Genomic DNA, 46,546 nt, shown 5'->3' on the forward strand with positions numbered 1-46,546 from the left:
GCGTTACATTACCATGGATGCCAAACGAGAATTCAAAAGCAGCCCATTTGATTAATGAAATTATTCTAGGAGAAGAAACTGATTCTCTGCCTAACGGTAAAGTTTGTTCACATTTTGAAATGTACCTGATTGCAATGTCAGAAATTGGTGCTTCAACCGCAAAAATTGATGAATTTATCAAAACAGTACAACAAAGCAGCCAGAGTGCACAAATAGCGGTAGCTGACGCTTTAGAAAACTTGGAAGTTGCCCCTGCTATTCAGAATTTCGTGAATTTCACTATTGAAACAGCTCTGAATGGTAAAACCTCTCAGGTTCTTGCCAGTTTCTTTTATGGTCGTGAAGACTCCATCCCTGAAATGTTTAGCCATTTGCTCAATACCTGGGATATTAACCAAGCTGATGCTGAAACCTTTGTTTATTATCTGAATCGTCATATTGAGTTAGATGGTGACAAACACGGACCCGCGGTGAAAAGAATCATCAACGACCAGTTTAAAGAAGATTTAAATTCTTGGCATGAGCTGTTCGATAGTGCAATTAAATCGGCAGAACTTCGCATTGAACTGTGGGATGCTCTGGAAGCGCAACTCAAGGCAGATTATGAATTGCAGCAGCTATCAGCTTAATCATGTGAAAACTGACCTAACAGCTCTTCAGAGGTGGTTCATTCAACTCAGTAAAACGACACCCCTCTTTCTCACAGTCTGTATTAGCTAGTGAGTCAGATTGTAAAAGTCTTTGACTCTATCGAAAAGCCCATTTTTTAAATGGGCTTCCTAAAAATCACCCACACAATCTAGTTGCTTACCGTAAGGGAGATTTATATTTATAATTGTATAAATTGTATAAATTGTATAAATTGTATAAATTGTATAAATTGTATAAATTGTATAAATTGTAATCGAGTATTTATAAAAATTACATAAACAAATTTTAAAATCAAAGGTTTTTATTTAACTGATATTTATAAATTGATTTTTTCACCCATATATTAATATCTGAATTTTTTAATATATTAAAATTTTTATCACCTATATGATTTCTTATCTTTTCAAGTACTTTATCATCGACTAAATTTTTACCCAAGTAATAAAGACATGCTATTGCCCAACCAATATCATGCATTGGGTACTGTAATAATCTTTTATTACTTGTATGTATAAACTTAACCCTAGCACCACATATATGAATCTCGCGTGAATAACCACTGGTTAGAAAAACTCTTGTTAGCGGCATTTGAGTACTTATACGAAATCGGTTAGCTGCATCTGCACCATGTAATTGTATAACTTCTTTATTTTTTTCAATTATCTTTTTAATCACATCCATTGTATCAGGTGGTAATTTTCTCCCTCCTAAAAATTCAGAATATTCTATTTTGTAATAGATACCTTTATAAGCGACATTAATAACATTTTCTTTTTTCAGCCTCCTCAAAACTCTATATACATTATTTTTACTACAAGAAAAACTCAAATCATCAATAACAAAAACATGCCCAACTTTCATTCTTTGTATTTGTAAAAATATTTTTTCCACTCTTACCAAATCCCTTTTGAATACTACAATTAAAAAACAATTTATCACTAAATATTTTTATTTAAATATTTCTTTAAAATAGATATTAACTGAATTTCAATCAACCTTTAACTCAATTAAAGGCCCTAACCGATTCACATTTTCTTGCATGAGAGCAATTTGATTGATGTGTATATGCCTATACAAATTTCTAATAGCTAAAGGCTGAACAGTATCAGTATAAAGATCATGACTTTTATGGATCTGTTCAAAAAATTTCGTAGTGTTATTGTCCACATGGTTTCGGTTGATTTCATTCCAGCATTCAGGAATTAATATCGACATTGTTCTACGTTTAAGGAAATGAGCAGCGATGTTCAACCCGAATGGATCAAAATCACCATAAAATGCAATTTCAGCATGTTCGGGAAGTTTGGCTAGTAATTCAAACACCTGACGTGCATTTTGACCCTGACCACGATATAAAAATAGACTGTCTTGCCATTTTTCAGGTAGCTGTTCATACCAATCAAACAGTCTCGTCAACATCGTTCCATTTTCAACAATAATCAGTTTTTCAATCTTATTGCAACACAACACATGGGCATGAACCGTGGGCACTAAGCCCTTATATCCAATCGTTACCTCTTCCTGTTTTAATGGCAATTTTGCATGCACCGATGCAAATACAAGTTGATCGCCGAATACAGAATATCCACCAGACTTTTCATCTTTCAAAAAGTTTAACAAATCCATACGATCAGATTCTAAATTCAGAGACTGTTCAGGAGCGACTTTAACCTGTTTTGCATAGATACAGCGCTCCAAATACTCCAGTTCTTTGGATGTAAGGTGAAGCTCCTTACCATGGACCGTACCAATCTGATAATCCTGATGAACTTTTTGCCAGGTTTTATTGAATGCCATAGACCGCTTTTTTAATTGCAATGCCGTCTGAATTACCGATAGTTCACGTATACCAAATGTCACTCATGTTCTCCTATCAGGCAATCTGTTGCAATTTATCAGTTCGAGAAAGGATGACATCAGATACACAACTATTTCCATCAAATATAGGATCTATAGTTTCGACAAATTCCATGTTCAATTTATCTTTGAATCGGTTTCTATAGTGGCTGGTTAAAGCGATCAGCCAAAAATCGATATCGCATCCTGGCATTAGCAGCTCATATGTTTCAACGCCACTCAATTGTTGATGTTTTCCCCCATCCACAAGCAATGCATCAAAGAAATTACTCGTAGCAATTTCTAAAGCAGTTAAAGGCTGTTCAACAACCTCACTCCCTTCTCTAACATCTGGCAGATTTTCTTGATTTTTATTCTGCTCTATCCGTTTTTCACGCTTGGCAAATACTTTTGAGCCAAGTTCACGTAGCGTTTCCTGTTCTTCATCAGCATCCAGATCTGCATAGCTGATGAGTTCACTGCATGGCACATGATAAAAAACTTCTGACGCCGTCGCTTCATCAAACTCCAGGTTTAATGTAGATTTTCCTTTTAAAAAGCGGTGGAAAGCATCCACCATGTTGCTTTTTTTCTGCGAAGATAATTCTTGTTTCCAATCAAACAACTGCTTGTTTAATTTAGAAGCACTGTATTTCACCTCTTTACTACAGATAATGAATACGGGGATCAGCTTATTTACCACCAAACTTTCAAGATCTTTATCTGAAGCACCAAGCTCAAGCATTGCGTTGGTTGAAAGTGCGCCCATCACTTCAGTCAATGAACTTAAAATCCTGATGGTTTTTTCAATGCGTTGAATACGGACCTCAAGATTGTTAAACAATGCCAGGTCTTGAAGTGCTTGGGTGGAGAAATCATAGCAGCTCTCAAAAATAGTATTGGCTAATTCAACAATACCTTCACTAATTTCATCCTTATAAATTTCAGCATCTTCTACACTTTTGAGTTTGGTCGTTTCAAATTCACTGATATTGGCACGAATATCTGAAATAAGTTTATGAATCTGTTTAGAGCTGTCAGTAACCCTACGTTTTTTCTCATAATACGTTACGAATGAAATCACGTGGTTGTATAAGTTAAAGCCATTTTTTTCAGTGTTGAAATAGCCAAGTTCTGCTTTATTCAATACTTTGATTAAATACTCATTGTCATCAGTTACAGGCACAATTGCGTTGTTAAATACAATCGCATTACCGATATGCTCAATGTAGTTGTTGAGCGCTTTTGCCGCTTTGGCTGCTGGATATTCCAACTCACTCATATCAGCTCGCCCTGCTCCGGTTCAGGTATTTCATCGTAATTGATGCCATTAAAAGTACAAATGTATTCTAGCTCATCATAGAAAACAGACCACTTAGCTGTCGCAATATAAGTCGTGCCAGTGTTACCGGTTGGATGCAGATATTGATTGCTGACAAGGTATTGAAGCACAGAGCTAATCTGCTCTTTGGGTGAGGTGGATGCCTTACCTAATTTGATGACTAACTCTTTGAGTTGCGACATAATAAGTGGAGATCGTTCAACCTCAGTGATGAGTTCACCATAAGTCACCGTATCCCCACATTGCATGATACGGCTATTGTCTTTTATTGAACGGCATAAGCGAAGCCAGTCATTCAAGGGCTCCATTTTCGACACAATTTCGCTGAACTGTTTTCTTAGAAGTTCACGGGTTGCTTTGTTCTTGCGACTTTCACTAAAGACACAGTAGAACCCATAATTATCTTTGGTACGGACACACTTTTTTCCCATCCAATCGAGATAATTATTTATTTCCTCCAAGACCAGATCATCTTGGAGCTTGTGGTAGAGATCTTTGTGGACATGTTCATCAATAATTCCCCCAGAAATTAAAACATTTACAATGTCAGAAAAAATTGATTTAGCAATTTGCATAATAGGTCCCCACTAGGCTAAAAGCGGATTAGGTTTTTCGTTTTTCTGGGTTTTAAACTTGCGTATACCGAAGTTTCGGTCGATATCATTCTTATGCACAAAGCTTTCACTTAATTCACTGGATAAGTTCGGCTGAGCGCAGACCAGATAAATATTCTGCTTTTGCATCAACTCGAATAATCGCATTGTATTTTGTGAATCAAACTGGCCGATTTCATCGAGTGGTACATGGATGACTGTATTGATATCTGGACATAGTTTTCGTGTTAAAGCCGTAAAGATAATAATGACAATTAATCGTGATAAACCAGTACTACTGCCGGAAAGCAAATCAGAATCATTGTTCACATAAACCTTACGGTTATTTTCCTCATAGCTGATACGCAGTTTGACTAAAGAGCGGATATCGTCAGTCTGAACATTCGACTTTTCTAATGCTTTAACAGCTGATTCAAATGACCGTATTAGCTTCTCACTCGGTAGTATGAGCTGAGATGATTCCTGAATCGCTTCTTCATCCAGATCTTTTTCAAAGCGATCTAACTGCTCATAGACATTGAGGCCATCAAGTACAGAAAGTAATTCAATCTGAATATTACCTAACGCTGTAAATGGATTGGTTGTATTGGTTTGCTCCGTAAGATCCTTAGATATCGCATTCAGCTTACGGCGGAATTTAGCCAAAGATTGCCCATAATTACGTAAATCATAAGCAGCCAGTTTAAAACTATTGATCGTGAGGTTTTCTTTAGTGGGAATATCCACCAACAGCATATTTTCGATTTCTTTCATACCGTAAAGATCATATGTGGTGGTGTTCACATTACCTAACAGCGCCATACGATTTTCCCACTGCTTGTAGAGCTCGAAATCACTATTCTGGCGTAAAATACTTAGTACTGTATTGAGGGATTGTTTCAGCTCCTTGAGCTGTTCTTTCTGACGATTAAGATGATCCTCAGTATTCCGGTAAAACCATTCAAAACTAACCGGCTCAGCAACCTCAAGCTGTTCAATATGCGGAATACCTTCCAGTACTGAATTAATACGGTTTCTTAAAGAGGCTATCTTGGTATTTTCCTCTTCAACCTGCTGAAGATTGCTTTCAATAAGGTTAACTTCATGACGTGATTGTTCTTTAAGTTTTTCGGTTTTGACATTCAGTTTGTCAAAATTTTGTCGGAAAGCATAAATTTCTTGTTCGAGATTTCCGATTAAGGTGCAGATCCCCGTTTTACGAGAGTATTCCTGCTCGAACCAAATCTTGTACTGCATCAAGATGATTTCATAATCTTTCACGATATGACATTTATGGTTCAGTTGTTTTAGCTGATCCTGTGCCTTTTGATAAAGTGTAGTATCCAAACCTTTTTGCTGCAATTCACTATTACGTAAAGATTCAAGATCTATGAGTTTATTATCACATTTATGAATCACAGATTTAGATCTTTCATCCAACATTGCTTTACGTTCTAATTGTTCTTTAATTTTGAAATCATAACTCTGCTGAATTTGGTTTTTTTCATTGCCAAAACGATCATGAATCATTTGGCGTTCTACATTTACTTGTTGATTGAATAATTTTAATCGCTGACGAGCCTGATCACGTTGTCCTTCAGCTAATTTTCTCCGATCCATTACATTTGTTTGGATCTTTTGCTTATATTGCTCAAATATACGCTGGGTACTATCAAATGTTTCTCGGCATTGACGCAGCTCATTCTGTAATTTAATGAGGTTTAGCTCAAAATTCTGAACTGCTTTGGCAGCTGCAGCCACTGCTTTTTCAGTATGGCTGTATTTTTCTTTAGCCTCTTCCAAAATAGTGGTTGCCTTTGCAAGGCGCTGCTCCAATTCATTGAGTGATTCGGCTTCAACCGGAAGATCCAGCTTGGAAGTATCAAGATGAAGGCCATAGAAACTAACATGTCCGCTTTGTTGTTCTGAGTCCCAAGAAGGCTTCAACCCGGTATGCAAAAATAATTTAGGATTAATCAGTTTGGCAATGTTGTGTTTCCAATCGTCTTCAGGACATTGTTTCAGAAAGCTCAATAATGTATTTTTCTGATACAAGATATCTCTTAACTGATGTTCCGTTTGTGTAGATTTATCTAAATGGTGTTTAGCTGAATCAAAATCTACATTAGCTCGAGTGTGCTCGCTTTTTAGGCGTGATAAATCAGCGTTTGCTGTGTTGAGTTGCTGTTCCTTATTCCGTATCGCTTTTTGGTGAGTGTGTAGATTCAGCTGGTACTCTTCGATTTGCTGTTGCTCTTCCTGAGTATGATTAGATGCTTCAGCAATCAAATTGTTGCAGTGATCAACCTCATCTTCATAAAATTTGCGCTCATTCTGTTTGCTTTGCTCGAAAGCATTAAGCTCATTTTTTTCATCCAAAGCCAGTTGATCTACTGCATGAGACCTATCCTGTTGCAAATTGTGTATTAAATTAGAAACCTCATTCTTACGTTCATGAATAGCAGCTAAATCTCGGTCTTTTTCTTCCAAGGCATTATTTTTAAGTTTTTCAAATTTATGAACAATTTCTTTCTGGTTCTTCTCTAACTCATCCACATAACGGCGCGCATCTTCAGCTTCCTGCTTGTACTTAGCAAGATTACTGAATTCTTCCTGTTTTTTCAGAATGTCAGCATTTTTATATTTCTGCTCGTTTTCCTCTATTAAAGCTAAACTATGTTGTAAACCTTCCAACTCACCTTTCGCCCGTGATTCATTGGAGCTATTCGCAATAATCTCATTTTCAATCACCTTTAATCCAGCTTTGGCATGTTCAATAGTTTGGCTTCTCTGATAACGAAGCTGTGCGATTGTCGTATTATTAAACTCTAGTTTATTGAGTGCCTGACCTCGATAAGCCTCCAGCAAAGAGTAAGTCTGCATTAAAGCATGTCGCTGCTCGATCCCCAGTTGCAGTTTTGGCTTTTCCTTATCAAACTCCCGTAATGTCTGAACATCAGCAATGAGGCTGGAAGAATTCAGCGTATTTGAGCGCTGATTCATCATCTGCTCATTTTCTAAAAAAGCATCAACCAACATGAGCTTGAAGTTATCTAACAGGTTAGTTTTATTTAGGGTGATCTGGGTGGATGCCCCAATATGCTTTAATTCATGGCCTTTACCGCTAAGAGAGAAAATAGAAGCAAGATCCCTCAATTTGAAATCACGATTCAGACGTTTTTTATCGCTAGTTAGAACCGCTACATAATCCAGGCTATTGTCGATCTGTTTACTGACGTAATAACCTTTAATTTCAATTTCTTGCAACAGACTTTTTACCGTCTTGTGTTGCTTATGGAATTCGATAGAAGATTTTGAAAAAACAGTCTCAGATGCGCTGCCCTGAATAAAGCGATAGCATTGTTTATCCTGATTACGGTAAAAAACAGCACAGCACAGTCCCATCGGTGTGTTGTATTCAAACACAATCATGCTACGCGCATGAGGGAGATAATAATCTGTAAAATTGAGTTTATTGGCAGAGCGATCCATTAATCTGTCTGGACGGGCCCCATAAAATATTGGGATTAAATTTAAGGTAGAGGTTTTTCCTGCACCATTTGCACCCGTTAAATTAGAATTTCCTTCACCTAATTCAATTTTTGTAGAATTATTTGGTAAGTATGAATCATAGAGATAAATATTTTTTAGGCCATTCAATTCATGCAAGTCATTCATTTAACATTTTTCCCAGAAGAATTATTCAATATTGCTTAGGGCAATCTACCCTTTTATCTTATTCAAATGCCCAGTAAAAAAAATTCAAACCTAGCAATACATTTAGCCATATACATTATTAGGTAATCTTAGAAGATAGTATCAAAAAATGTAATAGTTTTAGGGACTAATGCTTGAGACAACCAATTTCCAAGCCAACAAACCTTGCATTTTTTTTAGCATGAATTTGGGGGTTACCTAAGGGAATCGTGTCAAAAAAAATGTAATACTTTTTTTGATCAAATCCACTCGATCTGGGTCTTCTTCTTATAAACCTTACATTTTTTGATCAAATCCAGTTGAGGAGTGGTAGCCAAGTTTCGGTATCCATTCCATTTTAAGACTTCTAAATAACCTTTCTGTAGGTGCATTATCCCATGAGCAGTATACTGCGCAAGGCCTTTGCGACTCATACTTTGTACCATCGCATATTGTTGCAGCCTATGCCTGTACAGATGACTTTTATACTGGCTGCCTTGGTCAGTATGGAATATCACGCCTGTCGGCTTAGCTCTGCATCGCCAAGCATTATCTAATGCTTGGGTGAGCCATTCATACAGTTGTTGCATCACCGGTTGACTGTGCTGTTGCCGGTATTCGCGGCGTTGTTCCGCTGTACCATCAGTCTTTTTTCTTAATTCTGCTTCTATGGCATACAGTTTCTGAATCAGCACTAATGCCTGTTCAGCGACCTGACTTTTCCCGGTCACATGCAGTTCATAGAATTTACGACGTGCATGGCGGAGGTGCTTCTTCTTTGACTGGAGTCGAATGCAGCACAATGGGAAGAAAGTCGACCTGTAGACTGGATGGGGTTGTTAATGCAGGGGGAATTGATCTGGACTGGCGAATCCATTTATGCAACAGATTGGCATTGACCTGATGTTGCATTGCTACCTTGGCCACTGATGTGTCTGGCTGCTGGCACAGCCCGACCAAGTGCTGTTTAAATTCAGCTGTAAAGATTCGGCGGTTTTTTTAGTGTTGGTGTACTGTCTGAGACTGTCTTTAAATCCATAAATAGGTGTCCACTTCAAAATTTAAGTGGACACTATCGCGATATTAATGAGTCAGAAAAAGTGGAGTTCAGCGGACGCTTACTTTGGTATTAGATTAGACCTTGCGAAAGTAAAAAATTGTTTATACTCGCCCTATGAAATATGAAAATTTAACTCGATTTAACGATGGGAAATTTAAACGACTCGTTGGAGTTGCTCGCCCATTATTCTTAAAAATGATCTCCGTGTTAAAAAAAGCTGAACTTGCCAAGAAAAAATCTGGAAGGCCGCATTCTTTGTGTTTAGAGGATCAATTATTGTTAACTTTAAACTACTTACGCTGTTATAGGACTCAAATTGAGTTATCCGCTGACTATAATCTCACTGAAAGTAATGTGAATCGTACTATTCATAAAGTTGAAAATGCTCTGATTCAATCACGGATTTGTGCATTACCCAAAAGGAATCAAAATTTTAGTGAGGGTGATTAGTGCCGAGTGTACAGAGTTTGTCTGCCATCCAGAAGGCGAATCCATTAGATACGAGATTTGCATTCAGACCATACTGCAAAGCGACTGAGGCGATTGAAGTGTTGGATTCTTTACAGGCTTGAACAATACTATTTTTAAATTCATCACTGTATGTTCTTCGCTTTTTGGAAGTAGATATGGTTGATGCATGGATATTTGTGGTCATAAATTAAGTCCCCACTTAAAAATAAGTGGGAACCAAATTAAGGCTTATAGGATAGGTTGGATGCTTACGGTACACACTCCTTATTGAACCAATCCACCTAGTTTAATGTAGTAAGTTGTACTCCTCCTAAACCTTAATTAAAAAATTGGCGGCTACTGATTTTCACCTTATTTCTTCTAAAATTTTATTTTTCACCCAATTTGAAAAGTCGTTTTGACTGTCTGCAAAATAGAAAATATCAGCTTCATTCTCGAGATTAAAACTTATACTTTTGACTTTCCTCTTAACTTTTTCATATTTCATATTTATTGCTATTTTTCGCCAATTTGTTTGACATGCAATGTCATGAGCGGCAGCGAAGACATCTCCCTCATCATCGTCATGCACACATATTTCAATATTATCTGCATTTAGAATACGGATTTCTTCCATTTCGATTTCTTTGTTCATATATGAAGTAAACCCAAAATATATTGAGATACCATTTTTTGATTTTATCTCGATATTTCCAAAAACCTCATCAGTATTAGTATGAGATCGATCCATTAATATTTCGCAGCTAATAACACGCCAGTCTGTTTCTTGTTCGAGTTCTGAAGCCAACATTGGAATCATATATGATCCTTTTTTAAAAGTGATCGTAATACGATAACATGTATTTTCATTTTTTCAAGACCTTCGATCAATATTTTTAGCAATGGGTGCTACAAAATTTATTCATGCTCCAGCTTGCTTTAGATACCCCCGTGATCGTGATGGCTCTTTTTAACCACAGATTATTAAGAAGCATCAAACGCGCATTACTAGCATAGATGATCAAATTCTTTCGCTATATGCGAAAGGAATGACAAATAAAGAAATTGTTGCTTTCTTTAAAGAAATGTACGATGCAGATGATCTGCCTCTCTTATTAGTAAAGTGACGGATACTGTCATTGAACAAGTGACAGAATGGCAAAATAGAACACTCGATAGTCTTTAGCCTTTCAAACACTGGATGTCGTGATAATTGCTGAGTCCCCCGAAATGGATGATTCTTATATTCAGGCATCACCGGAAACTCTGCATTCCTCACTCTCAATTCAAAGCTCAATGCATCAAACCAGTCTTTATCAAAGCTTTCGTCATGAAGTTTGACCAGCTCGTTTGCCTCTACCGGGTACGTCACCCAGAGCTTAAGAATAAATCTCCCCATAAAACTTACTCTGCCCCACGTTTGATTTTTCTTTTGGCCTCCTCAAGACACTTTTTAAGCTCGTCGCCCTTAAGCACATCGTGGGGTTTAAGCTCAACGCCATCACCATAATCAGCAAGAATCTTCTTCTCGACAATCGTTGGCTTCTTCCAAATCGCCTGATGCTTGCCTTTTTCAACGTACTCTTTGACTACGTCAATGTAATTATCTTTAAATGCCTGATATGCTAGATTACAGGCTCTTTCAACATCCTTTGAAGACTGAATTGCACAAAACATTTCAGAACAGCGATCATACGCTTCTTTTTCAGCATTAGTAATTGGATGGTTTTTATTATTAAACCACTTGATTACATTCGATAAGGCAGCATGTTGCCGTTTGAATGAATCAGCAGCTCTTTGCTGTTCAGTGTGAAATCCGGTGATACCAAGACACCATTTGCGGAACATTGCTGGATCTGGACAAAAACCGCTATCACGAACCGTATTCAATCCAGTTAAGATCTGTTCACGAGTCAGACCCCTAATGCAGATTTTTATCGCTTGATTGATCGCCTCTAGAGGAATACCGTCAAAAGTCTTTTCAAAGGAACGTGGTACAATTGCTTTTAGGATTCCAACAAGATTAGCCGATTTAATTGATTGAATAGAATGTTGTGGATTAGAAACCATAGCTGTCATCAGCTTGCTCCTCGTTTGCGATCAACTGTTGAATCTCATCCCAGCGAGACGACTTTTGATTTTTTTGTGTAAATTTGAATAGCGGCTTAGGCTCAAACAGACCTTGATAGTTACCAGTGATTGATGTTTTTAAAGCCTGATTATTTCTCTCAAATCCCCACTTTTGGAAATCTTTATAGATCGTATTCAGGGCATTTTTGGTCAGTTTTGTTTTTGCTATTTGAGAACGAAATGAAACGTACTGCTCCCAGAGAGCAGAATCACAGAGGTTTTTGAATGTTTCAGATGTCAGCTTCATGACTTCGTCATAAGGTAGCTTTCGTGCTTTGTCTTTGCGTTCTTTTTCAGCTTGCGCTTTTTGTTGTTTTACAAAGATTAAATAAGCATAGAAATTAGCTTTCAACGGATTTTTGACGCGAAGCGACTTAATTAATAATTCTATAGATATAGTTCTATAAATTAATTCTATTGTGTCTTCAGTTTTGGAAGTGCTAGCGCTTTCATTTTGGAAGTAGTGGCGCTTCACTTTTGAAAGCGCTTCACTTTTGGAAGTAGTGCTTTCATTTTGGAAGTGCTCAACTAGTGAAACCTCATTAATCTGGTATTCATTACCCTTTCTATTTTTTTCACTAACAACCGAAATCACACCTAAATCTAGTAACTCCTTAAGACCTCTTCTGACTGTAGCTGTTCCCATTTTCTTAGAACCAGGCAGCTTTCCGCCTTGTAATTGTGAATAGCTTACGTGGTCAGTGACCTTGTCTTGAAAGCCGTTAATACGATCTTCAAGCTCCGCATAGATATTTCTTGCAGCGTCGGTTAAAAAAGGTCGTACCTCATACCGGTATAGCCGGCTGGACATGACATAGCCTTTTTCGAACTTATCGGCCATTTTTTTACCTTTGTTGAATGAGACAATATTATCCTCATCCTTTTTGAGTGCTGTCATACTGCACCTCTAAAACTAATAGATGTGCCTGAATCTAGCAGCACTTGAAAAAAATCTTTGTTGTAGGTTAAAAAAATATAAAAATAATCAATATGAGTTTAAATATTAATCAAACCTTATATTTCATCCCGTTCATATTTTTAATTTTGGCTATCTTTTCATTGTCGGCAATATATTCAGTACATCATACAAATACGCATACCAATCTAGCCATTCAGTTTTGTTTATTGAATCTAAGTCGTAATGTCGGCAGCTGCTGACCACGGCGCGATTCTGCAAATAGCCTGTTCTTGCATCACATTAAAAAAACCGCAACTTAGGCGGTTATTATTGATTTTTTCATAAAGGTAAAACTACAACCAGCTCTAAGAACCTATCCAGAATATTTTCTATGCAAAAGTAACCTTAAAAAGGCTAAATTAACGAATTGTAGGCTCGTATTTAGGTGCTTTTCACAGTTTTTCCAAAGTCTTCTGCATTTTTCCAACCAAGCAAATGATCTTTCAACAACCCAGCGTTGAGGAATGACTGCAAATTTATGTAATTCACTTCGTTTAGCAACTTCAACTCGAGCTCCAATTAAATTCTTAACAGCCAAAGAAAAGGGTTCGCCTGTATAACCACCATCAACAAGTACAACCTCTACATTTTGTAAAGTATCTCTATGTATAGTTATGGCATCTAATGCACCTTCTCGACTAATGTCGCTGGGATATGGTTTTCTCATGGGGGAAATTTAACAAATTATTTTTTCAATTGCGAAAAAAGAATGAAATTAATACTGGATAGATTCTAAGACGAGAGGAAAAAACTAAAAACAAGGAAGTGTAAAGAATTAAGCCAAGTTTAACTTGGCTTAATTTTAGGATCATGCTCTAAGTAAAAAACCTTATGTAGTTAAAATGCCCAGACCATTTTTAACGTGGTGGAATGCCCTTCAGGACGATGCTCCACTTCAGTTTCTTTCAGGAACTTGGCTTCCAAAGACCAGTTATCACGTTTGTATTGGATGGCAGGACCAACTGCCAATACCTGACCTTTTCTGCCAATGCCTTCGCTATTCAATTCATCTTCAGTGGTCTGTTTAAAAGCATAGCCTTCTAGGGCCAGCTTCAGCTGATCATTCAACTGATAACCGACGCTATAATCCCCTGCAAAATACTCACCCGATTGATAATTCGTGTCGTCATTCTCTGTATTAAAGCTATAAGACAGTTTAGTTGAAAACTCCCAACCTTGCGGCTGCAAATACGAGTAGGCAAAAATTGGACGAATGGTGTGATAGTTTTTGCCTAAATTGGCCACCACAGGACGGTCTGGGCGCGCATCATCATAATCACCTGTCGCCAACACACCTTCCAAAGCCGCAATACTGTGATGATTACCTTTATGCCATCCCAGCATTGCACCAATAATCAGATCTCCCAAACCACTGTTAGAATCTGACATACTTGCCGCATTTAAACGCAAATCAACTAGAGGCTGTGCCGCATACAGTCCCAACTGTCCGCCTGCAACTTGTTGCGGAGTCATCCATACCAAACGTGGAATAAAAGCATTGACATCGACATGGAAATTATCCGGACCATTTTTAAATTCGCTGGCGTGATAATTTTGATAATAACTGAGCAAGTACACACCTGGCGGTGGTAGCGCCCCTGCTGCAATCCCTTCTGCACCAAGTGCGAAAGAATCTAAACCGTTTTCTGTTGCACAAACATGTGTCGCCAAGCCACTTAACAGCATGAGTAACCATATTTTTTTATTCATAGAACATCCTATTCAATAGAAATTTTAATGCAGTCGGTTCGCTCTGCTTGAGTCATTCATGCACTCGCGACAGACTTCTGGGAATAGCATCACTAATTGAATTGATGATGCTATAAAGACAAAAAGAAATTAGATAACAAGTGAGCTCCGGTATTTAAGCACTGGCGCGACGGCGTTCCACCTCAGTTGAAGGGGCATTATCTACATCTTTCACCAATTCAAAATTAAAGGTGATGTTTTTATACGGCTTATCTAAACCACGACGTTGAATTTCTGCAGCATCGTTTACATCCACTGCGGTTGCCACCAAACCTTCACGGGTGGCAAAAGCAAAGTCATCCCACAGGTATTGATCACCTTCAATATTAAATTGCGTGGTCAATTTACGGAAACCTGGTGCAGAAACGAAGTAATGAACGTGCGATGGGCGGTTACCATGACGTCCAAGCTTATTCAATAAAGCTTGAGTCGTACCATCTGGTGGGCAGCCATAGCCAACTGGGATAGTAGTTTGAGCCACATATTTACCCGCTACATCACTGAAAATGGTACGGCGTAAGTTAAAGTCAGACTGTGTTTTATCAAAGAATGAATAATTGCCTAGGCCATTGGCATGCCACACCTCAACTTTGGCATTTTCAATGATGTTGCCATCGGTATCCGTCACGGTACCTTCAATAATTAAGGTATCTAAATGATCTGATTCTGAACCATCATCCATACGGGCAAAACCGACTGATTCAGGTGCACCTGCCACATAAAGTGGTCCTTCAATGGTACGTGGTGTACCACCACTCACACCTGCTTTGGCATCGGCTTCATCGGCACGTAAATCTAGGTAATGCTCTAGACCTAAACCCGCAGCCAATAAGCCCAATTCATTGGCTTTGCCTGCATCAGTAATATATTCCAGACCTTTCCACACTTCTGAAGGTTGAATGTCCAGATCTTCAATGATTTGGAACAACTCTGCGACGATACGTACCACAATCTGCTGTACACGCTGATCCACCGGTCGCGTAGCAGTGTCGACATTCATTTTCTTCACCAAAGCATCAATTTGTTGACGGTCCATGTAACTCTCCTTGGCTATTCTTAGCGCTGCTAGGTTTAGTATTGCTGTTTTTTTGGCTTTTACTTTTTTTACACTGCATGTTGCAGTGCTGTACTTTTAGGAGACTCGTACCACTGCTGATCTAGCATCGGCACAGCCCTGTTTCCTGAGTAATTTTTTATTCGGTATAGCTTAGAAATATTTTTTAGATATGTTTAAACAAGGCTGAACGTGCCTGACCACTGGCACCATCGGCAGCACTTAAGAAACGCTCGGTATGAATATCACGTTCAAACAACCGGCTTTGCATTAAGGTCGAAATCGCCGAATCAATCATCACCGGTGGGCCACATAAATAGGCTTTATGTCCAGCACAACGTTGCTCAAAATAGTCGGCAACAGCTTCATGCACATAGCCTGCAAAACCTGTCCAGTGATCTTCTGATTTAGGTGCATTCAATGCAGGAATGTAACGGAAGTTTGGATAGTCTTTGACTAACTGTTCAAACAACTCACGGTTATACAGTTCGGCTAAATCGCGTGCACCTTGGAACAGGTAAATGGTACGGGTATCACCTGATTCAAGTAAATCTAAAATCATAGACTGTGGGCTCGATAAGCCCGATCCACCGGCAATAAAGATCGCATCTTGATCATCGGATTTACGCACAAAGAACTGTCCGTATGGTCCTGAGATTTCCAGTTCATCGCCTGCTACAAGTTGCTCATGCACATACGTTGTTGCACTACCGCCTACCACATGCCGAATATGGAGCTCGATAATGCCGAGTTCACTTGGGGCATTGGCAATTGAAAAAGCGCGTGTGCCTTCAATGCCGGGGAATTGTACGTTAATGTATTGCCCCGCCTGAAAGTCCATCGGATGGTCTAACTGTAAACGTACGCCTTTAATGGTTGGAGATAAATCACGGACTTCAATGACTTTGGCCGAATAGTCTTGTACCAAATAACCCAGGAAATCAGGGTCTTCATCGACATCGGCTTCAATCACCATATCCGATTCCGGCTTACAGCAGCAGGCCAGCACCTTATTTTCTTCACGTTCCAAATCCATCAGGGCAAACGGTGAAGCCTCGCCCACATCGTAATAGCCATCGGTCACTTGAACTTTACAAGTGCCGCAAGTGCCATGTCCGCAGGCAAATGGCAACCAGACGCCCTGACGCAAAGCAGCATCTAAAATGGTTTGATCCTCTTCAACCTCAATAGTTGTGCCAATTGGCTCGATCGTAACTTGATAGCTCATTTGTGACCTCCTGTCTTACTCTTTATTGTCTTTGTGTTGCTGTTAATGTCTTAAACGTGTGCGCCCTTGTACCCATTCAGTCCTGGGGTCACAAAACGCAGTAGTGATTTTTGATCGAAGCCAATTTCTGCCAAGGTCTGTTCAGGGCGTGGCTGAATTACCTGTTTGTTTAAAGTAAATTGCACTTCATCCCATTTAATGTTTTCAAAGTCAGGATGTTGATGGAAACCCGCCTGCATTTGCTGATCCAAAAATTCCTGAAAGGTTTGCTGCGGCGAAACCAACATGGCGTGTGCAGAACAATATAAAGTGTGATGATCCCAACCCACATACACCAAAATGTTGTCGCCATAGTGTTTTTGTAGGTCGCGTGGTTCAAAGTCGTAATCTGGGCGAATAGCGCGTACTGACATGGTCATTCTCCGTATTGGGGTGGTTTGAGCCGCAAATGACTCAAACCGAAATCCTTTTAAATTTGAATCTTGAAATAACTTAAATTTTAGATATTTACTTTAGATAGTGAATGAGCGTTAAGCCGCATCACCTTTCCATTTTTTCCAGCGTTGCTGGTCTGGTGAACCTTCAATATCCAAGTTATCTGCACCGACATTGAAGCGATAATATTCGCGCAGCATGTTTTCCAAATCTAAGCCACCACAGTTGCCTTGTAGAATTTGGTTCACTGGCAACCATGCCTGCACATATTTTTCAGGTTCACGTTCAAAAATATCGTGACAACCATCTGAACAGGTGTGGTAACGCTCGCCTTTATAAACAGACTCACGATACGTAAACATGGTCGGATCGCCATCCATTTCGGTGAAAGTCATTGGCACTTGGCAAATTTGGCACAATTGCGGTAAGCCTGCGCTGTAGAAACGCTTGCCTTCTGCTTCCATCTTGCGTGCTAACTCCCACTTTGGACGGTAGTATTTGTCAAAGGTGTCTGGATATTTTTCAGATAACCAATCCATTTCCTGATCGGTTGGAATCCAAGTATGGAAACCTGCTGCATGACCGAAGTTATAGAAAATCCACCACGCTTGATGCGACACGTGTTCTTTTTCTTTGGTAATTACTTCTGAATATTTCGGCATACGAATACCGTAACGGCTCAAGTCTTTAAATAACGCACCGCCCGCTTCTTCAAAGTAGGTTTCCCACGCTTCTTTCCACGACATCACTTTGTTTGGCAGCATGTAGTCCATCATCATGCCAACTATAGATAACAGACGAGTCCCACGCCAGAACCACTTATCAATCCATTCCTGTACGATTGGCACGTTATCTTCGTGTTGTTCTAACAAGAATTTCACGATTTCTAGACCTAAAGTCATGTGACGTGCTTCATCGGACTGTGCACTAAAACCAAAGGTGACCGTTGCCATATCGCCATTGTGTGCTGCACCTGACATGAACGGTACGAACAACAAGTTGGTCAATACATATTCAAAGGCAAAGCTAATGGCTAACAAGAACTCAAACGGCCCTGCTGAACGCGCATCTTCAAAGAAAGATTTTGGTACAGACAAGTACCAAACGCGGTCATGCATGTGCGACCAATCCTGAAAACCATCAAAGAATTTGTTGTAATGGCTCATGGCATGAATTTGCGTCTGCACGTGACGTAATTCATCAATCGACTGCATTTGTGATGCGATACGTGCACCTACACCACTGAACTGACGCCCTACATGTGCATAACCTTGGAATGCCTGATATTCAAGCGGAGTTACCGCAGTTAAAAACAGTTTGATGGCATTCAAATAACGCTCATTGGTCACGTTCATTTGACCGTTGTTTTGTGCAAAAGCATCAAAAATGGCGTAAAGTTTTTTCTCTTTTTCTGCCTGATACTTCCAGTAAGCATCCATGGTTAAACGGAATGGATCTTCCCATTTAGACCAGTCTGTAATTTTAATGCCTTCAAATTCTTCGTATGGAAAGGCTTCTTTGCGGTCTGCATAAGAAAAGTCCCAATCCAAGTCACGAGTAAGTGCGCGATAACGGTCTTTGGCATTCAGTTTTTTTGCTGGGGTTTTAACTTGTGAATTCATGCTCATCATCCTTAAATTTTTTAGCGGCAATCTATGCAGCAATATGTTCTGGCGGCACTGTACTCAAATTGGCTCAGTGCACATCCTTATTCCTAGTTCCAGTGCAAACGGAAACTGTCATCATCTTCTTCGACGTTGCCGCCCAACGTAATCATGTTGAGTTGTAAAGACTGAATATCCCAATCTTGTCCAAGTTTTTCAGATACCGTTTCTGCTTTAACAATCAGACCTGTTTCGCTTTCTACCCGAATCATGGCTGGCAGATATTGAATCGTGGCATCTGGGTTGTCTTCTTCAATCGCTTCAATGATGTAGCGCGACGTGTCATTGTCCTGTAATGCGAGATAAACCTTAGACATGCTGCTTCTCCTTAAGCCTGCAAAATTTGTTCGAGTTCGATGCCAATTTTTTTACTGCGTTCCAGCAGTTTTTGTTCTGCAATGTCGACTGCATCTGCAGACAACGCCTCAGCTGCCCACGCTGCAAATGCCGCTTTCACTTCAGGTAAATATTCGGCTAACCACTGGCTCAACAATTGTTTGTTATGTGCAGATTCTGCAGCTGCGGTTTTAAATACGCTGTCTGACCATTTGCGTAAATCTGCCATGGCTTCCTGCATAAATTCCATCAGCATCGCCAAGTCACGCGCCTGATGCTGTGCCAACCACTGATCAAACTGGGTGTAGACCAATTCACTCATAAAGCTGTCAATCACCAAGTTTTGTAATAAAAACAGTTTGAAATAGTCTTGTTCAGTCAAGCTTGTTTCACACAGTTTGCGCAGTTCTTGCCAAGCTTCATCCTGCATCCACGCTTGTTTGGCTGGAATTAAAGATTCACCAGTATTGCCATCCAGCGCCAAACCGACGCGTGAGATGTACTGCGCCATGCCTAAACGATCCATCGCGGCATAAATACAGGCTTGGGTCAGTACCGTACCGTAACCATAAGCACTGCCCGACATCATGTGTAAATTGGCAGTCTGTTCGATATGACGAAACGGCAAAAACAAGGCAATCACTTTGGCTTTGACATCTTCAGAAATATGCTCTGCCAACTGACGCTTTTCAAAAAAGCTAAAGTTACTTTCGGCAATGTCCTGCAAACGCGCACGATGCTGCACATAAGTTCCGTAATAAAACTGACGCGGGTCTTTAAATGCGTACCAATCCTGCATTTCAATTGCAGTATGGGTTTTATCATTTAAGGTTTTTTCAGGTTTCCACAGCGGACGATAGTGAAAGTTGGTTTCCGCCTGAATATCAAAACTGACTTCCTGATAACGGGTGGCTGGCTTGTTGCCAAAACGGCGCTCAATATAGGCATAGTTTTGACGAATTGGCTCAATACCCGCTGTTTTAATTTCTAAAGTCATCGCTTATCTCCTTAAGCATTCAGTGTTGATCTTCATGATCAATGTTGTATCGCTGTGCACCGACTAAAGTGTCGTGTTCAATGCCGTAACGCCATTTGTCTTCTTCAGCATCATTCACGGCTTGCTGTTGTTCGCTCATTTCCACCACTTGATTGGTTGCGCAGAACTCGCGGAATGCTTGCTGCGGTAACACCAACTCCACATATAAAGTGGGATCGTGAATGGCAAAGTCGAACTCGACAAATGCGGCATTAATATCGCCCGTTACCCGAATATATTTGGTTAAGGGCAATGCGCCTGTTGCATCCTTCATATTGTTCTCCTACAAGATCTGATTCATTCAGAACTTGCTTCAGTTGCTTCATGCATCTGTTGCTTACTTTTACTATTACAACAAGCGTGCCAACTTTATAAAAACATTGAAAAACAGCAACTTAAAAAATCTGAGTGTTTTTATAAGAATTTGGATTTCATGATTTGATGAATTTTGATGTTTAAAAAATTTAAGATTTCATGATTTGATGAAATACAGCCCGTACAGATACAAAAATTTACCCTTGGGCTTTATGCAATTCGCTTATGATAAAGATGAAATAAAAACAACAAAAACATAGAGATACAGCCGAATACCTTTAAGGTTTGGCATGATGCTGTTTAGGTATTATTGAATTTTCACGAATTTGCATAAGATGGCTAAATAGCCTCGAATTTAATGGATTAAACACGGCGCATGGTACAAGTAAAATACGACAGCAGCGGCAAATATGCAGGTCATCCTCAGGAAATTCACGACCTGCTTTCCAAACTACATTTTGACACCGAGCGTGGACAAATCTGGTTTGATGAGTATCGCATGTTGCTGATGCATACCAGCATCATGGGCTATTTGCGTAAAGACCTTGCCAATATGATTGGGATGGAACGCACCAAACGCTTTTTTATTCGTTTGGGCTATCAGGCAGGTCTGAAAGATGCCGAAGTCACCACCAAAATGCGTCCAGGCTTAAATGAAGAGCAGGCTTTTATGGCAGGGCCGCAAATGCACGGTATTCGTGGCATGGTGCAAGTTTCTGCCAACCAACTGATTTTAAATCAAAAGAAAAAACAGTTTTATGCAGACTTAAACTGGCATAACTCCTTCGAAGCCGATGTGCATGTTGAGCAATTTGGACTGAGTCACGAACCTTCCTGCTGGATGCTACTAGGCTATGCTTGCGGTTACAGCAGTTTTGCCACAGGCATGACCATTATTTATCAGGAAGTGGAATGTAAAGCCTGCGGGCGTGAGCATTGCCGCATTATTGGTAAACAACTCAGTGAATGGGAAAATGCCGATGAGTTGATTCAATTCATGTCGCCTGAACCGATGGAACAGGAACTCATTGCGCTACAAGCAGAACTGTATGAACTGAAAAAGTCGATTTATACCACCAGTAAAAATGACTACAGCATGTTCAGCTCAGTCGGACAATCTGCAGCGTATCAACGTGTCTGTGACTTACTTAAAAAAGCTGCAGGCGCTAAAGTTTCCATTTTGCTGCAAGGCGAAACTGGCGTAGGCAAAGAAGCTTTTGCACGGGGTGTACATGAACTCAGTCAGCGTAAAGAATCTGCCTTTGTCGCAGTCAACTGTGCGGCAATTCCACCAGAGCTGATTGAATCTGAACTGTTCGGTGTAGAAAAAGGTGCCTTTACAGGCGCACATCAATCACGTTTAGGCAAGTTTGAACGTGCACATAGTGGCACCATTTTTCTAGATGAAGTGATTGAACTTTCACCACGCGCTCAAGCAGCTTTGCTCCGCGTGTTGCAAGAAGGTGAAGTGGAACGTATTGGTGATTCTCAAACCCGTAATATCGATGTACGCGTAATTGCCGCTACCAATGAAGATTTAGAACAAGCAGTCAAAGCTGGGCGTTTCCGTGCCGATTTATATTACCGTTTAAATATTTTTCCTGTGCAAATTCCACCATTACGCGAACGCCGTGAAGATTTACCGCTTTTGGTCGATCATTTCTTAAAACGCTTTGAAAAAATGTATGAGAAACAGATTCAAGGCATCAGTGAAAAAGCCACAGCCTTTATGAAAAGTTATGCTTGGCCAGGTAATATTCGTGAGCTTGAAAACTTGTTGGAACGTGCAGTACTTCTCACAGAAGATCAGCAACTAATTAAATTAAACGCTTTATTTCCACAAATGCAAACTCAAGATGATGAGACAAGTGAGCAAACAGTGACGGATTTAGATACACTTTTTGCAGAAGATTTTGATTTAGAACAGCATGAACAACAGTTAATTGTAACCGCCATGCACAAAGCCAAACAGAATATTTCTGAAGCAGCACGTTTATTAGGTATTAGTCGAGCAAAGCTCGATTATCGACTTAAAAAATATAATTTGAGCCTGTAAATAATTTTATTTAGAGCTATCTCTATAATTTTTAGGAGTTTTGTAACATAAATATTTAAAAGTTAAAATTTCCCTAAATCATCTAATTTTAATCAATCATCTACTGATTTCAAAGTGTGCTGTGAACCGTACCGGGTTTGTCGGAGACCACTTTCCCTGAGAGAATGTCCCGATGAAAACCAAAACATATACCCAAGAAATTAAAACTAGAGTGGTTCAACTTGTCATTGAATCCGAAAAAGATTATCCATCGAATTGGGCTGCAGTTTCTGCAATTGCTCCTAAGTTTGGCTGTACTCCTGAACACTACGTGTTTGGTATTTGAAATATCTAGACAAACAGAATCCAGTCAAAGTACAACAGATTTCAGACCAAGAACGTATTAAACAGCTCGAACGTGAAAATAAAGAACTGCAACGTGCCAATGAGATTTTACGTAAAGCAGCAGCTTTTTTCGCCCAGGCGGAGCTCGACCGCCTACACAAATAATGGTGGATTTTGTCCATAATAATAAGGATCTGTATGGAGTTGAGGCGATTTGTAGAGTTTTACCTATCGCACCTTCTACCTATTATCGAACGTTAGATCTTGCAGATGAGAAGCATTGCTTCGCAAGGGAACATCGAGCCAAGCGAGATCTACATGATCAGCATCATGCTGAACAAATTAAACGAATTTGGAAGAAAAGTTCAGGTCGATATGGTGTACGTAAAGTCTGGCAAAAATTGAAACGTGAAGGCTATGTTGTTGCACGTTGTACAGTTTCTCGATTGATGCAAAAGCTAGGTATACAAGGTGTTTGGCGTGGTAAGAATAAACAAACGACCCGTAGCCGAGATAATCAACAACGAGCATCGGACTTGGTAAAACGTAATTTTAGTGCAGATAAACCTGACAGCCTGTGGGTCGCTGACTTCACGTATATTCAAACAAATTCAGGCTGGGTATATACCGCATTTATTATTGATGTCTTTTCACGAGCAATTGTTGGATGGAAGGTATCGACACGTATGAATACAGATATGGTGCTTGATGCACTGGAGCAAGCCTTGCATGATCGAGGAATGCCCAAAAACGTGATTCACCATATGAGGAGCACTGCTCCGCAAGAGGTGTACAGTATCTTTCTATTCGCTATACCAACCGTTTAGAAGCAGCAAATTTACGAGCTTCAGTCGGTACAACGGGTGACTCATATGATAATGCATTGGCTGAAACAGTGAATGGTTTGTACAAAACGGAGGTGATTGAATATTTAAAAGCAGATTGGCGTAGTTTAGGAGATGTACAACTTGCCACATTAAACTGGGTAGATTGGTTCAATAAAGAACGTTTACATAGTGCAATTGGTTATGTATCGCCCTTTGATTTTGAAGCGATGTACTATGATAAAATTAACCCGTTAGGTCAGGTGGCCTAACTTAAATAAAAAGTCTCCGACAAACCCGGTACGGTTCAAGAAATCCGATCCACCATCACTTTACCACCTAAGTATGGTCTTCAAAAAGACTTCACTTAATATTGATTTGGTATTAGATTATATTAAGTAATACAAAAAAATTTAATGCTGACTCTTATGAAAAAATTTAACTTTACTATTTCTATTCTTGATTTAAGTACCTCAGCTATTTGTATTGAAGATAGATTGTTCGAAGTGGGCTGTAATGATGCTCTAGTATGTTCAACAAATGGTGATATTTATTTAGATTTTATAAGAGAAGCTGAAACTCTCGCTAAGGCTATTAAAAGTGCAATAAAAGATATTGAAATGGCGAGTGCTAAAGGCATTCAAATTAATGTTAACAATAGGCATTTAATACTCTAGGTATTAGTCGAGCAAAGCTGGATTATTGAATTCGGTGACCGCTTAAGCAATCACCTTTAAATTTATGAAAAGCAATTACACAAAATTATTTACAGGCTCTAAAATGACAATGGTCATTGCTTCAGACAAGCTTAAGGCTGACTTTTTCAGCCTGTATTTTTGATCAAAAATCAAAGCTTTCTCTAAAGATTCATTAAATGTTTTGCAGAAATCATCCAAAATACGAAATAATTCGGTAATATGATCCATTGAAAAGCCTTTCTTTATAACATTTTGTCTTGAGAACCAATATGTTATAAATTCAGGGCTTTTTTTCTACTCTTTTTTATATCGAACTCAGGTTATTTTCTTTTACTGAGCTGTATCTGATGCCACTGCAGAATTTCATGATAGTCATAATAAACTGCAGCCTGCTTTGTAATTCCATTTTTTATAGGCTTTGGAAATTCTTTATCTTCAATTGTGTACATCCGTAGTTCATTTAAAGATAATCGCAACAGCACACAAACATCTTTTTTAGTTAGACGAACTGGTAAAAGATTTAAGCTGCTTTCATAGTCAGAGTTTACAGTAAATGGAGGCATCATACTTTCCTCTAGTTTCTAGATTTACCTAAAGCTAGCACTAGTTGAGAAAAATCTCTGTCGCAGGTTAAAAAACTATAAAAATAATCAACATACGTTTAAATATTAATCAAATTTTATTTTTCATCTCTCATTTGCATGCTCTTATATAAATATACCCTTCATTTTTATTCATACGACTAACATAGTGTTAATCAACTGGATGGGGAGAAGTACCTTACTGGCTGCTTATATCACTACTCAAATTTTTTCTTTTTATCGTGGCGATAAGTTTTTACGGAAAAGTTTGAAGTCATAATATTTGATACTGAAGATTCAATAGACTCACGTAGTCCCTCAAACAGTTGTATTTCATTTGAATGTTTAAGATAGTCAATGATGTTGTCACTTAGAAATTCTATTATTTCTTTAGCTCTTCTAATTTTAAAATGACTACTTTCAGCCAGCTTCAGCAAGTGTTGCAAATTAGGAAATTCTTTACTATTAGCAAGTTTCAATGCCATTTTATTGTCGATAGTTGGATAAATTAACGTATGTGTAATATCAAATGGTGGTGAAACAAAGATATTCGACATATCTGGTAAATACTGTAATGCGAAGTTTTTTAGATGCGCATCACCATTGCCTATTAAACAGTTAAATACGATATATTTATACATTTTTTCAACTTCGGCTTGACTGTTTGTATATAAATACGTTGCTTTTAATAGGGCTTCATAACTTCCTGTGTATTTAGCATCTGGATCATTGGACTTTTTCATCAAAGTGGTGAAATCTTCATAGCCTAGTCTTAGACCATCAGCCCTTTTATCAAAGCGTTCAACCACATAAGTTTCTAAATTTTCAGACAAATAAGTTGCTGGTGGCTCAAGCCCACAATGCCGCGCTGCTTCCATACAAACAAATTCATTGACTGTCAGCAATGGAAACTCTGAATCAAAAGACTTTACGATAATATCTTTTTGCTGAACTGTTCTATCTGTTCTGATCGTGCTAGCGCTTGGTATGCTTACTTTAGGTTGCATGCCTGCCAATGAATTTCTTAAATAATACTTTTCCAAAAGCTGCGGAAAAAGGGGGCGATTGCTGTTATAAGACAATATTTCATTAAGAGTTAAAGATTCGACTTCGGGTAGAGTCAGCTCACTTTTGTAAGAAAGCATTCCAATCCCAAGTTCTCCCTGGAGAGCTAATAAGTACATATCATTGACTTTGGCATATCTTGCCAATTTTTCTGCAATAAATCTTCGATTAAAACCTTCGGGTAAATTTTGTGAAAATATAGGGTGTAGAGACCCGGAAGAATAACCATCCATGCCTTTTTTAGTCATTGTAAGTGACACATACTGTTTGTCTTGTGTTGGCTGGTAGTGATGTACTGAACCATAAGTTAGTACACCTAATTCTTCTTGATTAGCACAAACAGTAATATTAGTAATTTTAGCAGGTAGATATAGCTCTGAATTCATTCGTTATCCTCAGAAAACATAGCTTCAATATCATCCCAGTCAGGTAGTGAATGCTGTTTTTGAATCACCTCAAACTGTAAGCCAACGGCATCAAGTACACGTTCAAATATATCAAAAGACCCAGTAAAACGGCCGTTTTCAATCTCAGAAATTGTAGTTTTATTTATATTAGTCCGCTCAGAGAGCACTTGTTGTGTATAGCCAAGTGATTTTCTAGCCATTCGTGCTTTTTCACCAATTTCTACTCTATTTGCCATAGCTTTCTGCCCACCCACAATATTAGCCATATAGCTAATATAACATAATAAAAACCAAATATTAGCTATATAGCTAATTAAATTTTAATGTACTATTTCTTCGATCCTCTGATCGAATGTATTTATTCTGGACTGCCACCATCCTCCAAAGCTGCCCAAGCGTTGTTTATTTAGCAACTTAAGCTACCTTTGTACTGAACTACTACCCTTCTTTTTCGTGGATTGCATAAATATTTTAAAAATTAATTCTTTAGTTCAGATTGTTTTCATCTGAAAATGATCAGTTATCCAATAATTACAACTCCATTTAAAAGATTTCTGATGATTTTATTACAAAAAAAATAGGTCCCCTCAGGAACCTAATTCATTTCAATGACCTACTGTAAATGTGTTTCTTTCCAAAGCATTATTTCATTAAAGTCATAATAAACACCAGATTGTCTGGTTTTTCCAGCCTTCAACGCTTTCGGAAATTTTTCATCAACTGATGAAATTTTACGTAACTCGCTTTCTGAAAATCCTAAGAATAAACATACTTCTTTCTTCTTTAAGCGAAGCGGTTTGAGTATGCAATTGTTTAATATCACATCAAACATATTGTCTGCAGACATCTACAAAATCCACAATTATTAAGATGATTTCAAACTAGCATGCTTCAAAAAAAACCTCTGTGTCAGGTTAAAAAAATGCAAAAATAGTAAAAAACCGACTAAAAACTAGCCTACTTAGACCTTAAAGACCTCTCTAGCACCGCAAATTTGCTCAATATGATCAGCCCAGAATTGCATAATTCCATACCGCTCCCTTAGATGCGCACCTTTGTCGTAAGCCCCCTTCACGCCAGACTTTAGATGAGCTAATGCAGCCTCTATCACTTGCTCTCTATCACTATAATGATCATTCAATTTTGTAGACGCAATATGGCGAAAACCGTGCGGGTTTTGTCTCCCAAAGTAGCCCATTCTATTTAGTGCAGCATTAAATGTTAAATTCGAGATTGGCTTATTAACACTGTCTCGTGCTGGAAATAGATATTCACTCTCACGTTTTGAAATTGATTTTAAAGTATTTAATAAAGTTAAAACTTGAGAAGATAAGGGTATTCCATGCTCAATCCCTCTCTTCATCATTGAACCTGGTCTAATCCAAACTCGTTCTTCAAAATCAAATTGCTCCCATTTTGCATTTCTCAACTCGCCTGGGCGTGGGAACATCAATATGAGTAACTCAAGCCCTATACTGATTTCTGGTGATCGATATTCTCTAATTTTCTGAAGCATCTCTGGAAGTTCATTGATTCCTACATGCTTCATATTATCGCCTTCACCTTTATCAAGAAATTTAGTAATACCGATAAGCGGGTTATAATTTGCTTTGTCTTTAAATACAGCAAGATCATAGGCATTTCTACAATATGATACGAGTTTTTCGATGCGATTAAATATTTTGTCTTCACGTTGCTTTGTTTGAAAAAATTCAAGCCATTCTGCTGATCTAATGTCTTTGAACTGTCTTTTACCAAAAACTGGTAAAAGGTGCTTTTCAATCGATTGAACTTCCTTTTTGAAGGTAGCTGGCTCCCAAGTATTTTTTTTGGTATCAATCCAATCCCTCATTAATTGTTCAAAAAGTTCACTTTGATCTTGCTGAGCTTTTAGCAAACGATCTTGACGAGTAACAACTTGAAGTTCTCCAGACTGATACTTTAAAGTCTGTGAGCGGGCAATTTTTACTGAAACATCCGGATAAGCCCCTAACCCAACCCATGCCCATTTACCTTCATTATTTTTCAAACGAAGTTGCCACGACTTCTTGCCAGAGGTTTGAACTTTCATATAAAGACCAGGAATATCCGAAATACGATACTCTTTATCTTTTGCTTTTATAGCTGCATATGCCACATCTGATAAAAGTTTATTTCTACTCATAATCTCTTGATTACTCAGCTGTTATTAACGATTGTGTATCCTCAGTTATAATTATGTTTAGGGATACAAGCAAGGATACAAACTAGCTGTTCCTGTATGAGTGTATATGAGTTTATAGCAGGTATAAAAAAACCCTTAATCCGTTACGAATTAAGGGTTTAGATGTTATATGAGTGCATATGATTTAAGAATTTGGTGGGTCCCAGACAGACCAATATGCCAAATTTTACCAGTGCATGCTCGGGCACAGACTGAAGCTGATCTCGATTAAAGCTCATGTAACTCCGCAAGGTCACTGTGCTGAACATGCTTGAGCAGAAAAAGATTTAAAAAAATCAAGCCTGTTTGTGCCGACATTTTACTTGGCTAATTTTTGCGTCATACGAACACAGTTCCGCCCATTATTTTTCGCTTCATACAGCTTATTATCTGCCATTTTAAAAACCTGTTTGACGCTTACTGAATCTCTCGGCCAGAATGCGATACCCACGGAAATGGTAACTTCTTTGATTCCTTCAATTTGACTCACTTGCATACTCGTTCTGAGACGTGCTGCTGCATTGAAAGCAACACGAATATCGGAGGTCATCATCAATACGATAAACTCTTCCCCACCAGTGCGACAGCAGAGATCATGACTTCTGAAATTTTTCTGCATTAAAAAAGCCAATCGCTTTAAAACCTCATCTCCGCGGTCATGTCCATAGCTATCGTTGATCTTTTTAAAGAAATCAATATCGATAGCGAGTACCGCAAAATGAGTACCCGTACTGATTAATTCATCCAGAAGATATTGCATGCCACGACGGTTATAAAGGCCAGTCAAGGGGTCAATATTGATATGTTGGCGTAATTCTGAGATCTTGTTATTAAATGTTTTGGAGCTCAAAAGTAGCGAGGCCCTAAACTTGAATACCTCAAAATACCAGGGATCAACCTGACTGATTTTATCCTGAATATCATTTCGATTTAACATACTGGCCATTTTCGCCAAACGATTCAGTGGCGAAGAAATAAATAGCGACATCCGCCAGACGATAAAGAAAATAAACAGATAAAAGATAAATATGCCAATAGAAACTTTTAAAATTAATTCATTGGCCTGTTTAAGAAGTTCATCCGTAGGTTGCTGTGAAACCACAATCCAGTTCACACTGGGAACATATGCAAAACCGGCCAGGTTATCAATCCCCAAGCTATTCGTTAGACGGACGGATCCTTTCTTGTTTTCATTGATATAGTCAAGACCAGTATTATTTACAATTTTTTCGCCAATCCGACTCGAATCTGGATGGAAGATAATACGGTTCTGCTGATCAATCACATACATATAACTTTTTTTGAAATCAAATTGATTGAACAGCATTTCACTGATTAAATTATTCTTCTGCAGATAAATCGTACCGCTGATAAAGCCCTTATAATTTTGATTCACATCGTAAATAGGCTGTGATATCAACACAACCAGATTTTTTTTGCTTGACCAATAGGGTGCCGAAATATACGCCTTTTTGCTTTTAAGTGATCCAACAATACCCGCTGTATTATAGGGCGTGTGGAATTTTAGGTCTAATGATACTGGTGCATAAGCAAGTATCTGATTTTGCTGGCCCACCATAAAAACACTGTTAAAGTTATTCGACTGGTTTTTGAGCCGTTTGACTTCAGCCTGTCGCAGTGGCGTATTGTAAAAGTTTTGCCCTAATTGCTGAGCACTATACTGCAACTCCTGCAACATATTACTGACATCACGATTCACCCCCATCGCAATCTTGGCTGCGTATTTTTCATTTATAGAGAGTGAATTCTGAATTAGTTGCTGTTTAACCACATAATTCAGAATAAACAGGCTAATCACAAATAAAAAGGAAACGCTGAGGATCGTTGAAATCAGAATCAGCTTGCGTAAATTCAGATTCAAAGATAGAAGTATTTTATATAACAACTGAGACCCCAGGTACCTTGGGTTGTATTACTCTGTTTAATTTAACATAAATACGCAAACCCAATGCTACAAAATCACTTTCTAAAACTTAGAAAAACATTCTAAATTTACTGCCTAAACCCTCTCCAAAATGTTGAGCTGAATAGGGCAATAAAGCTAAATCCAAATCGGACATCAGTCATAATAACAGGGCTTTGCATCTTTCTAAATACCCTACTGTGACTTTCAGTATATTCGGTTGATGAATAGAACAAATGATTGGGCAGAATAGGCATCGAGTATTTAGAATAAATGAAACCAGCCCTATCAGCTAAGCTGTATGCTGTTATGCTCCAACTAATCAAAGTTATGATTCAGTGCTCGATCCAGCAATCATACAAATACGGTCAGAAATTTATTTAAGTGCTTTTTTGATTTTATTGATCAATGTACGGGCTGCATCATAATCCTCAAAATCAATATTGATCGTCCCTTTATTTCCCTGATTTGTCGAGGAGCTTTTAATCACGACTGAAAAAGCATTCGATTCAAGTGGGATAATTTCTGCCGAAACAATATGATCAGCGTTAAGGAAAAAATCTTTTTTTAATTGAATTAACATTTTTTATTCTCGAGTAAAAAACAAGCAATATTTATAGCATATAAATTCAAAAAGTATAAAAATCGGCGAAATTTCAATTGAACAAAGCACTGTAGCAAGTTGCTACAGTGCCTTCATTTTATTTTTTCAGCATTTTTTTCAGCAAATTTTCCAGCTCTTGTAAATTTTGCTCATCAAATTCACTCATTTTTAATGACACTTTTAAAATGTTGTGATCAAACTTAATATTCCCTGCGACTTTTCCATCATATTCAATTTTATGCACGATTGACGTTTTAATTGGCTCTTTGTTTTCTTTCGACTTTAAAATTTTTTCTGCCAATAAGGCCAGTTTTGTTTGCTCAACTTCTTTTTTCAGTAATTTCGCCCAAGCTTCTAGCAGTGCTTTTTTAGCATTACTGTAATTCTCTTCATAATCTGAAAGAAACTTTTTCACAGCTGTGGCGGCAGTGCGTGCCAACAATGTCGGTTGTTGTTCTAAATCGGCAATCAGTTCTTTCGGTAATTTTTCGAAAGATAGATATTTATACATATCCTCTCGATTCATGCCTAATGATTTTGCCAGCTTTTGCTTGTTCTTTTTTAATTTCTCATCCAGAGAACTCAGACCGACATAAATTTCATAATCTGTTAAGTCTTCCCGTTTTAAATTCTCAGCCAAGGTTAACAGTGCAACTTCTTCATCTGATGCATCGATGACAATCACTTCAATGGTGTTTTTATTGAGAATTTGATGCGCTTTCAAGCGTCGTTCACCTGCAATTAACTCATATTTGTCCTGTACTCGCCGAACTGCAATCGGCTGCAATAATCCAATCTCCTCAATCGAGGCTGCTAAATCTTCAATATCTTGCTGATTGAATATTTTTCGTGGCTGATTGGGACTAGGTTGAATGTCTGTAATTTGGACATTACGACGTAATTCTTTCACATCGTTGACATGCTCTTGCTGAGCTTGTTGATGCTTTTGAGTATTTTGCTGAAGACGTTGTGCCAACAATTCTTTTGTACTTACCATAGGATTCTCAGAGTGCCTTTATTCAACACGATTGATGATTTCTTTCGCTAAATCTTGGAACGCTTTACGAACTTTAGAATTTTTATCTACGCGCAACAATGGCTGTTGTAAAATTGCTGCTTGATTGACTTTCGTACTCATTGGAATGGTCGTTTTTAACAATTCGCCGACCTGGCTTAAAGCTTCATCTCGTATCAGTTTACAGACGTTTTGACGTTCATCATGTTTAATCAGCAAAGCACCTAACAGTTTCAATTCGGGATTGACCCGTCTTATTTTACTTAAATGGTTAATTAAGTCAGTGACACCATATAGGCCATATTGTGAACCGGATTCAATCGGCACCATAACATGGGTAGATGCAGCCAAGGCATTACTGGTCAGAAGTTTTAGGCTTGGAGGACAGTCAATCAGGATGAAATCATATAATCCGTTTAATAATTCCAACTTGTTAGAGAGCTCTTCAGAGGGTCTTGGGGCATCATCTTTAAGTTGGTCTTCTGTTTTACCTAAAGTAAGTGAACCATAAATTAAAGAAACATTTTTAAAATTGGTTTCTTCTTGTAAGGCATCAGACAATAGGTTCAAATCACCTACCAGTAATTCAGCAGAAGTGGTTTCAACCTCACTCGGATGTCTTAATCCGATATGTAAACTTGCATTGGCTTGTGGATCTAAATCAATCACCAATACTTTATGCCCCAAGTCTGCTAGCTCTGCAGCCAGATGAACAACCGTGGTGGTCTTCCCGCAACCACCTTTATGGTTTGCTACAGCAATAATTTTAGTCGATTTATTTGTCATATCAGACCCCATTCGAATGATCCTAATATAGTGGAACTTGTAGCAACTTGCTACACTTTATTTGAATGATATTAAAGTACGAATCAATATCGGCTAACAAAGAAAACAAATTAAAGTTTTATATAAAATATAGCTAGCTAATTATAATTAGTATTAATTAATATAATTAAGTAATTATAATTAGGACAATTTTTCCCTTTTTAAAACAATATCTTACGTCTTTAAAGGTGGAAGGTTTGTCACCGAAAAGTGGAAGGTTTGTCACTGAAAGGTGGAATACTTGTCACTGAAAGGTGGAAGACTTGTCACTGAAAGGTGGAAGAGCTGTCACTGAAAGGTGGAAGACTTGTCACTATGGTGGAAGACTTGTCACTGGTTTAAAAAAAAACATGAAATTAAGTTATAAAAATATTTAAATTCAAAACTTTAATCTGTTGATAAGTATCATGATCTGACTTTAAAGGTGGAAGACTTGTCACGCTTATTTTTATACTTGTGGATAAGTTATGTTTTCCCTTTAAAAATTGCAAAAAAAAGTCCGATTTAGTACTTGATTCTCTCTAAAGGTGGAAGCTTTGTCACTGAAAAGTGCTAAACCAAATGATTTTTTCACTTATAACGGTATTTTTGGCCACAAAAAAATGCAAAGAAAACGATTTAAGCTCTTCTCAGTTGATAAAAGTGGAAAGCTTGTCACTAATAAGTGGAAATTTTTTCAAAGTTTCCACCTTTGGGTTAAGGATTAGGCTAAATCTAAAAAAATGATGACATGCTTTCCACTCTTGATCTTTAGCACATCCTTTTAAAGGGATAAGCACTTAAAGTGAATCTGTAAGGTGAAGATGTTGAATGTTATTCCACTTTTATGTATAAATAGGGGGAATAACTTTTAATTTTTCACTTATGAGCGATTTTAACGAAAAACAAGAAATAGAATATTTACCTTATTGTATCGGCAATATTCGACAGAATGGAGTGGTGAGTACCAGTAACCGCTTAATTCGCCCTATTGAATTGTCTTCTAATGAATATAAGGCACTGCTTTATGCAATGGCGGTTGCAAACTATGGTGAAAAAAATAACCAAGATCGTGAAATTACCGAGAAAACCTATATCTATCTGCATAAAGAAGATTTGGGGGAATTGTTAGGACTCAATAAGAAGAATTCCATTAATGTGGCTATTGACCGGATTTATAGGGAACTTTCATCTCGGGTTGCTCATTTTGTAATTGAAGAGCCTGTAGATGACGTCAAGCGTAAAGTAAAAAAAGTCCATTCTGTGGTACCGATTATCCGGGAACTGCGCTGGGAAGATGATGCCAAAAATGCCTTGCAGATTCGCTTTACCAGTGAAGTGCTGCCTTACTTCACCCGTCTGGCCAGTGGGAATTTTACCACTTACCAGTTGAAAGATTTATTTGCTTTAGACTCTGTCACAAGTATGAGTCTATATTCTTATATTGTTAAAAATGAATTTAAGTATGCGAATCTCGACACCTATGAAGTTGAACTCACCTTAGAGAATTTAAAAGCGTTGATTGACATCGGTGAAAAAAAATATGACCGTTGGGTAGATTTTAGGCGTTATATTCTGGATAAAATTGTTGAAGAAATTAATACTAAAACCAGTTTGCAGCTAGAATATGACACTATTAAGAAAGGCCGTCCTATTGTGGGTGTGCGGTTTAAAATTATGAGTGGAGATACTGAAGCGGCTCTCCCGCAATTTAACGAAAAAACTCAAATCTATCTGGATGTAGATTTTGATGATAATGCCATCGTGAAAGAGCTGGGGGCAAAGTTTGATATGACCGTACGTTCCTGGTATATCTATGCCAATGATCCGAATTATACGCAGTTCAGCAAGTGGTTTAAGACCGAAGGCTGTTTAACCGATTCTCAGGCGAATGTTATTGTGAACGATATTATGTTTCAAATGGATTTTGCTGTGGCCGGTGCATCCATGAATGATTTCAAGAAAGAGATGAAATATAAGCTCAAAAATGATCCGACTTTTGTTCAGGAAAATCGCGAGCGTTTGAATGAGATTTTTGGTAAAGAAATTATTTAAAAAGTGTAGCAAATTGCTACAGTGCATTGAAAATATTCCGGGTGAATGATTTTTTTTTGCATGTCTGACATTTTTCGCAAATAACTAGAATATTTCTGGTACATCTTTTTAGTGAGATTAGCGGGCGCTCATTGGGAAAATGTCGCAGTTCGGACTTGCTACATCTTGTCTAAAATACAAGTGAAAATACCTAAATTCTGAATATCTAAAAAGTGTAGTAAGTTGCTACACTTTTTTCTTGGGGTCAAAAACTTACTATTATTCACGCCATAATCCCACGAAAAACTATGTCTTTTGCCACCTTCTTACGATGGCATGATTGAAAATTTTAGGCGAAATCACTGGATTAATGAGTTCGTGATTTGGACTGTCATAATCATGCCCAGGTGCAACAGCTACAAAAAGTCTGGAATATTGCCAATACCTTGACTGGCATCATAGAGGGAGAATTTGAAGCCAGAGACGATAAAAAATGTACTGGAATATTACGAGTTCTCCAAGCATTTGTTGCGTAAGGAAGAACTTAAAGACTCGCCAAATTATAAGGTGAAGCTATTTGAACGGGATAATGTGTTTAAACATCTGCTGATTAGAACACAGCAGTTGATTGAAAAGTTTTATGTGGAGTTTTAAAAACAGCCCGTGATGTGATCCGGGACAGGATGGGATCATGTTACAGCAGTGAATGATTATCTGGAGGCATCTCAGTTCATGGATTTAACTGAAGGTATCAGCGCTTATGTCAGTTGAAAGACTCCTTCGATTTACAGGAATTTTGCCAGCCATATAGTGTCTAAAAGCAATCGATTGACTTATGCCAACGGAAAAAGAAAGTAAATAGTAACAGCTCAAAGAGGCATGATGCCTCCTTATTTATTTTGTATGCTAAATAGCCTAAGTATGACAGGCCATTACTCAAATAGAAGAAAAGATTTTAGCAGTGATTCAGTGCAATGACCGGGATTTATCATATAGAACGGAGCAAAAAGGGACTTGTGAAAGCGTACCAGTAATCACTTCTATTTTTTTGAGCTTATTTAACAACATCCTCAATTATTTTTTAAATTAAGTTGCACTCAGGTGGCAAGCTGACCATGCCAGAAATCTTTAGCTATCCGGCCTCACCGCATCTGGCATCTGAACTGGATCGGCGTTCAATCGATTTCGAAAAAATTCAGCAGGCAGCCACTATACTGGCCGAGCGTTATGACCGGGTTCTGCTTGAAGGAGCGGGTGGATTAATGGTGCCGCTGACCCGGGACATGCTGACGATCAATTATATTGCAGCGCATCACTACCCTGTCATTCTGGTGACTTCAGGCCGTCTGGGCAGTATTAATCATACTCTACTGAGTCTGGAGCTACTCAAACAACGTGAAGTCACGCTTTATGCTGTGGCATTTAACCATGCTGATGACCACCAGGATCAAACGATTGCGATGGATACCATTCAATATTTAAAGGAGTATCTGACCCGGTATTTTCCAACAGCCGTATGGCTGGATATCCCTAAGCTTGCATGTCACGCTTAGACACGCCGTACTTTATTTCAATGCTGAGCCCACCATAGGGTCGACGGGCATTGAAAGAGAGCTGATAGCCATATTGTTTTAACAGGTTAGCAGTTAATGCCAGTCCTAAACCATGGCCATGCTGCTGAGCAGATTTGCGCCAGAAGCGTTGTCCTAAATGTTGAATATCTTCTGCTGTAAGTTGCTGGCCATTATCTTCAATCACCAGGCAACCAGACTGCATGGAAATCCAAATCTGTTCAGCCTGTGCATGCAGCAGTGCATTCTCAAGCAGATTTTTCAGTACGGTATACAGCACAAATTCAGGTAGCTGAATTTCGCCTAGACTTTCCCAGTTCACCTGTATTTTTTTGTTCATTTCTGGATAGCGTGTACCTAAGTCTGCAAGAACTTTCTCAAGTGTGGGGCGAAGCCAGATGGCCTCAGTCATTTCCTGGAGACTGTTTTCTGATTGGGTCAGCAATAAAAGCTGCTCGAGTAATAGTGTATAACGCCGGATACTCTCATTGGCCTGCTGCAAATTGTGCTGAATGGATTCAGGCAGGTTCTGCTGCTGACCGATCAGCTGTGCCAGTTGTACATGGGTTTTAATTGCGGTCAGGGGACTGCGTAATTCATGTGCAGCATAGGCACTAAAGGCTTTCTCCTGTTGCAGACTGTCATTGAGTTTCTGAATCAACTGCGTGGAATTGTTGACAAAAGGCTGTACTTCTTGGGGAATGCTTGCAGGCTTGAGCTGCATTAAAAAATCTGCCGCCTCTGAATAGCTAAGGTTTTTCTGGTTCAGGTATTGACTGAGCTGATCCAAAGACCGGAACTGTCTGCGGATAATAAAGATGATCAGGGCAATACAGATTAGCAGTGAGAAGACCAAGGGAACCAGTACGGACTGTAGAATCTGCTGTAGTAAGGTATCCCTCAAGAACATACGTTCTGCCGCCACCACCTGAATATCACCACGACGCAGGACATAACTGCGCCATTCCGTATCACCCTGCTGCCAGGTGCTGAATCCTTCTGGTCGCTGGCTTAAATTTTGGGGGGCACCGCGTGTTTTGGCAATGACCTGATTATCTAACGAGATGTCAGAGCTAAAAAGAGAGACTTCACAGGCAATTAACTGGTTTGCATCATCATTCTTGGCTAATTTGGATAAGGTTGCATCCCCCAGACTATCCAGCGGTAGCTGCTGAATCAGCCGGGCAACCATTTGCGCAGATGCCGATAGGCGTTGATCCAGCGTGTCTTGTAAACGTTGTTTCAGGTCAATATACAGCCATGAAAATACCGCACTCCACAGCACAATAAACACGGCCAAAAGACTCATGGCCAAACGCCATTTCAAGCTGTGCTTAAACATGACGATGCTCAAACGGTTTGAAAATATAGCCCACACCACGAACGGTCTGAATCAAGTCTGGATGTAGTTTTTGTCTCAGGTGATAAATGTGTACATTCAGGGCATTGCTCTCGATAGCGTCCTGAAAACCATAGAGCTTGTCAATAAGCTGTTCATTTTTCAGGATCTGGTTGGGGTGGCTCATCAGGGTTTCCAGCAGGCTGAATTCACGGCGAGATAAACTCACGGCCTGGTCTTGGTAGGTCACAGTCTGGGTATCCCGATTCAGAACCAGGTCATCAAATTGCAGTGTATTCGAGGCAAAGCCGCGGTGGCGACGGGTGAGGGCATGAATCCGGGCAATCAGTTCCTCCAGCTCAAAGGGTTTGGTCAGGTAGTCATCGGCACCGGCATTCAGGGCCTGAACACACTGATCGGTCCGCAGCCGTGCCGTCAATACCAGTACCGGGAGATCAATCTGGTCGCGTCGCCAGCTGTGCAGCAAGTCCAGGCCATCCTGATCCGGCAGGCCTAAATCCAGTAAACACAAATCGACAGCACTATGCCGGATAAAATAATCTGCCGCACGTGCGTGACTGACATGCTCCACTGAAATATTCAGATAGTTCAGAGCAGCACAAATGCTCTGTGCGATATAGGGATCATCCTCAACCAATACAATAAACATAGAACATCCTGATCAAACTGCCATTATTTTATAAATGATTTGGGCTGTTAATGTTGTCTTAATTTTAGTTTTTCAATAATGCAGTCCTAACAGGAGGAGATCAGCTGGATGTTGAAGTGGATATTGGGTGCCGTGATCGGCGGTGGAATCATGACGGGAACTGCACATGCAGACTTTTTACCACCGGATCAGGCTTTTCAGTTTCAGGTGGTTTCTACAAGTCAGGATCAGGCAGAGCTTAGCTGGAAAATCGCAGAGGGTTATTATCTGTATCATGACCAGCTTAAAGTGTCTCATCAGCAGACCCCAGTCAAGTTGGCATTGCCCAAACCTGAAGACAAAGATGATCCCAATTTCGGTTTGACTCAGGTGCATTATGGGCAAGTCAAAACCAATATGAATGTCCAGCCCAACCAGCAGTTTGCGGTGCAGTGGCAGGGCTGTGCAGAAAGCGGTTTATGTTATCCGGTGCAACGCACCACAGTAAAAACTGATGCAGATGGTTTATTTCCAGCGCAAAACTTGAGCAAGCCTCAAAAGCTGCTGGCCAGCACTACACAGCCAGAAGCAAACGAAAAGATTTTGACTACTCAGAAAGATGAGCTCCAAGCTATAGGGCAAACTCAAAGTACAGATCAAGCACTGGCTGAAGAAAAGGTGGAGAAAGTGCAAGTCGCTGCAGTTTCCGACCCTGTCGTGCAGCCTGAGGTGGAATTAACAGAGAAAAACGACCAGCTTATTACAGACCCTAAAAATCAAACTTCATCAGCAGGCATGAATGACCAGTGGAACAATGACCAGTATTTTTTAAGTTTGCTGTCGAAACAAGGTCTGTTGATTAATGCTCTGATTTTTCTCGGGCTTGGCATTCTGCTGGCATTTTTACCGTGTTCTTTACCTTTAATTCCAATTTTAACGGGAATTCTGGTTCAGCAGCACCGGGGCTACCGTGCTGCACTGATTGCGCTGGTCTTTGTTTTGGGTATGGCACTGGTCTATGCGGTCATAGGACTTGCTGTGGCACAGCTCGGTTACAGTTTTCAGCGCTGGTTTCAAAGTCCGATATTCATCAGTATTTTCAGCATTCTGTTTGTTTTGTTCGCGCTTAATCTGTTCGGAGCATTTCAGCTGTCCTTACCTCAAGGCATGTTACAGCGGCTGGATCAATGGCAGCAAAAGCAGAAGGGTGGCACGCTGATTGGTGCTGGTCTCATGGGCATGATCGCGGCACTGATTGTCGGGCCATGTATGAGTGCACCGTTGGCCGGTGCCTTAATCTATGTGTCTCAGCTTAATCAACCGATTTTGGGTGCCAGCTATCTGTTTGTCTTAGGCCTTGGGCTGGGCTTGCCACTATTTATCGCAGCTGTATTTGGGTCCCATCTTTTACCCAAACCTGGCATCTGGATGGATCGCCTGAAGTTTAGTTTTGGCTTTGTCATGCTGGCCCTGGCCTTGTATTTTGCCCGCCCCCTATTGCCCGGCATTTTATACCTGAGCCTTTTGGGTGTAGTACTGATCACCTGTTCAGGCTACTTCTGGTTCAAGATGCTGCCCCATGTGCATCGGTCTGTATCGAAAATAGTCCTGATGCTGCTCAGTGGTTTACTGGTCTTTGCAGGAGGTATGCAGCTCTATCATGTCTGGAGTCAGGTACAGGTCGCCCATGTGGAATCACGGCTTGAATGGCAGAAGGTCAGTACAGCCGCAGAATTGCAACAGGTTTTAGCCAAACATCCTGCACAGCCAGTGGTAATTGATGTGTATGCGGACTGGTGTGTGGCCTGTCAACCGATTGAAAAGGAAGTGATTCCACGTAGTGATGTCCAGACGGCTTTACAAAATGTGGTTCGTATCAAATTAGACCTGACCCACTATCATCCAAGTCAGGATGAGCTGCTAAAAGAATGGCAAATCCTCGGTCCACCCACCTTTATATTTTTAAATGCAGCGCATCAGGAGCAGCGTGAGTTGCGCTTGACCGGAAGCTTTAGTGCGGCACATTTACTAGGCACATTGCAGCAACTACAAGGGGAGCAACTATGATGATTTCCAGTGATGCGCTGCATCTGGGACCTTTGATGTTGCCCTGGACACTCATGATTGTTGCCACTGGCTTGATGCTGTTATCTGCCGTCCTGTTTGGATTAGCCAGAAAGTATTCATGGTCTAAACAGCTGCTTGGACAAAGTCAGGATTTGCTCTGGAGCAGTTTTCTGCTAGGGATGCTGGGTGCACGTCTTGTTTTCGTTCTACTCAATGCCGAGCTGTATTTTGTAGCCCCCATCGACATACTGAAAATCCAGGACAAAGGTTTTCATTTATGGGGCGGGGTGCTGATAGGTACTTTATGGTATGTCATTCGCAACAGACAGTTGCAGACCCGATTCAAAGCCATCTTGCTGATCATCTTTGTACTCTGGGTCGGGCTTGGGCTCGCGTTCAAATCCAGTCTAAAAACTGAAGCAGCGTTTCCTGATCTAGCCTTTGCTGGACTAGAACAGGAACGTCTGGGTACAGATAAGATTCCACTCAGCCAATTCATTGGCCAGCCCACGGTAATTAATTTGTGGGCGAGCTGGTGTCCGCCGTGTCATCGCGAAATGCCGGTATTGGCCAAAGCAGCCAAGCAGCATCCTCAAGTGAATTTTGTCATGCTGAATCAGGGTGAGGAGGTAGCCACCGTAAATGCCTATTTAAGAAAACATCAGTTTCAATTTAAACATGTCCTGCTGGACCCATATGGTGAACTGCCACAGCAGCTGAATAGTTTTGGCCTGCCAACGACGCTGTTTTTTAATGCTCAAGGCCAGCTGGTCGAGCGGCATATGGGGGAACTCAGTCCGGCCATGTTGCAGCAATATTTAAACAGAATTTCAGATCAACCTTAAAAAAACGGAAGGACTTAGTATGAACAGAATTTACCGGGTACTGGGTGCAGGCATGTTCCTGATCATGAGCATGCACACGCAGGCGAATATTAAACAGAATATTGAAAAACAGGGTTTTGTGTTTGTAAAACAGATTCCGGCACCGCAAGGAATGACCGGTTGGGTGGGGCATGAAGACCAGTACTCCAATACAGTATTTATCTCCAACGATGACAAATATTATATCAAGGGCGAACTGTTTGATGCGCAAGGGAAAAGCCTGTCCAATGAGCAGATTGAAAAGCATATGAAAAAAGCGGTATTGGATGATGTCTGGAAAACCCTGGAAAAATCGACCTGGATTCAGGATGGCAAGCCGGATGCACCACGAGTGGTTTATGTCTTTTCCGATCCGAATTGTCCATATTGCTATAAATTCTGGCAGGCGGCTCGGCCTTGGGTCGAATCAGGCAAGGTACAGCTGCGTCATATTCAGGTCGGTGTGATCCGTGAAGAAAGCCGTGGTCAGGTGGCAACATTGTTAATGTCGAAAAATCCAGCAGCAGTTTTTAATGATATAAACAAGAATAAAGGCAAAAAGCAGCTCAAGAAAATGGCAAAGATTCCTGCAGAAATTGCTGCAAAAATTGATGCCAACCAGGCCCTAATGGGGAAATACGGCTTTTTCTCCACACCGTCGATGGCCTGGAAAAATAACCAGGGTGAATTTAAATCTACTCAAGGCCTGGCGATGGACGTCAAAGAAATTTTTGAACAATAAGATCGGATGAGATATGTCCACTTTGGATCATCCACGGGTATTGTTTGCTTTGGAATGAACCGCTCTGGCAGGGAACCGGAATGGTCTGACATTAATTGCATTTGGTTTTGTGATTGAAAAATCCAACCGGCTATTGTAATTAGTCGATCATGAACGTTATGCATAAAAAATAGCCTATGCACAGTGGATGGGGATTGCGGTGATTGTGTTTTGCATGTTGGTGAATATCGCCTCAATCCTGCAATATCGAGGGGGATGGACATCACTGGGACTGCCGGAATTTATTGAAGGTTATTATACCCAGCATCCTGTATGGCTAAACCTGTTTACTGCTTTTAGCGGGCTGCTTCTGATCATTTCTTTTTGGTTGCATTAAGAGGAGGGCTAGGCGCAATACAGCTCGTACAGCTTTTGCATCAGGCTCAAGACCTTGGGATCACTCAGACGATAGAAAATCTGCTTGCCCTCACGTCGGGTGCCAACCATGTTGGCCTTACGCAATACAGTCAGCTGTTGTGAAAGTGTAGGTTGATGAATGTCAGTAGATTCTTCAATTTCCTGAACATTCATTTCCCCATCGACCAGGACACATAAGATTTTCAGACGATCAGGATTGGCCAAAACTTTTAGGCATTGGCTGACGAAATCGACTTGAGAAAAATCAATTTTGGCATTTTCAGCAATCATATCCATAAATGTCCTCACAACTTTTGATGTAGCCCGTGCAGTTTACATAATTTACCATAAAACTGCTTGATTAATATTTTTTATTATATAATATAAAAAAGTATATTGTATAGGGATTAATTCATCATGCATGACTTCCTCATCGCATTTATTGGCGGCTTAATGCTCGGGCTTTCCGTAGTTGGTTATCTTTACGTCAATGGCCGTATTGCAGGAATCAGTGGTTTGATTGGGCAAGTATTAAACTCAAAAACCATGTTTAAAACGCCTGCAATCTGGTTTTTATTAGGCTTGATCCTCACACCGTTTATTTATGGTCTGTTTGTACAACCTGAAATCGAATTGAATGCCAGCCCACTGATGATGATTGTGGCAGGTCTGCTAGTGGGCTTTGGGACACGCTTAGGTTCGGGCTGTACCAGTGGTCACGGAATTTGTGGCATCAGTCGCCTGTCTAAGCGTTCTATCATCGCGACCATGACTTTCATGTTTGCAGGTTTTGTCGCTGTTTATATTATCCGTCATATCACAGGAGCATTCTAAAATGAAAAATGTGTTTGCCTTTTTATTTGGTGCGCTGTTCTCTGTGGGATTGATGGTATCAGGCATGTCCAATCCGGAAAAAGTACTCGATTTCCTGGATCTGTTTGGCGATTGGGATGCCAGTCTGGCCTTTGTCATGATGGGCGCGATTGCGGTGGCCTTTATTCCCTTCCAGAAAGCATTACGTACGGCGCAACCGAAAACAGTATTTAATGACCCTATTGATTTACCTAAAAATAATCAGATAGATAAAAAACTGATCACAGGTGCGGTTTTATTTGGTGCAGGTTGGGGCATTGCCGGCATCTGTCCGGCGCCAAGTTTCACCTTGATCGGTTTGGGCCACTATCAAGTGCTCTATTTTATTGTAGCAATGCTGGTGGGTGTATGGATTCACCGTAAATGGTCAGGAGCTTAACGATGTCAAACTTACCTATAGTAAAAGATTTTTTTCACGAAGATACCAATACCTTCAGTTATGTTGTACGTGATCCTGCAACCAAAGCCTGCGCCATTATTGATAGCGTTCTGGATTACGATCCGGCATCAGCAAGTACATCCACTATTCATGCCGATAAAATTATTGCCTATATTAAAGAGCAGGGTTTAACGGTCGAGTGGATTCTGGAAACCCATGTCCATGCTGATCATCTGACTGCAGCGCAATACCTCAAAGCTGAGTTAGGTGGCAAGATTGCCATGAGCCAGAAAATTGGTATTGTTCAGCAAACTTTTGGCGCGATTTATCATCTGGATATTAAACAATGGAATGCCCAGCAGCTCTTTGATTATTTATTTGAAGATCATGAGTCGTTCCAAATCGGAACATTGAAAGCCTATAACATTCCAACACCGGGACATACGCCTGCTTGCCTGAGTTATGTGATTGGTGATGCGGTTTTTGTGGGTGATACCCTGTTTATGCCAGATTATGGTACAGCACGTTGTGACTTTCCGCGTGGCAGTGCAGAACAGCTTTATGATTCGGTACAAAGCCTGTTTCAGTTGCCAGAAGATACCCGGGTCTTTTTATGTCATGACTATTTGCCTGAAACACGTGAATCCTATGTGTGTGAATCTGATATACAGACACAAAAGACACAGAATATTCATATTCATCAGGGAATCAGTAAAGCTGAATTTGCTCAGATGCGCAACCAGCGGGATTCAGGACTGAGTATGCCTAAACTGATTCTACCGGCGATTCAGATCAATATGAAAGCAGGGCAGTTTCCTGAGCCAGAACCAAATGGTGTTTCTTACCTCAAGCTTCCTCTTAACTACTTCAAATAAGCCTGTGTCGTGATTCAACAAAAAATTCAACTTTTATTGAATCATTTTTGTGGATAAGGGAGAGGGCGATGTGGGCATTAATACTGGAAGGATTGGCGATTGGTGGCTTGCTGGGTCTAACCGGTTCTGGTGGCGGCATTCTGGCTGTACCGGCACTGATGGCGAGTCAGGGTTGGACGGTAGCTCAGGCTGCGCCGGTGGGCTTGCTGGCAGTCACGCTGTCGGCCTTGGTTGGAACGTTCGAAGGTTTATTCAAGCGTATTGTACGTTATCGCGCTGCGCTCTGGATCGCGCTGATCAGTATTCCTTCAGCCCGTTATGGCGTGCATCTGGCTGATATCGTTTCTCCAGTCTGGCTGACGCTGGCTTTCAGTCTGGTCATGCTGATTGTTGCTTACCGGATCTTCTTTAATAAAGTCCATGATCATGGTAATGCACCGTGCAAGGTCAATCAAACGACCGGTCGTCTGATCTGGAATGTGAAAACGGCCTCCTTTCTGGCTGGTATTGGTGTAGTGGCAGGTTTATTAACGGGTCTGCTTGGCGTTGGGGGTGGTTTTGTTATTGTTCCAGCCCTGCGTAAATTCACCGATCTCGATATGCGCAGCATCGTGGCGACCTCTCTCATGATTATTTTCCTGATTGGTGGGGTCAGCATTTCTGCACACGTACTGGAGGGCTTTCAATATCCTGTTTCGGTCACACTGGCCTTTGTCCTGGCCTGTATTGTCGGGATGTTCATTGGACGCAGTCTGATGCATCGGATTGACAGTAACAAGGTACAGAAAATATTTGCCACAACCGTGGTTGGGGTAGCTATGTATTTAATCTATTCAGCGCTCATGGGCTAAAACAGACGATTAAGTACCTAAACTAAAGCGCTTTAATCTCCCTGAGCATCGTTTATGCAATGTGAATATCGTTTTAATGGCCGAGGAAGAATGAAAATGATGAAAACTGCAGAGCAATTGATCCGGAATGCAAAAAGCCGGATTCAGGAAGTCAGCGTAAATGAATTGTTTGAGGCGATGCAAAACCATAAAACCATACTGATTGATGTTCGGGAACCAGATGAATTCCAAGCAGCAGCGATAGACCGGGCGGTGAATTATCCACGTGGTATTTTGGAAATGCGAATTCACCAGCATCCCTTAGCCAGTCATCATTGTGATACCCAGCAGGCACTGGAACATCTTAAAGATCAGCCGATTTATTTGATTTGTGGTACGGGTGGACGTTCAGCACTGGCAACCGATACCTTACAGAATATGGGTTTTACCCAGGTCAAGTCGGTTCAGGGTGGTTACCAGGCCTGGCTGGAACAGGGCTATCCGGTAGAAAAATAAGCTATTGAATATATAAATGAATGCTGATTTCTTTATTTGAGGTGAAGCAATGAAATACAAAGAATTAACCCAGAACATTTCGGGCAGTTTAAGAACTTTAAGTCAGGATTCGCCTGATTTAATGAAAAGTTTTAACCAATTGTCACAGACTGCTATGCGTGATGGCGTGATTGATCCGAAAACCAAGGAGTGATTGATAGTAAATAATTATATTGACAAATATAGTCAAACATATACAATTTAGGTGTTAAATTTTAAAAAAACTTGCAATGAAATACTTGACTGAAAGCTTAAAGAAAGTAGAGCAAGACCTTGCTTATTTTGTATCCCCTGAAAATAAAGATGGGTTTATTAAGGAATTTGCATCATGGGTC

General features: G+C 39.8%; 41 protein-coding genes, 11 pseudogenes and 1 other annotated feature (1 of these 53 running past the window's edge). Of the genes and pseudogenes, 19 read left to right on the forward strand and 33 right to left on the reverse strand.

Going from position 1 to position 46,546, the window contains the following annotated elements:
* Positions 1-629: the 3' portion of a DUF3050 domain-containing protein gene (locus tag FTT75_RS06780; protein WP_168526624.1), read on the forward strand. The gene continues 190 nt to the left of window position 1, outside the view; 629 of the gene's 819 nt are visible here — the last part of the coding sequence; the start codon falls outside the window, past its left edge; the stop codon is at positions 627-629.
* A 313-nt stretch (positions 630-942) separates the two neighbouring features.
* Here FTT75_RS06780 and FTT75_RS06785 read toward each other — a convergent pair whose 3' ends face one another.
* From FTT75_RS06785 to FTT75_RS06815, 7 genes and pseudogenes are all read right to left on the reverse strand, one after another.
* Positions 943-1,542 carry a DUF6088 family protein gene (locus FTT75_RS06785; protein ID WP_180186151.1) on the reverse strand — a complete coding sequence of 200 codons (600 nt, stop codon included), beginning with the start codon at positions 1,540-1,542 and terminating at the stop codon, positions 943-945.
* Positions 1,543-1,638: 96 nt separating this feature from the next.
* Complete coding sequence (locus tag FTT75_RS06790; RefSeq protein WP_114837862.1) at positions 1,639-2,511, reverse strand: DUF2399 domain-containing protein; 873 nt, start codon at positions 2,509-2,511, stop codon at positions 1,639-1,641.
* 13 nt (positions 2,512-2,524) lie between these two features.
* Positions 2,525-3,769, reverse strand: coding sequence for a hypothetical protein (locus FTT75_RS06795; RefSeq protein WP_180186152.1), 1,245 nt, complete (start codon positions 3,767-3,769; stop codon positions 2,525-2,527).
* Positions 3,766-4,404, reverse strand: a complete 639-nt coding sequence (locus FTT75_RS06800) for a hypothetical protein (protein ID WP_104469925.1) — start codon at positions 4,402-4,404, stop codon at positions 3,766-3,768. The genes FTT75_RS06795 and FTT75_RS06800 overlap by 4 nt, the downstream gene beginning before the upstream one ends.
* 12 nt (positions 4,405-4,416) lie before the next feature.
* Positions 4,417-8,100 carry an ATP-binding protein gene (locus tag FTT75_RS06805; protein WP_180186153.1) on the reverse strand — a complete coding sequence of 1,228 codons (3,684 nt, stop codon included), beginning with the start codon at positions 8,098-8,100 and terminating at the stop codon, positions 4,417-4,419.
* Between the two features lie 578 nt (positions 8,101-8,678).
* A pseudogene (locus FTT75_RS15970) lies at positions 8,679-8,885 on the reverse strand (transposase); the annotation flags it as partial.
* Positions 8,866-9,078 carry a transposase gene (locus tag FTT75_RS06815; protein WP_257230345.1) on the reverse strand — a complete coding sequence of 71 codons (213 nt, stop codon included), beginning with the start codon at positions 9,076-9,078 and terminating at the stop codon, positions 8,866-8,868. The gene FTT75_RS06815 and the pseudogene FTT75_RS15970, both read right to left, overlap by 20 nt.
* Positions 9,079-9,292: 214 nt before the next feature.
* Between FTT75_RS06815 and FTT75_RS06820 the strand changes: the two are divergent.
* Positions 9,293-9,604: pseudogene (locus tag FTT75_RS06820) on the forward strand (transposase family protein); the annotation flags it as partial.
* Positions 9,605-9,674: 70 nt separating this feature from the next.
* Here FTT75_RS06820 and FTT75_RS06825 read toward each other — a convergent pair.
* Together FTT75_RS06825 and FTT75_RS06830 are read right to left on the reverse strand one after the other, a co-directional pair.
* Positions 9,675-9,833, reverse strand: a pseudogene (locus FTT75_RS06825) (transposase); the annotation flags it as partial.
* Positions 9,834-9,995: 162 nt separating this feature from the next.
* Positions 9,996-10,448 (reverse strand): hypothetical protein, encoded by a 453-nt coding sequence (locus tag FTT75_RS06830; protein WP_180186155.1) that lies wholly within the window; start codon positions 10,446-10,448, stop codon positions 9,996-9,998.
* Positions 10,449-10,575: 127 nt separating this feature from the next.
* Between FTT75_RS06830 and FTT75_RS06835 the strand changes: the two are divergent.
* Positions 10,576-10,811 (forward strand): annotated as a pseudogene (locus FTT75_RS06835) (transposase); the annotation flags it as partial.
* 221 nt (positions 10,812-11,032) lie between these two features.
* Here the strand turns inward: FTT75_RS06835 and FTT75_RS06840 are convergent.
* The 11 genes and pseudogenes from FTT75_RS06840 to FTT75_RS06890 form a co-directional block, all read right to left on the reverse strand.
* Positions 11,033-11,707 carry a hypothetical protein gene (locus FTT75_RS06840; RefSeq protein ID WP_180186156.1) on the reverse strand — a complete coding sequence of 225 codons (675 nt, stop codon included), beginning with the start codon at positions 11,705-11,707 and terminating at the stop codon, positions 11,033-11,035.
* Positions 11,688-12,656, reverse strand: coding sequence for a hypothetical protein (locus FTT75_RS06845; RefSeq protein ID WP_180186157.1), 969 nt, complete (start codon positions 12,654-12,656; stop codon positions 11,688-11,690). Before FTT75_RS06845 ends, FTT75_RS06840 begins: the two co-directional genes overlap by 20 nt.
* A gap of 373 nt (positions 12,657-13,029) precedes the next feature.
* Positions 13,030-13,353 (reverse strand): annotated as a pseudogene (locus FTT75_RS06850) (transposase); the annotation flags it as partial.
* A gap of 200 nt (positions 13,354-13,553) precedes the next feature.
* Positions 13,554-14,426, reverse strand: coding sequence for a transporter (locus tag FTT75_RS06855; protein WP_180186158.1), 873 nt, complete (start codon positions 14,424-14,426; stop codon positions 13,554-13,556).
* A 154-nt stretch (positions 14,427-14,580) separates the two neighbouring features.
* Positions 14,581-15,501, reverse strand: a complete 921-nt coding sequence (catA, locus tag FTT75_RS06860; RefSeq protein WP_180186159.1) for a catechol 1,2-dioxygenase — start codon at positions 15,499-15,501, stop codon at positions 14,581-14,583.
* A 184-nt stretch (positions 15,502-15,685) separates the two neighbouring features.
* Positions 15,686-16,747 carry an NADH:ubiquinone reductase (Na(+)-transporting) subunit F gene (locus FTT75_RS06865; RefSeq protein ID WP_180186160.1) on the reverse strand — a complete coding sequence of 354 codons (1,062 nt, stop codon included), beginning with the start codon at positions 16,745-16,747 and terminating at the stop codon, positions 15,686-15,688.
* 50 nt (positions 16,748-16,797) lie between these two features.
* Positions 16,798-17,160 (reverse strand): phenol hydroxylase subunit P4, encoded by a 363-nt coding sequence (locus FTT75_RS06870; RefSeq protein WP_104853300.1) that lies wholly within the window; start codon positions 17,158-17,160, stop codon positions 16,798-16,800.
* Between the two features lie 117 nt (positions 17,161-17,277).
* Positions 17,278-18,804 (reverse strand): aromatic/alkene/methane monooxygenase hydroxylase/oxygenase subunit alpha, encoded by a 1,527-nt coding sequence (locus FTT75_RS06875; RefSeq protein ID WP_004971966.1) that lies wholly within the window; start codon positions 18,802-18,804, stop codon positions 17,278-17,280.
* Between the two features lie 92 nt (positions 18,805-18,896).
* Positions 18,897-19,163, reverse strand: coding sequence for an MmoB/DmpM family protein (locus tag FTT75_RS06880; protein ID WP_004971969.1), 267 nt, complete (start codon positions 19,161-19,163; stop codon positions 18,897-18,899).
* Between the two features lie 11 nt (positions 19,164-19,174).
* Positions 19,175-20,179, reverse strand: coding sequence for an aromatic/alkene monooxygenase hydroxylase subunit beta (locus FTT75_RS06885; protein WP_180186161.1), 1,005 nt, complete (start codon positions 20,177-20,179; stop codon positions 19,175-19,177).
* 19 nt (positions 20,180-20,198) lie between these two features.
* The gene (locus tag FTT75_RS06890; protein ID WP_004971972.1) at positions 20,199-20,492 is read right to left on the reverse strand and encodes a phenol hydroxylase subunit; all 294 of its coding nucleotides are present in this window, start codon (positions 20,490-20,492) and stop codon (positions 20,199-20,201) included.
* Between the two features lie 417 nt (positions 20,493-20,909).
* Here FTT75_RS06890 and mobR point away from each other — a divergent pair, with 417 nt between their 5' ends.
* The 3 genes and pseudogenes from mobR to FTT75_RS06905 all read left to right on the forward strand — a co-directional run bounded on the left by mobR (position 20,910) and on the right by FTT75_RS06905 (position 24,414).
* Positions 20,910-22,589 (forward strand): phenol degradation transcriptional regulator MobR, encoded by a 1,680-nt coding sequence (gene mobR / locus FTT75_RS06895; RefSeq protein ID WP_180186162.1) that lies wholly within the window; start codon positions 20,910-20,912, stop codon positions 22,587-22,589.
* Between the two features lie 172 nt (positions 22,590-22,761).
* A pseudogene (locus FTT75_RS06900) lies at positions 22,762-24,009 on the forward strand (IS3 family transposase).
* Positions 23,036-23,152: a sequence feature (AL1L pseudoknot), on the forward strand. Its footprint overlaps the pseudogene before it by 117 nt.
* A 156-nt stretch (positions 24,010-24,165) precedes the next feature.
* Positions 24,166-24,414 carry a hypothetical protein gene (locus FTT75_RS06905; RefSeq protein ID WP_180072824.1) on the forward strand — a complete coding sequence of 83 codons (249 nt, stop codon included), beginning with the start codon at positions 24,166-24,168 and terminating at the stop codon, positions 24,412-24,414.
* Positions 24,415-24,513: 99 nt separating this feature from the next.
* On the opposite strand, the pseudogene FTT75_RS06910 reads toward FTT75_RS06905, so the two are convergent.
* The 10 genes and pseudogenes from FTT75_RS06910 to FTT75_RS06955 form a co-directional block, all read right to left on the reverse strand.
* Positions 24,514-24,663, reverse strand: a pseudogene (locus tag FTT75_RS06910) (IS982 family transposase); the annotation flags it as partial.
* Positions 24,664-24,755: 92 nt separating this feature from the next.
* The gene (locus FTT75_RS06915) at positions 24,756-24,998 is read right to left on the reverse strand and encodes an AlpA family transcriptional regulator (protein ID WP_180072826.1); all 243 of its coding nucleotides are present in this window, start codon (positions 24,996-24,998) and stop codon (positions 24,756-24,758) included.
* Between the two features lie 236 nt (positions 24,999-25,234).
* The gene (locus FTT75_RS06920; protein ID WP_180072828.1) at positions 25,235-26,467 is read right to left on the reverse strand and encodes a type II toxin-antitoxin system HipA family toxin; all 1,233 of its coding nucleotides are present in this window, start codon (positions 26,465-26,467) and stop codon (positions 25,235-25,237) included.
* Positions 26,464-26,724, reverse strand: coding sequence for a helix-turn-helix domain-containing protein (locus FTT75_RS06925; protein ID WP_167846452.1), 261 nt, complete (start codon positions 26,722-26,724; stop codon positions 26,464-26,466). The genes FTT75_RS06920 and FTT75_RS06925 overlap by 4 nt, the downstream gene beginning before the upstream one ends.
* Before the next feature lie 377 nt (positions 26,725-27,101).
* The gene (locus FTT75_RS06930; protein ID WP_180072830.1) at positions 27,102-27,335 is read right to left on the reverse strand and encodes an AlpA family transcriptional regulator; all 234 of its coding nucleotides are present in this window, start codon (positions 27,333-27,335) and stop codon (positions 27,102-27,104) included.
* 114 nt (positions 27,336-27,449) lie between these two features.
* Positions 27,450-28,652: a tyrosine-type recombinase/integrase gene (locus FTT75_RS06935; RefSeq protein ID WP_159138851.1), complete on the reverse strand. Its 1,203-nt coding sequence runs from the start codon at positions 28,650-28,652 to the stop codon at positions 27,450-27,452.
* Between the two features lie 358 nt (positions 28,653-29,010).
* Positions 29,011-30,597 (reverse strand): sensor domain-containing diguanylate cyclase, encoded by a 1,587-nt coding sequence (locus tag FTT75_RS06940; RefSeq protein ID WP_159138852.1) that lies wholly within the window; start codon positions 30,595-30,597, stop codon positions 29,011-29,013.
* Between the two features lie 394 nt (positions 30,598-30,991).
* The gene (locus FTT75_RS06945; protein ID WP_074382693.1) at positions 30,992-31,198 is read right to left on the reverse strand and encodes a hypothetical protein; all 207 of its coding nucleotides are present in this window, start codon (positions 31,196-31,198) and stop codon (positions 30,992-30,994) included.
* 118 nt (positions 31,199-31,316) lie between these two features.
* The gene (locus FTT75_RS06950) at positions 31,317-32,216 is read right to left on the reverse strand and encodes a ParB/RepB/Spo0J family partition protein (RefSeq protein ID WP_005093722.1); all 900 of its coding nucleotides are present in this window, start codon (positions 32,214-32,216) and stop codon (positions 31,317-31,319) included.
* 18 nt (positions 32,217-32,234) lie between these two features.
* Entirely contained in the window at positions 32,235-33,020 is a 786-nt protein-coding gene (locus FTT75_RS06955; RefSeq protein ID WP_035337428.1) for a ParA family protein, read from the reverse strand.
* A gap of 903 nt (positions 33,021-33,923) precedes the next feature.
* Here FTT75_RS06955 and FTT75_RS06960 point away from each other — a divergent pair.
* From FTT75_RS06960 to bioD, 3 genes and pseudogenes are all read left to right on the forward strand, one after another.
* On the forward strand, positions 33,924-35,093 hold the full coding sequence (locus FTT75_RS06960) for a replication initiation protein (protein WP_180001650.1): 1,170 nt from the start codon (positions 33,924-33,926) through the stop codon (positions 35,091-35,093).
* 444 nt (positions 35,094-35,537) lie between these two features.
* Positions 35,538-35,726 (forward strand): annotated as a pseudogene (locus FTT75_RS15835) (hypothetical protein); the annotation flags it as partial.
* A gap of 452 nt (positions 35,727-36,178) precedes the next feature.
* A pseudogene (bioD, locus tag FTT75_RS06965) lies at positions 36,179-36,625 on the forward strand (dethiobiotin synthase); the annotation flags it as partial.
* Here bioD and FTT75_RS06970 read toward each other — a convergent pair.
* On the reverse strand, positions 36,603-37,985 hold the full coding sequence (locus FTT75_RS06970) for an ATP-binding protein (protein WP_005093731.1): 1,383 nt from the start codon (positions 37,983-37,985) through the stop codon (positions 36,603-36,605). The pseudogene bioD and the gene FTT75_RS06970 sit on opposite strands and share 23 nt — an antisense overlap.
* Positions 37,978-38,652, reverse strand: a complete 675-nt coding sequence (locus tag FTT75_RS06975) for a response regulator transcription factor (RefSeq protein ID WP_005093734.1) — start codon at positions 38,650-38,652, stop codon at positions 37,978-37,980. The genes FTT75_RS06970 and FTT75_RS06975 overlap by 8 nt, the downstream gene beginning before the upstream one ends.
* A gap of 108 nt (positions 38,653-38,760) precedes the next feature.
* On the opposite strand from FTT75_RS06975, the gene dsbD reads away from it, so the two are divergent.
* The 4 genes and pseudogenes from dsbD (at position 38,761) to FTT75_RS15975 (ending at position 42,679) form a co-directional block, all read left to right on the forward strand.
* Positions 38,761-40,698, forward strand: coding sequence for a protein-disulfide reductase DsbD (gene dsbD, locus FTT75_RS06980; RefSeq protein WP_180186163.1), 1,938 nt, complete (start codon positions 38,761-38,763; stop codon positions 40,696-40,698).
* Complete coding sequence (locus tag FTT75_RS06985) at positions 40,695-41,543, forward strand: TlpA disulfide reductase family protein (RefSeq protein WP_016659405.1); 849 nt, start codon at positions 40,695-40,697, stop codon at positions 41,541-41,543. Before dsbD ends, FTT75_RS06985 begins: the two co-directional genes overlap by 4 nt.
* A gap of 19 nt (positions 41,544-41,562) precedes the next feature.
* Entirely contained in the window at positions 41,563-42,303 is a 741-nt protein-coding gene (gene dsbG, locus FTT75_RS06990) for a thiol:disulfide interchange protein DsbG (RefSeq protein WP_016659404.1), read from the forward strand.
* Between the two features lie 64 nt (positions 42,304-42,367).
* Positions 42,368-42,679 (forward strand): annotated as a pseudogene (locus tag FTT75_RS15975) (DUF202 domain-containing protein).
* Positions 42,680-42,687: 8 nt separating this feature from the next.
* Here FTT75_RS15975 and FTT75_RS07000 read toward each other — a convergent pair.
* Positions 42,688-42,996 (reverse strand): metalloregulator ArsR/SmtB family transcription factor, encoded by a 309-nt coding sequence (locus FTT75_RS07000; protein WP_005247061.1) that lies wholly within the window; start codon positions 42,994-42,996, stop codon positions 42,688-42,690.
* A gap of 120 nt (positions 42,997-43,116) precedes the next feature.
* On the opposite strand from FTT75_RS07000, the gene FTT75_RS07005 reads away from it, so the two are divergent.
* The 6 genes and pseudogenes from FTT75_RS07005 to FTT75_RS07030 form a co-directional block, all read left to right on the forward strand.
* Entirely contained in the window at positions 43,117-43,533 is a 417-nt protein-coding gene (locus FTT75_RS07005; RefSeq protein WP_016659403.1) for a YeeE/YedE family protein, read from the forward strand.
* 1 nt (position 43,534) lies between these two features.
* Positions 43,535-43,951 carry a DUF6691 family protein gene (locus FTT75_RS07010; protein WP_053579073.1) on the forward strand — a complete coding sequence of 139 codons (417 nt, stop codon included), beginning with the start codon at positions 43,535-43,537 and terminating at the stop codon, positions 43,949-43,951.
* 2 nt (positions 43,952-43,953) lie between these two features.
* A complete protein-coding gene (locus FTT75_RS07015) occupies positions 43,954-44,826 on the forward strand; it encodes an MBL fold metallo-hydrolase (RefSeq protein ID WP_005093746.1) in 873 nt (290 codons plus the stop codon).
* 68 nt (positions 44,827-44,894) lie between these two features.
* A complete protein-coding gene (locus FTT75_RS07020) occupies positions 44,895-45,677 on the forward strand; it encodes a sulfite exporter TauE/SafE family protein (RefSeq protein ID WP_180186164.1) in 783 nt (260 codons plus the stop codon).
* A 99-nt stretch (positions 45,678-45,776) separates the two neighbouring features.
* Positions 45,777-46,172, forward strand: a complete 396-nt coding sequence (locus FTT75_RS07025; RefSeq protein WP_035337430.1) for a rhodanese-like domain-containing protein — start codon at positions 45,777-45,779, stop codon at positions 46,170-46,172.
* Positions 46,173-46,221: 49 nt separating this feature from the next.
* Positions 46,222-46,362, forward strand: a pseudogene (locus FTT75_RS07030) (carboxymuconolactone decarboxylase family protein); the annotation flags it as partial.
* Positions 46,363-46,546 lie beyond the last annotated feature (184 nt).

The organism is Acinetobacter sp. YH01008 (genome assembly GCF_013420435.1).
In the GTDB taxonomy this organism is placed as follows: domain Bacteria; phylum Pseudomonadota; class Gammaproteobacteria; order Pseudomonadales; family Moraxellaceae; genus Acinetobacter; species Acinetobacter pseudolwoffii.

Bases quoted from the DNA above. Each gene is read 5' to 3' on its own strand.
- FTT75_RS06795 (WP_180186152.1), bottom strand. From the start codon at position 3,769: ATGAGTGAGTTGGAATATCCAGCAGCCAAAGCGGCAAAAGCGCTCAAC.
- FTT75_RS06800 (WP_104469925.1), bottom strand. From the start codon at position 4,404: ATGCAAATTGCTAAATCAATTTTTTCTGACATTGTAAATGTTTTAATT.
- FTT75_RS06805 (WP_180186153.1), bottom strand. From the start codon at position 8,100: ATGAATGACTTGCATGAATTGAATGGCCTAAAAAATATTTATCTCTAT.
- FTT75_RS06830 (WP_180186155.1), bottom strand. From the start codon at position 10,448: ATGATTCCAATGTTGGCTTCAGAACTCGAACAAGAAACAGACTGGCGT.
- FTT75_RS06840 (WP_180186156.1), bottom strand. From the start codon at position 11,707: ATGACAGCTATGGTTTCTAATCCACAACATTCTATTCAATCAATTAAA.
- FTT75_RS06845 (WP_180186157.1), bottom strand. From the start codon at position 12,656: ATGACAGCACTCAAAAAGGATGAGGATAATATTGTCTCATTCAACAAA.
- FTT75_RS06855 (WP_180186158.1), bottom strand. From the start codon at position 14,426: ATGAATAAAAAAATATGGTTACTCATGCTGTTAAGTGGCTTGGCGACA.
- catA (WP_180186159.1), bottom strand. From the start codon at position 15,501: ATGGACCGTCAACAAATTGATGCTTTGGTGAAGAAAATGAATGTCGAC.
- FTT75_RS06865 (WP_180186160.1), bottom strand. From the start codon at position 16,747: ATGAGCTATCAAGTTACGATCGAGCCAATTGGCACAACTATTGAGGTT.
- FTT75_RS06870 (WP_104853300.1), bottom strand. From the start codon at position 17,160: ATGTCAGTACGCGCTATTCGCCCAGATTACGACTTTGAACCACGCGAC.
- FTT75_RS06875 (WP_004971966.1), bottom strand. From the start codon at position 18,804: ATGAATTCACAAGTTAAAACCCCAGCAAAAAAACTGAATGCCAAAGAC.
- FTT75_RS06880 (WP_004971969.1), bottom strand. From the start codon at position 19,163: ATGTCTAAGGTTTATCTCGCATTACAGGACAATGACACGTCGCGCTAC.
- FTT75_RS06885 (WP_180186161.1), bottom strand. From the start codon at position 20,179: ATGACTTTAGAAATTAAAACAGCGGGTATTGAGCCAATTCGTCAAAAC.
- FTT75_RS06890 (WP_004971972.1), bottom strand. From the start codon at position 20,492: ATGAAGGATGCAACAGGCGCATTGCCCTTAACCAAATATATTCGGGTA.
- mobR (WP_180186162.1), top strand. From the start codon at position 20,910: ATGGTACAAGTAAAATACGACAGCAGCGGCAAATATGCAGGTCATCCT.
- FTT75_RS06905 (WP_180072824.1), top strand. From the start codon at position 24,166: ATGAAAAAATTTAACTTTACTATTTCTATTCTTGATTTAAGTACCTCA.
- FTT75_RS06915 (WP_180072826.1), bottom strand. From the start codon at position 24,998: ATGCCTCCATTTACTGTAAACTCTGACTATGAAAGCAGCTTAAATCTT.
- FTT75_RS06920 (WP_180072828.1), bottom strand. From the start codon at position 26,467: ATGAATTCAGAGCTATATCTACCTGCTAAAATTACTAATATTACTGTT.
- FTT75_RS06925 (WP_167846452.1), bottom strand. From the start codon at position 26,724: ATGGCAAATAGAGTAGAAATTGGTGAAAAAGCACGAATGGCTAGAAAA.
- FTT75_RS06930 (WP_180072830.1), bottom strand. From the start codon at position 27,335: ATGTCTGCAGACAATATGTTTGATGTGATATTAAACAATTGCATACTC.
- FTT75_RS06935 (WP_159138851.1), bottom strand. From the start codon at position 28,652: ATGAGTAGAAATAAACTTTTATCAGATGTGGCATATGCAGCTATAAAA.
- FTT75_RS06945 (WP_074382693.1), bottom strand. From the start codon at position 31,198: ATGTTAATTCAATTAAAAAAAGATTTTTTCCTTAACGCTGATCATATT.
- FTT75_RS06950 (WP_005093722.1), bottom strand. From the start codon at position 32,216: ATGGTAAGTACAAAAGAATTGTTGGCACAACGTCTTCAGCAAAATACT.
- FTT75_RS06955 (WP_035337428.1), bottom strand. From the start codon at position 33,020: ATGACAAATAAATCGACTAAAATTATTGCTGTAGCAAACCATAAAGGT.
- FTT75_RS06960 (WP_180001650.1), top strand. From the start codon at position 33,924: ATGAGCGATTTTAACGAAAAACAAGAAATAGAATATTTACCTTATTGT.
- FTT75_RS06970 (WP_005093731.1), bottom strand. From the start codon at position 37,985: ATGTTTAAGCACAGCTTGAAATGGCGTTTGGCCATGAGTCTTTTGGCC.
- FTT75_RS06975 (WP_005093734.1), bottom strand. From the start codon at position 38,652: ATGTTTATTGTATTGGTTGAGGATGATCCCTATATCGCACAGAGCATT.
- dsbD (WP_180186163.1), top strand. From the start codon at position 38,761: ATGTTGAAGTGGATATTGGGTGCCGTGATCGGCGGTGGAATCATGACG.
- FTT75_RS06985 (WP_016659405.1), top strand. From the start codon at position 40,695: ATGATGATTTCCAGTGATGCGCTGCATCTGGGACCTTTGATGTTGCCC.
- dsbG (WP_016659404.1), top strand. From the start codon at position 41,563: ATGAACAGAATTTACCGGGTACTGGGTGCAGGCATGTTCCTGATCATG.
- FTT75_RS07000 (WP_005247061.1), bottom strand. From the start codon at position 42,996: ATGGATATGATTGCTGAAAATGCCAAAATTGATTTTTCTCAAGTCGAT.
- FTT75_RS07005 (WP_016659403.1), top strand. From the start codon at position 43,117: ATGCATGACTTCCTCATCGCATTTATTGGCGGCTTAATGCTCGGGCTT.
- FTT75_RS07010 (WP_053579073.1), top strand. From the start codon at position 43,535: ATGAAAAATGTGTTTGCCTTTTTATTTGGTGCGCTGTTCTCTGTGGGA.
- FTT75_RS07015 (WP_005093746.1), top strand. From the start codon at position 43,954: ATGTCAAACTTACCTATAGTAAAAGATTTTTTTCACGAAGATACCAAT.
- FTT75_RS07020 (WP_180186164.1), top strand. From the start codon at position 44,895: ATGTGGGCATTAATACTGGAAGGATTGGCGATTGGTGGCTTGCTGGGT.
- FTT75_RS07025 (WP_035337430.1), top strand. From the start codon at position 45,777: ATGAAAACTGCAGAGCAATTGATCCGGAATGCAAAAAGCCGGATTCAG.